This is a genomic window from Elusimicrobiota bacterium (genome assembly GCA_041660185.1).
Lineage (GTDB): Bacteria > Elusimicrobiota > Elusimicrobia > 2-01-FULL-59-12 > 2-01-FULL-59-12 > JBAZWU01.
Genome location: JBAZWU010000003.1, coordinates 1 through 56,754, shown reverse-complemented (window position 1 = coordinate 56,754; position 56,754 = coordinate 1). Strand labels below are relative to the sequence as shown.

55 protein-coding genes and 2 tRNA genes (1 of these 57 only partly in view) are annotated in these 56,754 nt (G+C 55.4%); 41 read left to right on the top strand and 16 right to left on the bottom strand.

Translation table 11 applies throughout. From position 1 onward, the window contains the following. The 4 genes from WC859_03915 to WC859_03900 all read left to right on the top strand — a co-directional run. Positions 1-228, top strand: the 3' portion of a protein-coding gene (locus WC859_03915) for a HEAT repeat domain-containing protein (GenBank protein ID MFA5975293.1). The gene continues 1,293 nt to the left of window position 1, outside the view; only the last 228 of its 1,521 coding nucleotides appear in the window; its start codon lies beyond the left edge, outside the window; the stop codon is at positions 226-228. 22 nt (positions 229-250) lie between these two features. Continuing rightward, positions 251-550 carry a hypothetical protein gene (locus tag WC859_03910; protein MFA5975292.1) on the top strand — a complete coding sequence of 100 codons (300 nt, stop codon included), beginning with the start codon at positions 251-253 and terminating at the stop codon, positions 548-550. An 8-nt stretch (positions 551-558) separates the two neighbouring features. Beyond that, a complete protein-coding gene (locus tag WC859_03905; GenBank protein MFA5975291.1) occupies positions 559-1,080 on the top strand; it encodes a YaeQ family protein in 522 nt (173 codons plus the stop codon). Positions 1,081-1,238: 158 nt separating this feature from the next. Further along, positions 1,239-2,087, top strand: a complete 849-nt coding sequence (locus WC859_03900) for a PAS domain S-box protein (protein MFA5975290.1) — start codon at positions 1,239-1,241, stop codon at positions 2,085-2,087. Here the strand turns inward: WC859_03900 and WC859_03895 are convergent. Beyond that, on the bottom strand, positions 2,038-2,598 hold the full coding sequence (locus tag WC859_03895) for a hypothetical protein (protein MFA5975289.1): 561 nt from the start codon (positions 2,596-2,598) through the stop codon (positions 2,038-2,040). The two genes, WC859_03900 and WC859_03895, sit on opposite strands and share 50 nt — an antisense overlap. 223 nt (positions 2,599-2,821) lie before the next feature. Here WC859_03895 and WC859_03890 point away from each other — a divergent pair, with 223 nt between their 5' ends. Both WC859_03890 and WC859_03885 read left to right on the top strand, forming a co-directional pair. Next, positions 2,822-3,235 carry an NUDIX domain-containing protein gene (locus tag WC859_03890; protein ID MFA5975288.1) on the top strand — a complete coding sequence of 138 codons (414 nt, stop codon included), beginning with the start codon at positions 2,822-2,824 and terminating at the stop codon, positions 3,233-3,235. Between the two features lie 56 nt (positions 3,236-3,291). After that, positions 3,292-3,897, top strand: coding sequence for a Fe-Mn family superoxide dismutase (locus WC859_03885; protein ID MFA5975287.1), 606 nt, complete (start codon positions 3,292-3,294; stop codon positions 3,895-3,897). Between the two features lies 1 nt (position 3,898). On the opposite strand, the gene WC859_03880 is transcribed toward WC859_03885, so the two are convergent. Together WC859_03880 and WC859_03875 are read right to left on the bottom strand one after the other, a co-directional pair. Continuing rightward, positions 3,899-5,074, bottom strand: a complete 1,176-nt coding sequence (locus tag WC859_03880) for a hypothetical protein (GenBank protein ID MFA5975286.1) — start codon at positions 5,072-5,074, stop codon at positions 3,899-3,901. A gap of 459 nt (positions 5,075-5,533) precedes the next feature. Then, on the bottom strand, positions 5,534-7,732 hold the full coding sequence (locus WC859_03875) for an ATP-binding protein (protein MFA5975285.1): 2,199 nt from the start codon (positions 7,730-7,732) through the stop codon (positions 5,534-5,536). A gap of 153 nt (positions 7,733-7,885) precedes the next feature. Between WC859_03875 and WC859_03870 the strand changes: the two genes are divergently transcribed. Both WC859_03870 and WC859_03865 read left to right on the top strand, forming a co-directional pair. Then, positions 7,886-8,254: a hypothetical protein gene (locus tag WC859_03870; GenBank protein MFA5975284.1), complete on the top strand. Its 369-nt coding sequence runs from the start codon at positions 7,886-7,888 to the stop codon at positions 8,252-8,254. Between the two features lie 230 nt (positions 8,255-8,484). Further along, positions 8,485-9,138, top strand: a complete 654-nt coding sequence (locus tag WC859_03865) for a hypothetical protein (protein ID MFA5975283.1) — start codon at positions 8,485-8,487, stop codon at positions 9,136-9,138. Here WC859_03865 and WC859_03860 read toward each other — a convergent pair. Beyond that, the gene (locus WC859_03860; protein MFA5975282.1) at positions 9,122-10,609 is read right to left on the bottom strand and encodes a BamA/TamA family outer membrane protein; all 1,488 of its coding nucleotides are present in this window, start codon (positions 10,607-10,609) and stop codon (positions 9,122-9,124) included. The genes WC859_03865 and WC859_03860 overlap by 17 nt on opposite strands. A 10-nt stretch (positions 10,610-10,619) precedes the next feature. After that, entirely contained in the window at positions 10,620-11,966 is a 1,347-nt protein-coding gene (locus WC859_03855) for an inositol-3-phosphate synthase (protein ID MFA5975281.1), read from the bottom strand. A gap of 126 nt (positions 11,967-12,092) precedes the next feature. On the opposite strand from WC859_03855, the gene WC859_03850 reads away from it, so the two are divergent. The 10 genes from WC859_03850 to serS all read left to right on the top strand — a co-directional run bounded on the left by WC859_03850 (position 12,093) and on the right by serS (position 22,442). After that, on the top strand, positions 12,093-13,082 hold the full coding sequence (locus tag WC859_03850) for a MoxR family ATPase (protein MFA5975280.1): 990 nt from the start codon (positions 12,093-12,095) through the stop codon (positions 13,080-13,082). A 9-nt stretch (positions 13,083-13,091) separates the two neighbouring features. Beyond that, the gene (locus tag WC859_03845; GenBank protein MFA5975279.1) at positions 13,092-13,967 is read left to right on the top strand and encodes a DUF58 domain-containing protein; all 876 of its coding nucleotides are present in this window, start codon (positions 13,092-13,094) and stop codon (positions 13,965-13,967) included. Then, the gene (locus WC859_03840) at positions 13,964-14,827 is read left to right on the top strand and encodes a hypothetical protein (protein ID MFA5975278.1); all 864 of its coding nucleotides are present in this window, start codon (positions 13,964-13,966) and stop codon (positions 14,825-14,827) included. The genes WC859_03845 and WC859_03840 overlap by 4 nt, the downstream gene beginning before the upstream one ends. Beyond that, the gene (locus WC859_03835; protein MFA5975277.1) at positions 14,814-15,803 is read left to right on the top strand and encodes a VWA domain-containing protein; all 990 of its coding nucleotides are present in this window, start codon (positions 14,814-14,816) and stop codon (positions 15,801-15,803) included. The genes WC859_03840 and WC859_03835 overlap by 14 nt, the downstream gene beginning before the upstream one ends. Beyond that, positions 15,800-16,843, top strand: coding sequence for a VWA domain-containing protein (locus WC859_03830; protein ID MFA5975276.1), 1,044 nt, complete (start codon positions 15,800-15,802; stop codon positions 16,841-16,843). The genes WC859_03835 and WC859_03830 overlap by 4 nt, the downstream gene beginning before the upstream one ends. After that, positions 16,771-17,619 (top strand): tetratricopeptide repeat protein, encoded by an 849-nt coding sequence (locus WC859_03825; protein ID MFA5975275.1) that lies wholly within the window; start codon positions 16,771-16,773, stop codon positions 17,617-17,619. Before WC859_03830 ends, WC859_03825 begins: the two co-directional genes overlap by 73 nt. Continuing rightward, entirely contained in the window at positions 17,606-19,465 is a 1,860-nt protein-coding gene (locus tag WC859_03820; GenBank protein MFA5975274.1) for a BatD family protein, read from the top strand. Before WC859_03825 ends, WC859_03820 begins: the two co-directional genes overlap by 14 nt. Continuing rightward, positions 19,456-20,286 (top strand): SH3 domain-containing protein, encoded by an 831-nt coding sequence (locus tag WC859_03815; protein ID MFA5975273.1) that lies wholly within the window; start codon positions 19,456-19,458, stop codon positions 20,284-20,286. The genes WC859_03820 and WC859_03815 overlap by 10 nt, the downstream gene beginning before the upstream one ends. 95 nt (positions 20,287-20,381) lie before the next feature. Then, positions 20,382-20,987 carry a pyridoxamine 5'-phosphate oxidase gene (gene pdxH, locus WC859_03810; protein ID MFA5975272.1) on the top strand — a complete coding sequence of 202 codons (606 nt, stop codon included), beginning with the start codon at positions 20,382-20,384 and terminating at the stop codon, positions 20,985-20,987. 90 nt (positions 20,988-21,077) lie between these two features. Continuing rightward, positions 21,078-22,442 carry a serine--tRNA ligase gene (gene serS, locus WC859_03805; GenBank protein ID MFA5975271.1) on the top strand — a complete coding sequence of 455 codons (1,365 nt, stop codon included), beginning with the start codon at positions 21,078-21,080 and terminating at the stop codon, positions 22,440-22,442. Between the two features lie 161 nt (positions 22,443-22,603). Here the strand turns inward: serS and glgB are convergent, their stop codons facing one another. After that, positions 22,604-24,505 (bottom strand): 1,4-alpha-glucan branching protein GlgB, encoded by a 1,902-nt coding sequence (glgB, locus tag WC859_03800; protein ID MFA5975270.1) that lies wholly within the window; start codon positions 24,503-24,505, stop codon positions 22,604-22,606. 34 nt (positions 24,506-24,539) lie between these two features. Continuing rightward, a complete protein-coding gene (gene radC, locus WC859_03795) occupies positions 24,540-25,202 on the bottom strand; it encodes a DNA repair protein RadC (GenBank protein ID MFA5975269.1) in 663 nt (220 codons plus the stop codon). 134 nt (positions 25,203-25,336) lie between these two features. Here radC and WC859_03790 point away from each other — a divergent pair, with 134 nt between their 5' ends. After that, positions 25,337-25,687 carry a hypothetical protein gene (locus WC859_03790; GenBank protein ID MFA5975268.1) on the top strand — a complete coding sequence of 117 codons (351 nt, stop codon included), beginning with the start codon at positions 25,337-25,339 and terminating at the stop codon, positions 25,685-25,687. Beyond that, the gene (locus WC859_03785; GenBank protein ID MFA5975267.1) at positions 25,684-26,514 is read left to right on the top strand and encodes a hypothetical protein; all 831 of its coding nucleotides are present in this window, start codon (positions 25,684-25,686) and stop codon (positions 26,512-26,514) included. Before WC859_03790 ends, WC859_03785 begins: the two co-directional genes overlap by 4 nt. On the opposite strand, the gene WC859_03780 is transcribed toward WC859_03785, so the two are convergent. After that, positions 26,511-28,208: a hypothetical protein gene (locus WC859_03780; protein MFA5975266.1), complete on the bottom strand. Its 1,698-nt coding sequence runs from the start codon at positions 28,206-28,208 to the stop codon at positions 26,511-26,513. The two genes, WC859_03785 and WC859_03780, sit on opposite strands and share 4 nt — an antisense overlap. A 23-nt stretch (positions 28,209-28,231) precedes the next feature. Between WC859_03780 and WC859_03775 the strand changes: the two genes are divergently transcribed. From WC859_03775 to WC859_03740, 8 genes are all read left to right on the top strand, one after another. Beyond that, positions 28,232-30,469 carry a tetratricopeptide repeat protein gene (locus WC859_03775; GenBank protein ID MFA5975265.1) on the top strand — a complete coding sequence of 746 codons (2,238 nt, stop codon included), beginning with the start codon at positions 28,232-28,234 and terminating at the stop codon, positions 30,467-30,469. Further along, the gene (locus tag WC859_03770) at positions 30,397-30,753 is read left to right on the top strand and encodes an acylphosphatase (GenBank protein MFA5975264.1); all 357 of its coding nucleotides are present in this window, start codon (positions 30,397-30,399) and stop codon (positions 30,751-30,753) included. The genes WC859_03775 and WC859_03770 overlap by 73 nt, the downstream gene beginning before the upstream one ends. A 318-nt stretch (positions 30,754-31,071) precedes the next feature. Beyond that, positions 31,072-32,226 carry a PorV/PorQ family protein gene (locus WC859_03765; protein ID MFA5975263.1) on the top strand — a complete coding sequence of 385 codons (1,155 nt, stop codon included), beginning with the start codon at positions 31,072-31,074 and terminating at the stop codon, positions 32,224-32,226. Between the two features lie 78 nt (positions 32,227-32,304). Next, on the top strand, positions 32,305-33,813 hold the full coding sequence (locus tag WC859_03760) for an ATP-binding protein (protein ID MFA5975262.1): 1,509 nt from the start codon (positions 32,305-32,307) through the stop codon (positions 33,811-33,813). A 265-nt stretch (positions 33,814-34,078) separates the two neighbouring features. Then, positions 34,079-34,169: transfer RNA gene (locus tag WC859_03755), tRNA-Ser, on the top strand. Positions 34,170-34,207: 38 nt separating this feature from the next. Next, the gene (locus tag WC859_03750; protein ID MFA5975261.1) at positions 34,208-35,041 is read left to right on the top strand and encodes a zf-HC2 domain-containing protein; all 834 of its coding nucleotides are present in this window, start codon (positions 34,208-34,210) and stop codon (positions 35,039-35,041) included. Between the two features lie 13 nt (positions 35,042-35,054). After that, positions 35,055-36,161, top strand: coding sequence for a transaldolase (gene tal / locus WC859_03745; GenBank protein ID MFA5975260.1), 1,107 nt, complete (start codon positions 35,055-35,057; stop codon positions 36,159-36,161). Positions 36,162-36,173: 12 nt separating this feature from the next. Beyond that, complete coding sequence (locus tag WC859_03740) at positions 36,174-37,373, top strand: hypothetical protein (protein MFA5975259.1); 1,200 nt, start codon at positions 36,174-36,176, stop codon at positions 37,371-37,373. A 24-nt stretch (positions 37,374-37,397) separates the two neighbouring features. On the opposite strand, the gene WC859_03735 is transcribed toward WC859_03740, so the two are convergent. From WC859_03735 to WC859_03725, 3 genes are all read right to left on the bottom strand, one after another. After that, positions 37,398-37,685, bottom strand: coding sequence for a hypothetical protein (locus WC859_03735; protein MFA5975258.1), 288 nt, complete (start codon positions 37,683-37,685; stop codon positions 37,398-37,400). Positions 37,686-37,765: 80 nt separating this feature from the next. Then, a complete protein-coding gene (locus tag WC859_03730) occupies positions 37,766-38,143 on the bottom strand; it encodes a response regulator (protein MFA5975257.1) in 378 nt (125 codons plus the stop codon). Continuing rightward, entirely contained in the window at positions 38,140-38,550 is a 411-nt protein-coding gene (locus tag WC859_03725) for a response regulator (GenBank protein MFA5975256.1), read from the bottom strand. The genes WC859_03730 and WC859_03725 overlap by 4 nt, the downstream gene beginning before the upstream one ends. Before the next feature lie 218 nt (positions 38,551-38,768). On the opposite strand from WC859_03725, the gene WC859_03720 reads away from it, so the two are divergent. Continuing rightward, a complete protein-coding gene (locus tag WC859_03720; protein MFA5975255.1) occupies positions 38,769-39,356 on the top strand; it encodes a flavodoxin family protein in 588 nt (195 codons plus the stop codon). Between the two features lie 17 nt (positions 39,357-39,373). Here the strand turns inward: WC859_03720 and WC859_03715 are convergent, their stop codons facing one another. The 4 genes from WC859_03715 to WC859_03700 all read right to left on the bottom strand — a co-directional run bounded on the left by WC859_03715 (position 39,374) and on the right by WC859_03700 (position 44,818). Beyond that, positions 39,374-39,574 (bottom strand): DUF2892 domain-containing protein, encoded by a 201-nt coding sequence (locus WC859_03715; protein ID MFA5975254.1) that lies wholly within the window; start codon positions 39,572-39,574, stop codon positions 39,374-39,376. Positions 39,575-39,603: 29 nt separating this feature from the next. Next, positions 39,604-42,792 (bottom strand): efflux RND transporter permease subunit, encoded by a 3,189-nt coding sequence (locus WC859_03710; protein ID MFA5975253.1) that lies wholly within the window; start codon positions 42,790-42,792, stop codon positions 39,604-39,606. Next, on the bottom strand, positions 42,789-44,153 hold the full coding sequence (locus WC859_03705) for a TolC family protein (protein MFA5975252.1): 1,365 nt from the start codon (positions 44,151-44,153) through the stop codon (positions 42,789-42,791). Before WC859_03705 ends, WC859_03710 begins: the two co-directional genes overlap by 4 nt. Positions 44,154-44,239: 86 nt before the next feature. Next, positions 44,240-44,818 carry a sigma-70 family RNA polymerase sigma factor gene (locus tag WC859_03700; protein MFA5975251.1) on the bottom strand — a complete coding sequence of 193 codons (579 nt, stop codon included), beginning with the start codon at positions 44,816-44,818 and terminating at the stop codon, positions 44,240-44,242. 298 nt (positions 44,819-45,116) lie between these two features. Here WC859_03700 and WC859_03695 point away from each other — a divergent pair, with 298 nt between their 5' ends. From WC859_03695 to pyk, 9 genes are all read left to right on the top strand, one after another. Beyond that, on the top strand, positions 45,117-46,340 hold the full coding sequence (locus WC859_03695) for an aminotransferase class I/II-fold pyridoxal phosphate-dependent enzyme (protein MFA5975250.1): 1,224 nt from the start codon (positions 45,117-45,119) through the stop codon (positions 46,338-46,340). A 226-nt stretch (positions 46,341-46,566) separates the two neighbouring features. Further along, a complete protein-coding gene (locus WC859_03690) occupies positions 46,567-47,022 on the top strand; it encodes a CZB domain-containing protein (GenBank protein ID MFA5975249.1) in 456 nt (151 codons plus the stop codon). A gap of 41 nt (positions 47,023-47,063) precedes the next feature. Further along, positions 47,064-47,696, top strand: coding sequence for a carbonate dehydratase (can, locus tag WC859_03685; GenBank protein ID MFA5975248.1), 633 nt, complete (start codon positions 47,064-47,066; stop codon positions 47,694-47,696). 148 nt (positions 47,697-47,844) lie between these two features. After that, positions 47,845-48,621 carry a winged helix-turn-helix domain-containing protein gene (locus WC859_03680; GenBank protein ID MFA5975247.1) on the top strand — a complete coding sequence of 259 codons (777 nt, stop codon included), beginning with the start codon at positions 47,845-47,847 and terminating at the stop codon, positions 48,619-48,621. Continuing rightward, the gene (locus tag WC859_03675) at positions 48,618-48,899 is read left to right on the top strand and encodes an STAS-like domain-containing protein (protein MFA5975246.1); all 282 of its coding nucleotides are present in this window, start codon (positions 48,618-48,620) and stop codon (positions 48,897-48,899) included. The genes WC859_03680 and WC859_03675 overlap by 4 nt, the downstream gene beginning before the upstream one ends. An 80-nt stretch (positions 48,900-48,979) precedes the next feature. Continuing rightward, entirely contained in the window at positions 48,980-50,170 is a 1,191-nt protein-coding gene (locus tag WC859_03670; protein MFA5975245.1) for an ATP-binding protein, read from the top strand. A 283-nt stretch (positions 50,171-50,453) separates the two neighbouring features. Continuing rightward, positions 50,454-51,482, top strand: coding sequence for an ATP-binding protein (locus WC859_03665; GenBank protein ID MFA5975244.1), 1,029 nt, complete (start codon positions 50,454-50,456; stop codon positions 51,480-51,482). 7 nt (positions 51,483-51,489) lie between these two features. Then, positions 51,490-51,576 (top strand) — tRNA-Ser (locus WC859_03660). 506 nt (positions 51,577-52,082) lie between these two features. Beyond that, positions 52,083-53,162: a pyruvate kinase gene (gene pyk, locus WC859_03655; protein ID MFA5975243.1), complete on the top strand. Its 1,080-nt coding sequence runs from the start codon at positions 52,083-52,085 to the stop codon at positions 53,160-53,162. Here the strand turns inward: pyk and WC859_03650 are convergent, their stop codons facing one another. After that, positions 53,163-54,149: a transposase gene (locus WC859_03650; GenBank protein ID MFA5975242.1), complete on the bottom strand. Its 987-nt coding sequence runs from the start codon at positions 54,147-54,149 to the stop codon at positions 53,163-53,165. Positions 54,150-54,274: 125 nt separating this feature from the next. Here WC859_03650 and WC859_03645 point away from each other — a divergent pair, with 125 nt between their 5' ends. The 3 genes from WC859_03645 to WC859_03635 all read left to right on the top strand — a co-directional run. Beyond that, a complete protein-coding gene (locus WC859_03645) occupies positions 54,275-54,871 on the top strand; it encodes a phospholipase D-like domain-containing protein (protein ID MFA5975241.1) in 597 nt (198 codons plus the stop codon). A 50-nt stretch (positions 54,872-54,921) separates the two neighbouring features. Next, positions 54,922-55,158: a thioredoxin family protein gene (locus tag WC859_03640; protein ID MFA5975240.1), complete on the top strand. Its 237-nt coding sequence runs from the start codon at positions 54,922-54,924 to the stop codon at positions 55,156-55,158. 140 nt (positions 55,159-55,298) lie between these two features. Further along, a partial coding sequence (locus WC859_03635; GenBank protein MFA5975239.1) for an ABC-F family ATP-binding cassette domain-containing protein occupies positions 55,299-56,754 on the top strand: 1,456 nt, incomplete at its 3' end.

Below are 56,754 nucleotides of genomic sequence, written 5' to 3'. Positions count from 1 at the left end.
GCGGGGCACTTTAATCCGGAGGTTGTTTCATACTTGATTCGTCTTTTGCAGGGGGGGGATCGGTCGTTGCGCAGCGATGCCGCCGCTATTCTCATGCAATTGGGTGTTAAAGCCCGGGAAGCGCTGCCGGCTCTCCATCAGGCTCAGAAAGACAGGATCCCGGGTGCGGAAGCTGCTTCTCATGCAATTCGCGACGCGCTTTTATATGCCCGCCGCAGCCGTCGTTAGAAAGAGTCTTGCTTAGGAGGAAATGATGCAGGATGCGTGCGCTCGCGCCTTAAAAGCCTTATCCCGGGAATCCCTTCAAAAAATTCTGATGAAGGGGTCCATGCGGATGATCAAGTATCTCATTATCGCCTATCCGCAGGTCATGGGAGCGCCGATTCTGGATGCGTTAACCCCGACGATCCGGCCGGACACGCTGCGCGTCTTGATCGAAGAAATTAACCGCGGCCAGCTACTCACGCCCGCACAGATCCACGACGCGGAGTGTGAATTCCTTCGAATTATCAATGACCTGAAGCTTCTTCCCGTTGATCCCGCTCACTAATCCTGCCCATGAAGCTACGCGCAACCCTGCACTTAAACGATCAGCCCGCCAACCTGACGATTTTTACCGGACTCCAAGAAACGTGGGAACACTTGGTTTTGAAGTTGGCCGCCTCTCTTTTTTTCTTTGAATCACATCCGACAATTGAGATGGGCGCCACGCACCCGGCTCTCCAGGGGCAGGAGTATTATCCCGATCTATTCAATGCAGATCTGACAAACCAGCCCACCCTTTGGGTCGAATGCGGGAAAACGACCCTGCACAAATTGGAGAAGATCTCCAAACGGTTTCGTCAGGCCCGGGTTATTGTTCTAACCCCATTCCCGCATCAGGCTCGCCAGCAGGCTGAAGGCATCGAAGAAGAGGGGTTGCGCGTCTCGGTGTGGTCTTTTGCCGATGGGGAATTTGAGCGATGGAAGAACCTGGTTCAGGAAAAGAATGAGATCATCGGGGAAGCGAGTGAAACAGCCCTCAATCTGGTCATCAATGAACAGTCATTTATGACGGAGTTGCAGAAAATTCTACCTTAGCCTTTGAAGGACAAGACCAACCAGTGTAAAAAAAGCCGTCGTTGCGAGGCGATTCGTATTGCCGAAGCAATCCGCCAGACGTCTGACGGCTGTCTACTAATTGTTAACTAATGTAAATTTCAGTTGATTTTCGCCTTTTTTGGACGTATATCCAAGGTATGGGAAATCTACGGTTTCGCTGGTGTTTGTTGGAGGTTGGTTTACTCAGCCTTTTCCTGGGGTTGGTTGTTTTTACGTATTGCGGGGACCCTTCTGCGCATAGGCTTTCCGATACCCAGCAACATTTTACTCAACAAGATCGTCTCATTCATCAATTAGTAGAGTGGGAACCATTGCCCTTCTTATCGTCGACCGGTTTTCGGATCGGAGCCCTTCTGGTCTGCTGCTTTTTGTGGGTCCTCTTATGTGATCGGTGGTTGGCCCGAAATCTATGGGGACCTCTGAGGAAACTGCAAACGGCCATGGAAGCGGCTTCCACGGGAGATGTCAGCCGCAAGATCGAATTACAGTCTTCCTGCGAATTGGGAGCGCTGAGCAAGGCGCTCACGCGGCTATTCGGGGTCATTGAGCGTTCCAGGAACTTGGTCTACCATCTGGCCACATTGGTCGAGCTTTCAGGCGACGCGATCATCAGCCAGAACCTGGAAGGAAAGATTCTAAGCTGGAATAAAGGTGCCCAGCGGATGTACGGCTATTCCATCGAGGAAATCAAAGGCCAGCCGGTCGATATGCTCATGCCGCCGGATGACCGCACCTTGTTCCGGCAAATTTTCGAGCAGGTGAAAAAAGGAAAACGGCCCCAACCGATTGAAATGCTTCATCAGGCCAAGAACGGCCGCAGCGTTCAAGCGTTTGTCCATATAACGGCAATCTACGATTCAAGAAAACAAATCATCGGCGTTTCTCTTTGTGCTCAAGAAATGTCGAGGGGTCGACATCCGGGGAGGAAGGTCAGCGTCAGTGGTCGGAGAGACTCGGCAGATTGGCCTGGGCTGACTGAAGGGTAACGCTCATCTCTTCCGGACGAGCGGCCGTATCATTCCCGCAGGAATTTTGGCAGGCCACGGCCACTGCAGGGCAGATGCTCCGGTAGTTGCAGAGAGAATCCTCGAACATATCCGTTCCGATCTCCGGTTGTGCCTGAAGACAGTACGATTCATTCTGGGGTTCGATAAAATTGGGGTCCTCATAAGAAAAAATCCCTCCGTTAGACACACAATCCGATTCGAACTGCTTCACCTTGGCGTACCACTGGCTGTACGCTTGTAGCCGGGTTGTTCGTCCGTCCGGGCCGCAGGTTTTCTGAACGCGCTTATCCTGCATGCAGGCCACCTTGGCGCCGTTGGTCCCGTTGTACCCGATATCAATTCCTCCATCGTCAAAACAACGGGCTTCGGAACCAATTACTTTTTTATCTTCGGGGGAGCATCGGTTGGAAGCGGTGTGGGTTCGTCCGAAAGCGGAGCCTCCCAACAGGCTGATCAGGCTGATGGACAGAATGAATAATTTCCTGTTCATGACACTTTCACTGTAAAATGAATCCTTCTCGAGCGCAAGCCCCAACTGGTCTCTTTAAGAAAAGTTAATGCTCGGTTTTCTGAATAGCCAACCTTATAAAAGTGTTCTAAAAATGAACGAAAATCGGCGCCTCGATACGGCCTCGTATTCTCTATCGTGCGCTTAAGTGCCGATCGGTCGCGGATGGTCATGCCCATTTGCATAGAGTTATAATGCGAAGGAAATGAACAAAACCTACAGCGCCGGAGGAGTGGTGGTGAATCAGAAAGGCCAAGTACTGATCGTCAACCAGAGGGGCCGCAGCTGGTCCCTGCCGAAGGGTCATATTGAGCCCGGGGAAGAGCCGCTCGTTGCCGCACGCCGCGAGATTTACGAGGAGTCCGGGCTTCAGGATTTAATCTACGTCAAACCACTCGGGTCTTATGATCGTCCTAAAATCGGGTTGCACGGCGGGAATGATCCGGCCGAACTGAAAAACCTGACGTTTTTTCTTTTTCGAACACACACCCGGGAACCGTTGTGTCCCGTTGATCCGGATAATCCAGAGGCCAGGTGGGTGGACAAAGACCAGGTGCTGACGTTATTAACCCATCCCAAAGACCGCGAGTTTTTTCAGCGAGTCAGCCTGGAATTTTAACCTCATCCGCCCCCGCCGATTTATTGGATAATATTCTTATAAGAAGGAGGCGACCAATGCCCTACACGGCGAAGACCTACGAATTATTACTGGGAACCGCGGGTTTCTCTGATCAGCTCCTTAAGAATCATTTCACGCTGTATCAGGGGTACGTCACGAACACGAACAAGCTCTCCGACCTTTTGGCCGGTCTGGCGAAGGACGGGAAAACCGAAACCCCCGAGTATGCTGAACTGAAGCGCCGTTTCGGATGGGAATTCAGCGGCATGCGGCTGCATGAAATCTATTTCGGGAACATGGTCAAGGGAGGCAATTCGTCCCGCAGTGACGCGCTTTCGAGAAAACTGCAGCAGGAATTCGGATCCCCGGAGGCATGGGAGAAAGATTTCCGCGCGACCGGGGCGATGCGCGGGATCGGCTGGGCGTTGCTGTATTACGATCCGATCGGAGACCGGTTGTTTAACACCTGGATCAATGAGCATGACGGCGGTCATCTGGTCTCCTCTGTTCCGCTGTTCCTGATGGATGTCTTTGAGCATGCCTTCATGATCGATTACGGCACCAAACGCGCCGGCTACATCGATTCGTTCTTTAAAGCGATCGATTGGTCTGTTGTGAGTCAACGCTTTGATTTCGGGCTCAAAGCCAAGCTTCCGCTGTAGACTAAGGATTGATTTTGATGATAGAGCCGCCGGGGAGGCGGACCGGTTGACCCTGGCGGGTGATATGCAGGAGATAATCGCCCGGCGCCACGCCGGTGCTGATGGAGATGTCTGCCACGATGGTGGAGGAGTCCTGAAGCCGTCCGTTCGTCAGTTGCAATCCAGCCTCGTCTGATTCTATCTGCAGAGACTTAACAAAGTCCGGAGACAAATCCCGTCCGAGAATCTGCACCGTGCCGCTTTGCCCCGGCGAAAGCGCTCGGGTCAGCTGTACGCCCCCGAGCCAATTCGGCGGAACAATCCCGAAGACCGTTTTTTTCTGGTAGAGCACTTTTGAATTATGTTCAATCGTGATCCCGTAAACGCCGACCGGCGCATTCGCGGGGACCTGCAACGAGACTTGCAGTTTTCCTGGGGAGACATAGGTGACGGCGTTGGTTTCTATCCCCAGCGCATTGACGCGGATTCGCAGGGAACGGACGTCGCCAGGCGAAAAACCGCTGCCGTTCACCACGAGTTCGACGAGATCCCCCGGACGGTGCGTTCGCTCTGTGGCGCTCACGTTTTCAATGGATCCGCTGTGGCCCACATTCGGGCGCACAACATCAACCAGCGGATTTTTACGAAAAAGCTCATGAGTACCCAGAAAAGCAATTAACCCATATTCCCCGCTGTGAACCCCCGGACCAATCTCCAGATGGCCCTCCACATAAAAAGGCAGTTGCGGAGGCAGCAAGGTGACATCCAGGTGTTCGGTCGTTGGTGAAATACGGAGCTTCCGAAAGAGGGAGGAATCGAGGTTGGTCAGGATGCGAAAACGGCCCGATTGGCCGGTTTCATCAATGCGGATCAATTCAATATCCAGGATTTCACCGGGTCGCACCACGCCAAAAGGTTCAGGGGCCTTAAACACCGGCATGCTGCGAATTAAAATCTTTGGATAAATGTATTGGGTCGTCGCATCCGGCCCCACCACCATCAGCCCATGGATTTGGTTCGTTGTGACCAGCCGCAGGTCCCGCACTTCCACATCCAGCGCGTCCGGGTCCACTTTGATCATCTGGTGAAAGCTTTCCGTAAAGCCGGAGCCGTTGATATCGAACCCGAAGGTTGTCTCCGGCGCGACGAGCTCCTGTTCGTAATAGCAGCGAACAATGAGGATATCTTTTGGAATCAATTCCCGGTGCATCCCTTCCTGGCCTTTTACCCTCGGGGGGACCGAAGGTACGGTTGAAGGCGGAGGAAGAGGTGTCGTTTGCGGGAGACGAACCACCGGAGGCCTCTTGATATCACCCCCGAATGCCTCTGTCGGGGGTCCGTCATGTTGTTCGACGGGATGCTTGGATTCCCCGTCCCGTCCGTCTGTCGAAGTGCTCGATGGTCGGGACGGTCCCGACGATAGAGAACTCCACGGGTGGACGGGGCCGCCAGTGACTGCGGGGAATGACGGGATAAGGGGGCTTGGGTTTTCGCGAGGATTTGGATGAATTCTTGTCCCACGCCGCCAGAGCAACAAGGATGCGAGTAACAAACAAACGGCTACGATGAAAATTCGTTTGCGCCAGGACACGATGGTCTGAGAATAGGCATTCCCTCGGTCATTGTCAAGGAATGCCGGGAATGCCGGAAGTGCGGCTTAGGCCGCCATGGGATAAGAGGTCCCTGTCTCGTTAGTGATGGGGAGGGTGATCCGGAAGGTTGTCCCTTTTCCAACTTCGCTTTGCACGTCGATTTTCCCCTGATGATTCTTGACGATATCACCGACAAGACTCAGTCCAAGACCTGTTCCCTTGCCCAGTTCCTTGGTCGTAAAAAAGGGTTCAAACATCCGTTTCTGAACTTCGGGAGGGATTCCAGTGCCGGTATCACTGATTTGAATCTGGAGTAAATCATTCCCGGATTTGGAGAGGCTCACCGTCAGCGTCCCTCCGTCGGGCATGGCGTCCATGGCGTTCACCCCCAGATTAATCACCAGTTGCTGAATTTGATGACAATCCACACACGCACTGATTTGAGCTTCCCCAAACTGGCGAACAAGTTCAACCCTTCGTGATTGCGCGAGCGTCCCGACAAGGGCCAGCGCTTCGTCGACTACTTTCTTTAAATCTTGGGAAATCCGATCTGTGCCGGTTCTGTTGCGGGAGAACGCCAGCAAGTGCTGTGCCAATGTTTTGCAGCGACGCGCCTCGCGTTCGATCGACTTTATGGGCAGTTCAAGCTCCTTTGGAAGAGCCGGATGTTTGACGAGTATTTCGGAAAACCCGAGAATAACGCCAAGCGGATTATTTAAGTCGTGGGTAATCCCTGCGGAGAGCTGCCCCAGCACCGACATCTTCCCCGACTGGATGGCCACTGCTTCCAGCCGTTTTCGGTCACTGGTATCAATGATCGCGCCGATCATTCTCATGGGGTTCTTCTGGTCGTCGTAGATAATAAATCCCCGGTCAAAGACTGTCGCGTAGCTGCTGTCTTTGCGCTGAAAGCGATATTCGTCAGACCAAACCAGCGCTCCGGAATCAAAGGCTTTTTGAATCGTGTTCTTAACCCGGTCTCTATCTTCGGGGTGAATGTGGGCGATCCGCCAGTCGGGATCGTCGTCCACGTCCTGGCGGTCATACTGCGCAAGGGAGCGCATCCCATCACTAAACCAGAGGGCACCCGTTTTCATATCCCAATCCCAAATCACATCATTGGTCGCCCGTGCGGCAATTTCAAAACGTTCCTGGCTTTGTCGCAACAGCGTAGCCTCTCTTTTTAAGGCATCCACCATGCGTTTAAAAGCCAGTGCCAGCACACCAACTTCTCCGTGCGCGCCAGACGGTATAGGCGCGTCCCATCGACCTTGTCCAACTTGGCTGGCGGCCTCTTTGAGATCAATGAGGGGTTGTGCTATGGAGCGGGCAAAACGACAAATCATCACACTCCCAAAAGAAAACCCGAATACCAGCAGGGCCACACTCATGAATTGCAGGTTTCGACGCGCCCTTTGGCAGTCGAACTCCGCCATTTTTAAGAGCTCCTGAAGCTCTTTCTCGAGCTCTTGGCCGTCCTGGGACATCTGTTTCCTTAGCCCCTCTCCTTCGGTGCGCCCAATCTGGACCTCAAAATCAAGAAAAGAATACCAGGCTTTCTGATATTGCTGGAGGTATTGTAGAAGGGCCCCATTCTTTTCTTTGTCGAGTCGTGAAATTTGACTGTCCAACTGATGCCAAAGCTGCTCGACGAGTTGGAGGTAGTGGGGGGTTTGGCGGAGCAAATAATTCTTTTCGTGGCGACGCATTTGTAAATAAATGATTAGGAGGGATTTTTTATTAGATTGTTGTAATAGATCTTCAAAGGCCAAGCTTGCTTTTCGATACTTTCCAGCTAATCCGGAAGTTTCAAATCCGATTTCACGTTTAAGGGAAGCAAACCGATTAAACCGTTTTTGATGAGCCACCAGCAGGTTCTTAAGATTTTCCAAAGATTTTTGTCGATCAAGGCCCCCCCGCTTTTGAATGCGGCTTAGATGGTTTTGTAGTTCCACCATGGCGATTTGGTGTTTCTGAACCATTCGGGACTGGCCGGTTCTGAAAAATTCGGGGTTAATAAGGTCAGTCGACATAAACCCCGTTTCTGCGCTTTTAGCGCTAACTAAACACATGAGGCATTTACTGACGTCCGTTTGTGTGAGAAATGAGGTGTTCATTTTCCACAGGAAGTACCCGCCACCGCCGGCCCAAAGAAAAGCAACAAGCAGGAATGTCGACAGCCCGGCCATCAGCAGTTCGCGGGCGATCCCCGGGCTCTGACTTTTCCTAAAAATCGATGCCATTTTATTGACTAAATCAGCCATCAGATAAACTCCCCCGTAGTTTAACGTTCTCGGAAGGCAGATCAAGGAACGCTTTTGTTAACGAAAACCATGTCGTTAGCCGAGGTTTATTTTCTTGGCTGAAGTTTTGAAAAGGTACAATGAAAATATACATTTCAAACGTGGAGGATGATCATGAGCGAAACGTCAAACGGTAAGGAAAACTGGACAGAGGCAATTGATAAGGCGAAGCATCACTTTAGTGAAGCCTGGCAAGAGCTGGGTCGGGCGTCGGAATTAGCGAAAGAAAAAGGCGGCGAAAATCTGGAAGAGGCCCGGATCCGTGGGCAGGAAGTCTGGGGAAACGCCAAGGTCCGGGGCGCGAAATTTTGGCAGGACACCAAACGGTCCAGCGAGGACGCGCTCGATGAAGTCCGAGAGCGCGGAGAAGAAGCGATTAAGGATGCGGAACAGCTCGTGCAGAAACATCCGGTCAAAGCCGTCGGATTATGCATTTTGGTCGGAGTCTTTTTGGGAGCCCTCCTCTCCCGCGACCGGGAGTAATTTCACGTTCGTCATTCCCCGCGGGTGTTGGCGGGGAATCTATCGCGATGTTTGGCGATGACTGGATCCCCCGCACCGTCCTCCTGTCGAATCGAACAGTCGGTGCGGCCCCGTCAAAGAAAACATCAACAGGAGGTCGGGGCCGCCAGTGTCTGCGGGGGATGACGGGGATCTTCGACCCCGTCATTTTTTGACTTGCAGAAGGGCCTTCTTTCAGGTATCCATAGAGGGTGAAAATCCTCTCGTCTTTACTCCTGGGGAGCGCCGTTTTTTTTGTCCTTATTTCGAGACTCCTGGCCGCTGATCTCAGCCTGAACAGCGCTGGCGCACCGTACGCCCCCCTGGACGCTCCCAAACAAACCGATACCCTAGTTGGGCCGTTGTCGGCCGAAGACCGGCGGGACCTTATTCGGGAGTTCAAAGGACTCCTGGCTCTGGGCCTCCGTTCGGAGTCCTATGAACGCTGGGATGGCCGAAGCATGGCGGATTGCGCCGCCCCGGAGAATCGCTCCGAACGCTGGCACTACCGGTGCGAGGTGATTACGGCTCAGTGCAATGGGTTTTACTATTTTTATTCCAGCGAGGACCGGAGGGCGGCCACGCTGCAGCAGGTCGAAGTGAAAGTCCACGCATCAGAATCCCAGCTGATGGACGACTTCAAAACGTTCTTGCGGAAACTTTTCGGGCGGGAGCGCGTGCTGGAACCGCAGGAGGCCCGTCTGCCGGCCCGCGGCGCGGTCCGGCATTGGGCGACCCATCAGGACACCGCTGATCTGTTTATGGATATCTCGGAAAACCCGGCCGGGGTTGTTCGCTTTGTCTGGAAACGCGCGCCTTTGGCTTCCGCAGAGCAAGCCCGAGCCGATCTTAAAACGGGTAGTTAATATCCACGAAGACCGCCGGTCCTTCTTTCCCTACTCCCACTTCAACATCTCCCACGACATTCGGTTTAACCGCTGCCCGGAAAGCCGCGCCGTAAACGGGACGAAAATTCTTGCGCTGAATGTCCAACACTGTCGGGAAAACAGTTCCCATGTCTACGAACGGGGCCACTTCAAAGTTAGTGAAAACGCCCATTAGTTCCTGGGACGAAAGCGTCATCCGCTGCTCCAGATTCATGACCAGTCGTCCCTGGTCTACTAGCCGCCCCTCTCCGTAGCCGCGCAACGTGGATCGGCCTCCAAGGCTCGGCAGTTCATAAAAGGGGATACGAGGGCCGTTGCACCATTCATAAAGGCCATGCACCACCGTCACCTGTCTGGGGTTTTTCCAGAGGAAGAAGCGCTTGCCTTCCAGCCCATAACGAAGAAAATCAGAGTTACTCCCAAGCGCAATACTCGTTTTTTCGACGCGAAGCTCTCCCGAGCTGCCTCGCGACGGGGTCACCGGGGAATCCCGCGAATCCCACAGTAACCGGAATTCGCTGGTCACGGTATTGTTTGTTCCGACGCCGGAGATGTCGGGAAAACGGGTCGTCAGATCGACAACGTTCGGGATAATATTTTGCTCCGTCGCCAAGCGCTGAAAGCGGGCGCCAAAAATGGCCCGCCAGGAGTGGGCAAAATTAGCGCCAATGGCAGCCCGGGCTATCGAGGTTTTGCCGACGTAGCCGGTTTCATCCCCTTCATGGGTTTGCGGGCCGATGCCGAAAAATCGGTAAGATGCGTCCGCGTTGTAAAAAACCTCGCTCCTTAAATACAGGACACCCTCATGAGCCGAGGAATTCTCGTAGCGGACTTTCATTTCCCGGTTGGTATGCTGAGAAAGGCTGGCCGCGGCGTAGAGTTGGCTCGCATCGGTCGGGTACCAGTAGTAACGCATCGTACCGGTCTGGCCGAAGAGTGAGTTGTAGGTATAGGAGGGGGCTAACAGATTGCGGATGTGATGAGTGAGCGGATCGGCCAGCACCACAACAGGCATCAGCCCGTACGTGGGGCCGGTATTCGGATCTGTGCTGATCGCCGGGAGCCAGACAAAAATGTTGCCGCGCCAGCTTTTGGTCATGACCCTGGCGGCGGCATTAATAAATCGGTCAGCCCGAGAGGCTTCGGGGGATGGTGTCGGCGGCGGGGCGGGTAGTTTAATCTCCGGCGCCTGAGCTGGGAGTGCCTGGGTGGCCGGCTGCTGGACGCGGGGGTTCGGTGAGGTGCGGCGGATGGCTCCCTCGATGCGCGTACGCGCCCGGCGGATCGGATGCCGCCTGGCCCGCGGCCGCGAACCGCCGTTTAAGACGGAGGCACTCGCCGTGGGACTGGAAACCTGGACGGGGGGATCTGCGTCGAGGGGAATCTGAAGGCAGAGAAGGCTTATGACAAAATAATCAGCGAATCTCTTCCGGCCTTTCCATCCATTCATAAAGCATGTACTAATCGTAGTATTCGATGCCGAGGTGAGTGATCAGCTCCTCACCTTTCAGCCAGCGAAGCGTGTTTTTGAGCTTCATGAGCTGGATGAAAAGATCGTGTTCCGGGTAGAGCCCGGGTGCCGCCATAGGGCTCTTAAAGAAAAAGGAGAGCCACTCCTGGATGCCGTGCATCCGGCTGCGCTGGGCCAAGTCCAGGAAAAGCGCCAGATCCAGAACGATCGGTGCGGCGAGTATGGAGTCCCGACAGAGGAAGTTGATCTTGATCTGCATGGGATACCCCAGCCATCCGAAGATGTCAATGTTGTCCCAGCCTTCTTTGTTGTCGCCCCGGGGCGGGTAATAGCTGATGCGGACCTTGTGGTCGTAATGCCCGTAGAGTTCCGGGTAAATGTCCGGTTGAAGGATGTATTCCAGAACCGAAAGCTTTGATTCTTCTTTGGTCTTGAAAGCTTCCGGATCATCCAGCACTTCGCCGTCGCGGTTCCCGAGGATGTTGGCTGAAAACCAGCCTCGAAGCCCCAGGAGCCGGGCCTTGAAAGCTGGCGCGAGCACCGTCTTCATGAAGGTCTGGCCGGTCTTAAAGTCTTTTCCGCAGATCGGCATCTTCTGCTTTTCCGCCAGCTCCAGCATGGCGGGGATGTCGACGGAAAGATTGGGCGCTCCGTTTGCATAAGGGATGCCGGATTTCAGCGCCGCATAGGCGTAGATCTGGCTGGGGGCGATATCCGGAGAATTGTCCTCGAGCCCCTTTTCGAATGCGGCCACGGATTGATGGACGGGCGATGCGGTCTGATATTTTTCGGTGGAGGCGCACCAGATCATCACCAGGCGCGCGCAGCGGTTGACCTTCTTGAAGCGGGCGATGTCCGCGATCAACTGTTCGGCCAGATCCATCTTCGTGGGGCCCTTCTTCACATTCGGGCCGGAAATCCGGGACACGTAAGCCGGGTCAAAAACAGCCGGCATGGGTTTGATTTTCTCCAACTCCGCGCGGATCGGGGACAGATGCTTCTGTTCCAGAACCCCTGCTTTGGTGGCGGCCTGATACACGTTGTCCGGGAAGATGTCCCATCCCCCGAAGACGAGATCCTTGAGTTCCGTCAAAGGAACAAAATCTTTTACCTTCGGCGCCCGATGTTCAGTCCGTTTCCCCAGCCGGATCGTGCCCAGCTGGGTCATGGAACCGATCGGTTGCCCAAGACCCTTGCGCGCGGACAGAACGCCGGCGATAAAGGTGCTGGCCACCGCGCCCATCCCGGGCATTAGCACGCCCAGCCGCCCTTTCGCGGCGCCGATCGGACGAGGCTTCGAAACGGTTGTATCGTAAAAGCGGATATTCTTTTTCATAATGAACCCATTATATCGTTAGGGGGCGCTGCTTCCAAACAAATCCGCGGATCCTCTTGACAAAAAAGGGCGTCTAAGGATAATCAATTACAGATATTTTTTCGATCAAGACACGGAGGATTACCGATGGATCAGAGCATTCGCGTTATTCATGAAAAAGTAAAGCAAGCGAGCGTTTTTGTTCAGGCGCTCAAGCAGGAAATCGGCAAGGCGATTGTCGGCCAGGACTACCTGGTGGAACGGCTTCTCGTCGGGCTTCTGGCGGACGGCCATCTCCTGCTCGAAGGGGTTCCGGGGCTGGCCAAGACATTGGCGGTGCGCACGCTCGCCCGAACGATCGAAACAAAATTCCAGCGCATTCAGTTCACGCCGGATCTTCTCCCCGCCGATTTAATCGGCACCATGATCTACAACCCGCGGGATAGCCAGTTTACCGTCAAAAAAGGGCCCTTGTTCACCCATCTGCTTCTGGCGGACGAAATCAACCGGGCGCCTTCCAAAGTTCAAAGCGCGCTCCTGGAAGCGATGCAGGAACATCAGGTGACGATCGGCGAGCAGACCTTCCCGTTGGAAGCGCCGTTTCTCGTTCTGGCGACCCAGAACCCGATCGAACAGGAAGGCACCTATCCGCTGCCGGAAGCGCAGGTCGACCGGTTCATGCTTAAACTCAAGGTCGGTTACCCGAGCCGGGACGAAGAGCGATTGATTCTCGACCGGACCACCACCGGCCAGCCGATCGACATCAAACCCGTTGTCCACTCACAGGAAATTCTGGCGGCGCGGGCCATCGTCAACGAGATTTATGTCGACGAGAAACTCAAAAACTACATCCTGGACTTGGTGTTTGCTTCCCGCTACCCGGAGCGTTATCGACTGGAATCGCTCAAGCCCCTGATCGCCTACGGCGGATCCCCCCGCGCGACCATCTGCATGACGCAGGCGGCCAAGGCCTATGCGTTTCTGCAGGGGCGCGGGTATGTGACGCCAGAGGATGTAAAAGCCATCGGCGCCGACGTGCTGCGCCACCGCATCCTCCTGACCTACGAAGCCGAAGCGGAAAACACCACCTCCGAAGACGTCGTGCAGAAACTGTTTGCGGCCGTCGAGGTGCCGTAGCGCCCCGCCATGTTGACTCGGGAACTTCTGTCATCGGTTCATCGCATCGAGATCCGCACGCGCCGGCTCGTCAATGAAATCTTTTCCGGCCAGTACGGCAGCGTGTTCCGGGGCCTTGGCATGGAATTTGCCGAGGTGCGGGAGTATTCCCCCGGTGACGAAGTGCGTTCCATCGATTGGAACGTCACGGCGCGCATGGGGCATCCCTACGTCAAAAAGTATGTGGCCGAGCGGGAGATGACCGTCCTGCTGATGATGGACGGCAGCGCCTCGCTTCAGTTCGGGACAGCGCAAAAATGGAAATCCGAGTTGGCGGCTGAGGTCGCCGCGGTACTGAGTTTTTCGGCGATCCGGAACAACGACAAAGTCGGTCTCTGTCTCTTTTCGGACCGCGTTGAGAAATTTATTCACCCTCAGAAAGGCCGCACGCACACGCTTCGCGTCATCCGCGACGTGCTGGAGTTCTCGCCGGAGCAGCGGCAGACCCGGATGGACGAGGCGCTGCGCTATGTGAACCGGGTGTTGAAGCGCCGGGCCGTTGTTTTCCTCTTGTCCGACTTCTACGGGGTCAACGAACGCCTTCTGGCGATCACCAACAAGCGGCATGATTTAATCGCCGTGCAGATTCTGGATCCCCGCGAACGCCGCTGGCCGAACGTGGGGCTGGTGGAGCTGACCGAAGCGGAAACCGGGCAGCGGATGGTCCTGGATACGTCCGACCGGCTTGTGAGGCGGCATTTCGAGCAGGACCATGAGCAGCGCCAGCGAGCGTTGGAAACTCTTCTCCACCGGCACGGGATCGACCACATTCTCTTACAAACGGATCAATCGTTTGTGAGACCGCTTCTCCAATTCTTCCAGGCCCGCGCCAAGAGGTTCCGATGAGTCCGAAAGAGACGGAAGTGCCCAGCCTCCAGGCGCAAGTCCAACCGTCCACCGCCCGTCTGGGCGATCTGGTGGCGCTGGATATTCGCGTCACACACCCTCCCGAATTGATCATTGATTCACCGTCCTTTACCCGGTCGTTGGGGGAGTTTGAGGTTTACTCCAGCACCACGCTGCCGGCTGAGCGCGGGGCCACCAAATGGGTGGATCATTTTCAGGCCCAACTCCAATGTTTTGCAACAGGTCCGCAGCTTCTTCCCGGTGTTGAGGTCCCCTGGCGGGATCCGATGGGACATGTCAGCCGTCTCAAAACGCCGGAGATGACCGTTACGATTGAAGAAGTTCCGCCCGGCCCCAAGGATAAAGGCGATATCCGCGGGATCAAAGGCGTCATCGGCCCGGTCGCGGCATCCCCCTGGTGGTGGCTGCTGGGGGCGGTGGTGATCGGGGTGGGCGCGTTCGTGCTTTGGAAAAAGCGTAAACGGGTTCTGGCGGGGCCGCCCCCTCCGGCTCCTGTGCCGCCCGACGAAGCCGCACTTCAAAAACTTCGCGAAATCGAAGCGACCGGGTGGCTCGAGGCGGGCAAGATCAAGGAATTTTATATAGCGCTTTCGGATATCGTCCGGGCTTACCTGGAAGGAGCGTTTCATGTCCAAGCGCTGGAACGGACAACCAATGAGCTGTTGCGTGATCTGCGGAAGAAGCCCGATTTTCCAGGGGTGCATCAGATGACCGTCAAAGAGTTTCTGGAGGATTGTGATCTCGTGAAGTTCGCGAAGTTCCGTCCGGACGCTTCCGAAGCGCGGAGACAGCTGGCGGTGGCGATTAAATTTGTGGAGGAAACACGTGCACTTCGCTAACCCGGCGGCTTTTCTGCTTGTGCCGGTACTGGCCGCCGTCGTCTGGCTGCGGGAGGTTCGCGGCCATCGCTTCCGGGCGCGCCTGCCCTTCCCCGATTTCTCATTCCTGCGCAACTTGCCCACCACCTGGCGAGCCCAATGGATCCGTGTTCCCGTTTGGCTGCTCTATGCGGGACTGGCCCTGGCGATCGTCGCGCTGGCGCGTCCGCAAAACCTTTTAAAAGGAGAGGAGGCGCGGGCGAAAGGCATCGACATCATGATTGCACTCGACACCTCCGGCAGCATGCGCGCGCTCGACTTTAACCCGCTGGATCGCATGGCCGTGGCCAAACGCGCCACCAAAACCTTTGTGACTCACCGGCAATACGACCGGATCGGATTGGTGGCCTTTGCCGGGGTGTCGCTTCTGGACTGCCCATTGACGCTGGATTACGGTGCGCTGCTCGATTTCCTAGGTCAAGTCGAAGTCGGCATCACGACCACCGAAAACACCGCCATCGGGACAGCCATTGCCACGGCGGCCAATCATTTGAAAAAGAGCACAGCCAAGAGTAAAGTCATCATTCTCGTGACCGACGGCCGCAACAATTCAGGAGAAATTGATCCGCTGACCGCGGCCAAGGCCGCTGACGGTCTGGGGATCAAGATTTACGCCATTGGTGTCGGGATCCGCGGGCAATCCGTCATCCCGGTGGATACGGCGTTTGGAAAACAACTCGTTCCCATTCAGGAAGACCTGGATGAACCGGCGCTTGAAGAAATTGCCCGGACCGCCGGCGGCCGTTATTACCGGGCGGCCAGCGTCAAAGAGTTCGACGCGATCTATGACGAGATTGACCATCTGGAAAAAACGGATATCCAGGGGCCGGCTCCCCAATCCTTTGAAGATCGCTATTTAGGCTGGTTGATCGCCGCGATGGCGCTCATCACGGCAGGGGTTGGGCTCCAGGTTCTGGTTTTCAGAACGATTCCATGAATTATTTCGCGTATCCATCGATGTGGAGCTGGCTGCTGGTGCCGTTCGTGTTTCTGGCGGCGATCGGGTGGTGGAGCCGGCGCCGCCAACGCACCCTGGCGACGCTGGGCCAGACCGGCACGATCCTTCGCATGCTCCCGCCCCGGCTGGATCATCGACGACGATGGATTGTTCTGACAAGATTTGGCGCGTTGGTTTGTTTTGCGGCCGCTTTATCCGGGCCCTTACTGGGATCCCGGCTGACGGAGTTCAAACAGCGTGGGCTTGACGTTTTTATCGCGGTGGATTGTTCGCTTTCGATGCAGGCCCAAGACGCCACACAACAGGCGTCCACCAGCAGTGTGGCGGACTTACCGCCCAACCGGCTGGCGCATGCCAAACTCCTTCTGGGTCAGATCATTGACCGGCTGATGGGCAGCCGTCTGGGGGTCATCGCGTTTGCCGGACAGGCTTATGTGCAGTGTCCGTTGACCATTGATCAGGGTGCGGCTCAACAGGCGCTTGAAGCGCTGGAGCCGGAAGTGGTGCCCATTCCAGGGACCGCGATCGGGGAGGCGATTCGCACCGCCATCAAAGGCCTGAAGGTTGGGGAAGGCAGCCATCGGGTGCTGGTTCTGCTGACGGACGGAGAGGACCACCGCAGCGATCCGTCTGGGGCCGCTCAGGAAGCGGCGCGGGTCGGTGTCAAAATTTTCGCTGTCGGGATCGGCAGCCCGCAGGGCGAACCGATTCCCTTGCTGGATGAGCGGGGAAACCGTACCGGCTACAAACGCGACAAAAAAGGCGAAGTGGTCATGAGCCGTCTGGATGAAAAAACATTGGCGCAAATCGCCCGCGACACCGGCGGCCGGTACATCCGGGCCAGCGCCACCGGGAATGAAATCGATGCATTAGCCCGCGACCTGGAGTCGCTTCAGCAGGGGGACGTGAAGACCCGGCTGTTCAATCGCTACGAAAACCGCTTCCAATGGCCGCTCGCTCTGGGGATTCTGTTGATGATGATCAGTTTGTTGATTCCGGAGGCAGGATGGCGATCATGATGAACCCTCATCCGGCCTTCGGCCACCTTCCCCCTCAACAGGGGGAAGGAACAGCTCCCTCTCCATCTGTGACGAAAGGGCAGTTCTCCCTCTCCCTGTGGAGGGAGAGGGCTGGGGTGAGGGTAAATGGCTTTTCTATTCTTATTGTTTTTTTGTGCTGCCTTTCTGCCCATGCCTCCGTCGCGCAATTGAAAAAAGCCAACCGCCTCTTTATGAAAGGCGATTACGAGAACGCTTTGAAGGGTTATAACGACGCGCTGGTCGATCAGCCGTACTCGAGCATCCTGCATTTTAATGCGGGGGATGCGGCTTATCAGATGGGAGATTTCGGCAAGGCCGTCAAAGAATTCGAAACAGCGGCTCAGTCCACAAATCCTCTTTTGAAATCCGCCGCTCATTACAACCGCGGGAACGCGCTTCTTCAGCAGCAGCAGTGGGGAGAGGCGGTCGAAGCCTATAAGGAAAGCCTGCGAATCAACCCGCAGGATGAAGATGCCAAGTATAATCTGGGCATCGCTCTGCGCCGGCAGAAGAACCCGCCGTCCTCCTGCAAGAATCCCAAGAGCGGAAACGACAAAAAACAGTCCCAGGGAGGCGGGGGGGAAAATCAGCAGGATGGCCAGAAAGATCAGGGCCAAAGTTCTACGCCCCGGGCCGCGCAGATGAGCCGGGAAGATGCCGAGCGGTTGTTGTCAGCGGCCGGCGCCGGTGAACTTAAAAAATCGAATCAGAAATTTCAGAAATCGGACGTCCCGCATCCTGATGAAGATTGGTAAATCAACGACAGTCGCAAGTAACAAGTTCCGGGTTGCAAGTTGGGCGGGGGTGTTGCTTGCCACTTGTCACTTGCTACTTGGAACTGTTTTCGCTGCTGATTTCCAGATCTCCGCCAGCCTGGACCGCAATCAGATTGCGCTGAATGAGCAGGCTGTTCTGAGTCTTACCCTCTCGGGAGATGTCAGCCGCTTGCCCACTCCGCCGCTGCCCAACCTGCAGGATTTTCAGGTCTCCAACGCCGGCACGTCCCAGAATTTCAGCTGGGTCAATGGGAAAGCCACCTCCAGCCTGGTCTATACGTTTGTGTTAACGCCCCTGAAAGAGGGGCGCTTCACCATTCCGGCCTGGCAAGTGACGTTCAACGGCCAGACCGCGGAAACGCAGCCCTTGCCGCTGGAAGTGGTGAAAGGAAACGCGGCGGCACTTCCGGAAGGCACCGCCCGTCCCATGGGCAACCCGCCGGCTCAGCGTTCCGGAGAACCAGCGATTTTTATTCAGGGAGCCGTTGACAAAAGCACTGTTTACGTCGGCGAGCCGGTGACGTATGTCTTCGGTCTCTATAACCGCGTCCCGCTGATGGGGCAGCCGCGTTATCAGGCTCCTGAGATGACCGGTTTCTGGACGGAAGACCTTCCGCCGCAGCGCAATTACACCACGAGCGTCAAGGGAGTTCCTTACAACGTGACCGAAGTCCGCACCGCGCTTTTTCCCAGCGCGCCCGGGAAAAGCCGTGTCGGCCCCGCCGCTTTAAGTGTGTCGATCGAAAATATCGGCTCGGATCCGTTCAGTAATAATTTCTTCTCGCAGTTTTTTGGCCGCGGCGAAGAGCGAACGCTGCGAACCGAACCGGTGACCATTCATGTGAAGCCTCTTCCGGACCCGAAACCCGCCGGGTTTAAGGGAGCCGTCGGCCATTACACGCTCAGCGCGTCGGTGGATAAAGACCGCGTGGCTGTCGGGCAACCGCTCACGCTGACCCTGACCATTTCCGGGAAGGGAAATATCAAATCCCTGCCGGAGATCCCTTTGCCGGCTCTGATCAATTTCCGTACTTTTGACGCCAATGCGGCCACCAATATCGAAAAGAAAAATTACGAGGTCCAGGGGTCCAAGGTCTACAAAACCGTTCTGATCCCGACGGCTTCCGGGAATCTTTTTATCCCGGCCGTTCCCTTCGTCTTTTTTAATCCAACGGCCGGCGCTTATAAAACGGTGTTGTCGCAGCCGTTTACGATTCGGGTCGACGCTGGCGCGGGCACTTCCGCTCCGGCCGGACCGGCCGGCAGTGTTGGCGTCCTGGAAACTCCCGGGATCCGGCTGCTGGGAGAAGACATCCGCTACATTCAGACGCCTGTAGTTGTTCAACCGCAAGAGGAGTTTCTGTATCGCCGGAGAGAGTTCCGCTGGCTGCACGGAATTCTTCTGGTCCTTTTGGCCGGGCTCGGGTTGTTCCGTCTGTATCAGATCTTTTTCTTTTCAAACACGGCACTGGCGCGCTTCCGCCGGGCAAAGGCCCGTGCCCTCCACGCTGCTCGGCTGGCCGAAGCCGCCCTGGGAACGTCGGACAACCGCCGCGCTTGCGAGATTCTCTCCGGCGGCCTGCAGGCTTTTATCGGCGATAAGCTGACCCAGAACGCCTACAGCCTGGCCCTGAAGCAAGTCGTTCCGGATCTGAAGGACCGGGGCGTCTCGCCGCACAATTCGGAGAAAGTCCGGAACCTCTGGGAAACGCTGGACCTTTATCGGTTTGCCCCGGCCCAGGTCCGGCCGGAGGAAATCCGCCAGGCGATCCGGTCTTTCGAGCATGTGATCGAAGAGATGGAGAAGGAAATTACATGGAAATGAGATTTGTAGGGGCGGACGGCTGTCCGCCCGGACATTGCGATGCATCCCGATGGCGGGTCGCCAGCCGGCGGCCCCTACAGTTCCTATGGATTTCCTCTATTGGTTTCTGGATTTGTTGCGCTGTCCGTGCCGAATCTCCCCAGGATGTTTTCAAGCGCGCCAACGCTTCCTACGCTGAAGGGAAATTCCAGGAGGCGGTGACTCTCTATGCCTCTGCCCGCACCCAGGGGCTTCGCCACTGGGTTCTCGACTACAATCTCGGCAACGCCTACTACAAAACCGGTCAGCTGGGGAAATCGATTGTTTGTTATGCGCGCGCTTTCCGCTCCAACGCGAGTGACCGGGATATCCTGTATAACCTCCGGCTGACGACGGAAAAGGCGGGTGATCCCATCCTGCCGGCCGGATCGCTGGCCGTTCTGCTATGGAGGTTCTTTTTTCTTTTCTCCCTGAATACGCTGACAGCGGCGGCATCGCTTCTGTTTATCGGCCTGAGCGTATCCATCGGGCTCGTATTTCTCGGGAAACCCTCGCTCCGGTCTGAAATTCGCTTCCTCCTCCTGGGGATATTCTGCATGACCGCGGCCTGGCTGGCGGCGCGCATTTATCTGGTGGAGCGTCCGGAAGGGGTCATTGTCGTTGCCGCCGCTGATGTGCGCAGCGGCCCCAGCCTTTCGTATCCCGCGAACTTCACCGTGCCGGAAGGGCACCGCGTCCTGGTTCTCGAAGAACAGGAGCCGGTTTCCGGATGGCTGGAAATCGGCGTCCCGGAACAGGGCCTCAAAGGCTGGGTGCCTTCCTCGTCGATTGAGGTGTTATAATCTCCGAGATGTCGTCATCCCCGCAGGTCGTAGGCGGGGATCCATCATAGATGTCTAGATCCCCCGCCAGAATCCGCGGGGGATGACGGAAAAAAATGAGCCACCTGCCGGATCCTATCGCGCAATTTGCCGCCTGGTTTGAAGAGGCCAACCGGTGCCAAGCCATTGAGCAGGCCAATGCAGCGTGCTTGTCCACGCTGGATCGGGATGGTTTTCCGGATGGCCGGATGGTGCTGCTCAAGCAGTTTGATGCGCGCGGGTTCGTGTTCTATACCAATTTGAACTCTGTGAAAGGGAAAGCCCTCGCGGCGCACCCGAAAGCGGCTCTCACCTTTCACTGGGATCCCCTCAAGCGTCAAGTCCGTATTCAGGGGACGACCAGCCTGGTGAGTCCTCAGGAAGCGGATGCTTATTGGGTCACTCGTCCTCGTCTGGCCAAAATAGGGGCCTGGGCCTCTCTTCAAAGCGAACGGCTGGATCATAACCGGACATTCATTAAACGTCTGGCGGAGGCGGCGCTGAAATTCGGAACGGGCGCGGTCCCCCGGCCCCCGCACTGGACCGGCATCCGGGTCATTCCCTCAAAAATCGAATTCTGGCGGTCGCGTCGGGGCCGGCTGCACGAACGGTTTCTCTACACCAAGCAGGTTCTCGTTCCCCGGCCAGAAGATCAATGGCAGATTCAGCGTTTGTATCCTTAAAGGTATAATTCCCGATACCTTCGGCACGGTCGCCTGAAGGGCGACCGTTTTGCCGATGGCCATCGCTACAATAGAAGAAAGGAGGCGAAGGTGTTAGACCCCAAATGGATCCGCGAACACCCCGCTGAACTCAAGCAGATGCTGGCCAGCCGCCGCTCCAAGCTGGACGTGGAGCTGTTGTATCAACTCGACAAGCAACGCCGCGATGTTTTGGGAGAGCTTGAGAAGCTTCAGGCGGCCCGCAATAAAGCGTCGGCACAGATCGGGCAGCTGAAAGCTCAGAAGAAAGAAACCCCCGCAGACGTGCTGGCGATGCTGGAAGGCAGCAAAGGTCAAATCAAGGATCTTGAGGGGCAGCTCGCGGACATCCAACCGAAGCTGGACGATCTCTTGCTGCGCATCAACAATGTGCCGGATCCGTCCGTTCCCGTCGGCGCCAGCGCGGCCGATAACGCCGTTGTTCGCGAAGTAGGAAAGCCATCTTCCCTCTCATTCACCCCTAAAGCCCATTATGAAATCGGAGAAGCGCTTGGGATACTCGATTTCAAGACCGGCGCCAAGCTCTCCGGTTCCCGGTTCGTGCTGATGCGGGGCCAGGGTGCACGGCTCGAGCGTTCCCTCATCAATTTCATGCTCGACCTGCATACCAAAGAGCACGGGTACACAGAAATTTTCACACCGTTTCTCGTTACGCCTCAGTCCATGCAAGGCACCGGCCAACTCCCGCGGTTTGAGGAAGAACTCTTTCGCTGCGAGCGTGATCAGTTGTATCTCATCCCGACGGCTGAAGTGCCGGTGACCAATATGCACCGGGATGACCTTCTGGACGAGAAAGAGCTGCCGAAGAAGTATGTGTGTTACTCCGCGTGTTTCCGGCGTGAGGCCGGTTCTTACGGGAAAGACACCGCGGGGCTCATCCGCAATCATCAATTCAACAAGGTGGAGCTGGTCCAGTTTGTCCGGCCGGAAGACTCCCTCCAAACGCTCGAGCGTCTCACGGCGGACGCAGGCAAAGTTCTTTCTCTGCTGGGGATTCCTTACCGCGTTGTCTCGCTCTGCACGGGAGACCTCGGTTTTGCTTCCGCCAAGACCTATGACCTCGAAGTGTGGATGCCTGGCGACCAGGAGTTTCTGGGAGCCAGGTCCTCCTCCACCGAGAAACAGGCGGGAGGGCCCGGCCACCCCTCCGAAGAGGGCAAAAGCCGCGGCCGGTGGCGCGAAATCTCCTCCTGTTCCACCTTCACCGATTTTCAGGCGCGCCGCATGAACATCAAGTTCAAACGCGCCGACGGCAAAAAAGAACTCGTCCACACCCTGAACGGCTCCGGCGTGGCCATCGGCCGCACCGTTGCCGCGATCCTCGAAAACTATCAGCAAGCCGACGGCTCCGTCCGCATTCCGGAAGCCCTGCGCCCATACTTCGGTTCCGACCGCATCCTCCCTTCGCACACCTAGCACACCTAACACCTAGGGGACGCTGTTTAGTTTTGTAGTTTCTCTGATTCAAAAGGCGCAAGTGATAAACAACTACAAAACTAAACAGCGTCCCCTGGCCCTGGCCTATACACGTTTGATGGTGTGCTTGGATCCCCCGCCAGTGACCGCGGGGGATGACGTTAAGCGAAGAAGCTCTTCTGCAGGAAGAGAATTGAAAGCGGCGGCAGGCGGAGCACGATCGAATGCGGCCGGCCGTTCCAGCCCTGGTTCTCGGATTGAACAATCCCATTCACGCGCCCGGCGCCGCCATAATCATTAGCATCGCTGTTGAGGAGTTCCTGCCACTGCCCTTCATAAGGGACCCCAATCCGGTAAATTCCCCGTTCCTCAGGGAGAAAATTGCAGACGACCAGCATAACATCGCCTGGCGCGCGGCCTTTGCGTAAGAAACTGAGGACGCATTGCTGGGGATTGTTGGCGTCGATCCACTCGAAACCGCCGGCTTCGTAGTCCAGTTCGTGCAGGGCCGAGTGTTTGCGATAGAGCTGGTTCAGATCCTTGACCCACCGCTGGAGCCCGGCGTGTGCGCTGTCTTGTAATCGGTCCCACTCGAGCGCCTGTTCGTAATTCCAGGCGCTCCGTTGGCCGAATTCGCATCCCATGAAGAGCAATTTTTTTCCTGTTTGAGCGTACTGGTATCCATACAGAAGCCGGAGACTCGCCATTTTCAGCCAGTCATCTCCCCGCATCTGTTCCCAGAGAGACCCCTGCCCACGGCCCACTTCGTCATGAGAGAGGGGAAGCAGGAAGTTTTCTGAAGAGGCGTACATCAGCCGGAAGGTGAGTTCATTTTGATAGGACGGGCGCTCTTCCGACGGACGGGTAATGAATTCGAGCGTATCGTGCATCCAGCCCATGTCCCATTTGGCGCCAAATCCCAATCCTCCGCTGTACGTCGGCCGTGAGACATTGGCCCAGGACGTTGATTCTTCCGCGATCATGGTGATATCCGGATATTCCCGGTAGAGGGTCTCGTTGAAACGCCGGATAAAGTTGATGGCTTCGATGTTTTCCCGGCCGCCGTGATGGTTCGGGATCCATTCCCCGGGCTTGCGGGCGTAGTCGAGGTACAACATGGAGGCCACGGCATCCACACGGAAGCCGTCGATGTGATACTGGTCCAGCCAGAAAAGCGCGCTGCTGAGGAGATAGTTGCAGACTTCAGGGGAGCGGTAGTTGAAAATCAGCGTGTTCCACTCCGGATGAACGCCCAGGCGCGGGTCTTCGTGCTCAAACAGATGCGTCCCGTCGAAAAGGCCAAGCCCGTGGGCATCGATCGGGAAATGAGCGGGGACCCAGTCCATCAGGACACCGATCCCGGCCTGGTGCAGTCGGTCAATAAGGTATCTAAAATCATCCGGGGTGCCAAAACGGCTCGTTGGCGCGAAGTAACCGGTGGTCTGGTAACCCCAGGAGCCGTCAAAAGGGTGTTCGCAGAGCGGGAGGAATTCGACATGGGTATAACCCATCTCGCGGACATAGGCCGGCAATTCTTCGGCCAGTTCCTGGTAGCTCAGCCAGCGGTTGTTTTCATGCGGTCGTCGGCGCCAGGAGCCGAGATGAACCTCGTAAACGCTCATTGGGTGGTCTGCCCGTTGCGCTTGGCCGCGCTGTCCCATCCATTCCCCGTCGGACCAGACGTAGCGGGACAAGTCCCAGATGCGGGAAGCGGTTTCCGGACGGATCTGAGAGTAGTAGCCAAACGGATCGGCTTTATGAAGGAACCCCCCCCCTTGCGGAGGCTCGATGGCATACAGGTAGGACTGGCCAATCCCGGCCCCTTCCAGGACGACTTGCCACAGCCCGGAGCCGTTGACCCGCTCCATCGGATGAGTCTCGGGGGTCCATCCGTTAAATTCGCCGATAACTGAAACCCGCCGTGCGTTGGGCGCCCAGACGGCGAACGAGACGGTCGGCCGCCCATCCAGAGAACTAACATGCGCCCCCAGTTTCTGGTAGGAGCGCAAAAATTGTCCCTCCCGGAATAACCGGAGATTTTCGTCTGTCAACCCGTTTAGCATGGGAATAACCGCATCCAGTGAGTGTAGCGGTGGTCTACGTTCTTGTCAAACCTCCGGAAGTCTTAAAGCTGTAACATCCACTCTCCGAAACAATGAGGTGGTCTAGAAGCTCAATCCCCATAATCTGGCCCGCTTGGGCGATGCGTTTGGTGAGGCGGATGTCCTCGTCGCTGGGGGAGGGATCGCCGGAGGGGTGGTTATGGACAAGAATCACGCCGGCGGCGGCTTTGCCGATGGCGGGGGCAAAGATCTCACGGGGATGCGCCAAAGAAGCGGTCAGCGTCCCGATAGAAATGACCTCTTTGCCGATCATCTGATGACGGGCGTTGAGGAAGAAAGCCAAGAGGTGCTCCTTTTTCAGATTCCTGATTTCGATAGCCTGGGCCGCTACATCATTGACCGAACGAAGGAGTGGCAAAGCGGCTGGTTCTGAAGGGTGCGCCCGCCGTACTAATTCGGAGGCGGCCACCAGCGTGGCCGCCCGGCTTTCGCCGATGCCGCGCAACCGGCGAAGCGATTGGAAAGGTATCTGCAACAGATCGGCCAAGGGATACGCGGACAGCAGGGTCCGCGCCACGTCCAAAACGCTGTGACCCCGGTACCCGGTCCGCAACAAAATGGCCAGGAGCTCCTCGTCTTTCAAGCCTTCCGGCCCGATCAAGGACAAGCGCTCCCTTGGTCTTTCAACCATCGGCATATCTTGGATCAGCGAAGTGGACAAAATACCTCCTTATTTCTTAGAGAGTTTTGCCGGCCAAATATTCGACTTAACCAAACTTTACCATCTACAAATTTCCTTGAATTTTAGTCGGAATGACCGTATACCCAAACATGGCCTTTCGGTGTCTGAAAATCGCGATAATTTCATTGTGGATGATCGGGATGGGGGTCGCGCAGGGGGCCTCGCAGGATTTGGAAAATACGTTCCAAGGCCTTAAAAAAGGCGCTTTCATACGGCTCGAAATGCAGAATGGAAGTTCCATTCAGGGGCGATTTTCCGCGTACGATGATTATTATGGCCGCGTCTGGTTGACCCCGGAGAAGGACGAGGGGACGCTTTTCCGGACCAAGTCTATCCGGCTTTCCAGTATCCGGCACGTCGAGACGATCCGGCTGGAACCTCCGAAAGCGCTCGCGGATGCTTTGATGGATCCTTACGCGGAGTTCGAACTGCATCCATGAAACCGTTCATGCGCATTTCAGGCCTCGCTTCCTTTTTTTTGAGCCTATTTTTTTGTGTCCCTTCGTCCGTCTCGGCTTTTGAGGAAGGTCCCAAACAAAAAGCAACGCTGGCCATTACCTTGCCCGACATTGTTTTAGGATCATTTACTCTGCCGCCGGATATCCAGGTGACGCAGGATCAGTTGCGGGAATTAGTCGGTGCGCTTCAAATAAGACAGACGCAAAGTCTTTCCTTGGCTGGGCATCAGGAAATCAATGACGCTGTCATCACCGCTCTCCGGACGTTTGCAGAATTGAAAGAACTGGATCTTCGAGAAACAGGAATTCATGACGCCGGTGTTTTTTCGCTTTCGTCTTTGAGAGGGTTGCAACGCCTTGATCTCAGCAACACCATGGTGGGGAATGACGGGCTCCGTGCGCTCAAGGAGCTCCAGAGCCTTCGACAACTCTATTTACGGGCGACCCAGGTAGATGACGCCGGGCTGGCGGCCTTGAAGGATCTGAAGCGCCTCCACGAACTGGACCTTAACGGCACGGATATTAAAGGAAAGGGTCTTGTGAATTTGGCCGGATTGCCGCTGGAGACTTTGGATTTAGGTGAAACAAAACTGTCTGGAACGAGCGTGTATCCGCTGCACTCGATTCAATCCCTGGAAATTCTTCATCTAAACAACACGCGCATCGATAACGAAGGGTTGGCCACGCTCCGCTGGCTGCCTCACCTTCGCCTGCTGAACGTCAGCTGTACGGACGTAACGGATTCCGCTCTTGAGCCCTTTCGGCGCCACCCGGGGTTTGAAAGCCTGAACGTCTGCCCGGATCGCTAAGAGCCGTTGGGAACACCCACAAACTTACTATACGTGTTGCCGTTCCGTTTGAATCCCATCCCGGAAGAAATCGACAGGATCCAGCGGTTGTTTTGTTGTATTTGACCGATCGCATAAGCGAGGTCAATTCGGAAAACCGTTCCTTCCGTCGAACGGGAAAGCGCCGCACGAAAGCCAACCCCGACGTTCGCCCGAAAATCCGCCATAGTGAATCCGGTCCCCTGGGGCTGCGCTTGCCCCGCATCGCAAAACATCGCCCCCCCGAGATAGGCCAGGTGCAGAATTTCGTAAGGGTAATAAAAACGATTTTCCAGGTTCACCAGAATCGTTTTGTTTCCGGTAAAAGCATCCACCTTAAACCCGCGCAATCCGGTACTTCCGCCGATGGATAAGAGGTTACTGGTGTCAGGATTTTGAAGATGGGCCGCTTCCGCATGAGCGACGCCGGTCATCGGAAAGGCGGTAGGCCAATGGCGGTAGAAGTTGGCATTGGCAAAATAGAGCGTATTCACGAGGCGGCCGCCCACTTGATCGTCTGCATAGAGGTTGTATCGCCCCGACGTGCCGTAGGAAAAAAGACCGAACCAGGGGTTGTCCGCGCCAAACCCGAAAGAGTCCAGCAACGTGAAGGGAACGGAGTTCTGAGTGGCTCCAATGACCCGGCCAGAATACCCGGTCCCAGCGCTGGTCACATGCCCCAGGTTGATGTCTTCGGTACGTTCCGCTGTATCGATAAAGTGTTCTTTGATAAAGTCCGATTGCTGCAACGTCCAGGTCAGGATGGGCCCCGAGAGCGTCTGGTTGCGGGGCAGCGAGCCGGGGGTCGTGCCCGTTGTCTCGCGGGAAATAGTTTCCGTATAGCGGTAGCGCAAAATCAGACGCTGGACGTTCAAAAGATCCGAATTGAGACGAACCCCGCCGTAAGGCCCCACATCCAGATGGTCTTGATTATAACGGGTCGTCTCCTGGCCTCTTTCGAGGACCTTATGCAAACTCATGGAGCGGTCGAAGTTGATGCCGCCCGCCACCGGTGTCTCCAGCGAATAAAAAGGCCGCGCCAGGCCGATGCTCTGATGATTCCCGGTGGGGATATCTTCGAATAGGGTGGAGAGGGTGGTGCGGGTGTGGAAAAGCTGGGGATCGCTATAACTGAATTGATGGCTGATCCCTTCCAAATCCTCTTTCTTGTAAAAATAGGAAAACGATTTGCCGTAACCCAGAAGGTTTTCTTCCAGGATCCCGGTGGAGAAATGGCTCTTGCCTCCCTCGCTGCCGAAGTTGATCTGAGGTTGCGTCGTCCAGGCATCCTGGGTTTTGACGATCAGGTCAACATCCGTCTGGTTGACGGAAACTTCCGTGATTTTGGCATCTTTAACGAAAGGCAACGCACGCAGATTTCGTTCCGTCTCCTCGAGGAGGGGTTCTTGAACCGTCTCCCCCGGGTGAAACAACAGCGCTTCTCGAATAACGGATGCGCGGGTACGAATGTGCAACCGGTTGGCCAGACGATAAGGCCAAAAATGTTCGCCGGGGACGTTCGGATCGAAAACATTCTCGATCCCAATTTTCACGTTTCGAAGATGTATTTTTTTGGGGGAGCTCCGCTTGCGGGCTTCCGCGCCGGGAGAGAAGGCGAAAATCCCGAAGAGGACCAGCAGGAGACAGGGAACACAAGACGTTCGTGGCCGATCCATAAAAAAGTTATTAGAATCATACCATGGTCCTTTTAATGTCTCCGCAGATTCTTGGGCATCGGCTTTTTCCCCTGCTTTTGATCGGCACGGTATTTTTTGTGACGGTTTCTCCCGTCTATTCGGAACCGGCTGGAGGGACAGACGCGTTAAGCGCCTATACCCGTGGCGATTACAAAACAGCCATGAAACTGCTTCGCCCGATGGCGGAGGAGGGGAATTCCTATGCGCAATTTACCATCGGGAAGATGTATGCCTTCGGGGAAGGGGTCCCGCGTGATCCGGCGAAGGCCTTTCCCTATTTCAAAACGGCAGCGGAACAAGGTCTGGCGATTGCTCAATACCATCTGGGAAAATACTATTTCGATGGGAATGGAGCCGGGAAGGACCCGGCGCAAGCGGCGGTCTGGTTCCAGAAAGCCGCTCAGCAGGGGGATTCCGATTCGCAATTTCTTCTCGGCACACAGTTGCTGGAGGGGAACGGCGTAGCCCGGGACCCCGCCCAGGCCAGCGCCTGGTTTGAAAAAGCCGCCGAGCAAGGAAACCCTGGCGCTCAATTTCAATTGGGAACCCTGTATAAAGAAGGAACAAAAATTTCGCGCGATCCAGCGAGGGCCGTGTCTTGGCTTCGTAAGGCGGCCGATCAAGGGAATGTTCAAGCCCTTGATGATCTGGGACGCATGACACTGGCCGGGGAAGGCGTTCCGAAAGATCCTTCCGCCGCCGCTACGTTGATCCAGCGCGCCGCCGAAGGCGGGTTGGCCGCTGCCCAAAACAGTCTAGGCGAGTTTTACGAAGAAGGGATAGGTGTTCCCAAAGATGAGGAACAGGCGGTTTTATGGTATTACAAAGCCGCTCAGCAGGGGAATGGTAAGGCGGAGCTTCATCTGGCTCGCCATCTCCAGTCCGGGAAAGGCATTCAGCGTAACCCCGCGCAAGCTTTCCAGTGGTATCAAAAGGCCGCCGCTCAAGGCGAATCAGAAGCGCAGTATATGACCGCTGTTTTTTTACAGGCAAAATCTCCCGAACAAGCTCTTCCGTGGCTGCAGAAAGCGGCTCTCCAGGGAGACGCGAAGGCCCAATACCAGCTGGCACAGGTTTATCAGCAAGGCCGTGGGACGGCCAAGGATCCGGCTCGGGCCTTTCTCTGGTACAAGCGGGCTGCTGAAAAAGGTATTCCGGAAGCTCAATACAACTTGGCCGTCTTGTATTCCATGGGCGATGGAACAAGCAAAGATGCGTTTCTGGCGGCTCAATGGTACCGCAAGGCCGCTGAAAACGGAATTCCTGAAGCACAATACAATCTGGCTGTCATGTATGCCACGGGTGAAGGCGTTTCGAAAGATCCGGCCCAGGCGATGATCTGGTATCGCAAAGCTGCAGAAAAAGGAATTGCCGAAGCCCAGTTGTATATAGGAGCCATGTTGGCAAATGGAACCAACACCACGAAAGACCCCGCTCAGGCTGCTCAATGGTTCCAGAGAGCCGCGGAACAGGGCAACGTAGAAGCGCAGTATTATTTTGGGGTACTTTTAATGAATGGGGAGGGCATCGCGAAAAGCCCGGTCCATGGAGCGGAGTGGATCAAAAAAGCAGCAGAACAAGGAAATGTCGATGCCCAGGTGCATTTGGCGTCCCTGTATGTCGATGGCTTAGGTGTCCCGAAAAACCCGGGTCAGGCGGCCCAATGGTACCGCAAGGCCGCTGAGCAGGGTCATCTGCAAGCGCAACTCCAGATGGCGGCTCTTTACGAGAACGGTTTTGGTGTTCCGAAGGACATGCGCACTATGGAAACCTGGCTGAAAAAGGCCGCCGAGCGAGGCAGTGCGGATGCTCAAATTAAACTGGGGGTCATGTACTATCTCGGGCAGGGGGTTCCTAAAGATCCCGCCCAAACCGCCCATTGGTATCAACTCGCGGCCGCACAAGGTCAGCAGGATGCTCAATATCGCCTGGGTTTGATGTATGAGACCGGGATGGGGGTTCCCGCCGATACCCGAAAAGCCGCTCAGTGGTATACCAAAGCTGCCGAACAGGGGTTGTCCGCCGCTCAGCTGAGTTTAGGCCAATTGTATGCCCGTGGCGAAGGGGTCAAGAAAAGCAACCGTCTGGCGCGGGAATGGATCACTCGGGCCGCAGAGGGCGGGAATAAAAAAGCCATGGAACTCCTTTCACAAACCTACGAACAAGGATGGCTGGGCGTCAAACCAGACGCTGCTCAAGCTCGCAAATGGCGCATTCGCGCTCAAAAAATAAAGACATAGCATCCTCTTCTCTGGCTGCGGTTCACCTGTATATCAGGGGCCGTGTTCAAGGCATTGGATATCGTTATTACGCCGAGCAAACAGCGACCTCCCTTTGCTTGTCCGGGTGGGTAAGAAACCTTCTCAATGGAGATGTTGAAGCCGAAGCCGAAGGCCCCCGGCCGGTGATTGAACAATGGATTATTCAGTTACGCGAAGGGCCGCCACTCGCAAGGATTGACCATATTCAAGAGGATTGGCACGCCCCATCCAATCTATGCGGGAATTTCACAATACGTTCATAAATGCCCCTAGTAGCCAAAATTAACCCTATCTAGGTAGACTACCCCCCATACATCCAAGAGCCTGCTAGTCATATAAATAGGTCACTTCAGAGGCCTTGACAGACCTGTCAATAAAAACATCTAAAAACATATATTGGTAGTATTATTAACAATCATAAACTACAATAAAATTAGTCTATACGAAATAATATTAATAATAGACTTGATTTGTACTTCATCATTAATGTATATATTCATACGAATTAACTATTTACATTAGTTAATATCAATGATAAGTAAATAGAGCAAATAAAATTGTCAGAAGCTGGTCAAAGCATCATGAAAAAACGAACCCTTGTCCCCGGTCAAAAAGCCTTGAGAGCGCTTCGCAAGAGCACCGTGCTCCTAAGCCTTCTCTCGCTATGGTCTCTGCCGGCAGCTGCTTCTTCCGGGACAGAAGGCGCTTCCTTCCTGGATATTCCGGTGGGAGCAGAACCCGCTGCGATGGGATCCGCTTATAGCGCCTTAGCAACCAATGCGTATGCGCCGGTCTGGAACCCGGGCGGACTTGGATTCCTGGCGAACAACGAGATGGCTGGCCAGCATCTGTCCTATCTAGGATCCATCCATTATGAGTATTTAAGCTTTGTGCATCCTTTTGATGATCGCCGCGGGTCCCTCACGCATCGCGGGATCGGTGTTTCGGCCCAGTATTTAGGGTCGGGCGACATGGTCCGGACAGAAATCGACCCCAACAACCAACCGTTGGATAACGGAGTGTTCTCCAGCCACTATGCTTCCTATAACGTTTCCTATGGGCAAACCGTGAATGAGAAGATCGCTCTCGGCCTGACCGGGAAGTGGATCAACGCTAAAATTGATGAGGTCAGCGCAAATGCCTATGCCGCTGATCTGGGGGTTCTCTACCACGCCAGCGACAAGCTCAGCCTGGCGTCCACGCTCACGAATATGGGATCCAAGTTAAAATTCCTTGAAGAGGGGGATTCTCTTCCTCTCGCGTTTCATCTCGGAGCCGCTTTTCAGCCAAACACGCAATGGCAGGTGACGATGGAAGGTGTTTATCGCAGAGCCGGTCCGACCAGTTTTCATGCAGGGGGTCAGTGGCGTCCGATCGAGACGGTCTCTCTGCGGGTGGGTTATAAAACGGACACGCTCAAGGGGTTAAGCGCCGTGGCTGGTTTGACCACCGGGATCGGGATTCACGTGTGGGGACAGGAACTGGCGTATGCGTGGTCGCCTTACGGCGAACTTGGAAATGCGCAGTATGTGTCCCTGTTAATCCGCTTCGGCGAACGCGAACAAGCCCGGCGGAATCTCATCCAGTACCAAACGATCAAGAAACAGCGCATCGTCAAAAACGAAGACGCCCGTGAAGTTGAACCGGAATACCAGCAGCTCATGGAACTGCTCTCCGATCACGAGCACGTGGCCCAGACCAATCCAAGCCAGCTTTTGCCCGCCTTCAACCAGTAACCGCAACAGATCATTTCCATTTTCGTTGCATACTGTTTCCTTGAGAAGAAACGGCCTGCCGTGTAAATGCTGTGTGCGATGAAACTACAGACAAAATTTCTTCTGACATGCGGGCTGATCGCCTTGTTTATCTGTACTTCTTTGGTTTATGTCGTCAGGATTGATATCCATCGGATTTGGCTTGAGCAGCATTCCTGTTGGACGGCTCAGTCTCTGCCTGCGGAAACGATCCATCACGATGATCGTTTGGGCAATTGGAATCGGATGGAACATCGGTTATCCTGGCACATCGCAAGCTTCATTTTCTTCTTCGGAGCCCTTGGATTTGGAGGGGCGGCCCTTTTTATCCAAAAACTTTTTTCCCCGATTCGCCAGTTAACCGCGGCGGCCGCACAAGTTCATGAGAACACCCCTTTGGCCGGGATCCCGGCCGCGTCACAAGACGAGTTAAGCCGGTTGGCCGGCACGTTCAATCAGATGAGCCGGTCATTGGCCGAGACCACCGTCTATAAAAACTATATGTCCCGAATATTGTCGAACCTCGTCGACCCTCTGATCGTCATGGGACCCGATACAACCATCCGGATGATTAATCCGGCGGTGAGCCAGATTCTGGGTTATTCGGAAACGGATCTGGTTGGGCGGCCTTTGTCTCTTCTGTGCCCGGAAGATGAAAACCGGCTCATTCTGGCCGAACAAGGGGATCGGCTGCGTCAGGGCTCGGTTCATAATCTGGAAGTATCCATGCAGGCCAAAAGCGGGCAGCGCGTACCGGTTCTTTTTTCCAGTTCCGTGATGAAGGAGGCCAATCAGGACGTTTCCGCGATTATCGTCGTGGCCAAAGACATGACGGAAAGGAAAAAGCTCGAACGGCAGCTTCTGCAGACCGGGAAACTCGCCGCGGTGGGGCAGCTGGCCGGAGGGGTGGCCCATGAGATTAACAATCCGCTCAGCGTCATTCTTGGATTTGCCCAGACCATGCTCAGTCTGATGGCCCCCGGGCATGCGCATGAAAAGCCCCTGCGATCCATCGAACGGGAGGCGCTGCGCTGCAAAGAACTGGTTCAGGGGCTGCTCACCTTTTCCCGCGCCGCGAAGGTTGACCGGGAGACGATGAATCTCAATGACGCGGTCGAAGGAGCCTTGTCTTTAGTAACGGCCCAGGCGCGCATGGGCCATGTTGAGATTAAAAAAGAATTATCAGATCCTCTGCCTCCCGTCTTTGGAAATCCGAACCAGGTTCAGCAGGTTGTTATTAATCTGGCCAATAATGCGCTGGATGCCATGGGCACGCAGGGGACCTTGACCATTCGAACGGATTTGATGAAGGCAGGGACGTCGTCCTGGGTTTGTCTTTACGTCACCGACACGGGAAGCGGTATCCCCAAGGAGATTCTCTCTCATATCTTTGAGCCGTTTCTGACGACAAAACCCCTTGGAAAAGGGACGGGCCTGGGTTTAAGCCTGGTTCATCAGATTGTTCAAAAACATGCCGGGACCATAGAGGTGACCAGCCGTCCGGGACACACGCAGTTCTGCGTCAAATTCCCCGTAAGGGCTCTGGCCGTAACCCCTCTTCAAAAGTGATCCGAGCCCTTCAAACGTTAGAGCCGCCTGTCACCCCAAAGGAATAAGATCAAACCTTTCATCAAGAGGCTTTGTTATAATCCCGACAGTACAGATAAAACATGTTTTTGTCCTCGTTACGGAGGGGTCGCACCATCGCCGCCTGTTTGACAGAGGTGGCGATGGCCATCAGCAAAACGATCGGCTGAAGGCCGATCGTGCTGATGGTAGTGGTCTAGTGCGGCGGTTTGCCGAACCGTTGGTGACAAGTTTCCGTCCTCGCAACGGAGGGGTCGCATAGTGGTCTAGTGCGGCGGTTTGCTAAACCGCTATACGGATGAAAATCCGTATCGAGGGTTCAAATCCCTCCCCCTCCGTTGCGGGGATGATAGGGTTGAATGGGTAGAGAAGGCAAATGGCTAACGACCACATTAAATCCGATATTAGTCTTTATCTCACCGGATCGCTTTCCGAAAGCCGGCGACGTGACGTGGATGCTCATCTCGCCTCCTGCGAAAAATGCCGGCATGCTGTTTCCAAAGCCCGAAGCAAACAAGCCCGGATCAACCGAGAGGTTCTGAAGAAAGCTTCTCCGGATCGTGTCCCGAACCTGCTCTTGACCCGGTTAGGGAAAGAGGCCGGGTTCGATCGACGGCCCCCCCGTCTCCCGTGGGGCTGGATAGGCCTGTCGCTTCTGGCCGTTGTAATTATTTTCGCTGTCAGCCGCCATGAATCACGCCGGTCCGCGGGAACGACGGGTTCTCCGGGCAGCAAGCCAGCGGTCAGTACATCGACCGTGCAGCAAGTGTCTCCTGCCCTGGACGTGGCTCCGTCGTCCGTTGCGGCCGCGGCATTGAGCGTGCCGAAAAGTGCCCCGCGCTCCGAACCCGTATCCGGAGAGAATGCTCAGCAATGGGCCGGCGCAGAGAGCGCGATTAAAGAGAGTCGTAAAGTTGTTCTTCGCGGACGATCCGCCTGGCGTGCCCTTTGGGTGGAAATGGGGCATTCAGAAGAATCGGCACCCCGCGTCAATTTCAACGAATGGATCATCATCGGAGTTTTTGTCGGCGAGGTGACCAGGAGCACCCAAATCATCCTTTCCACTCCGAAGGAAGAAGACGACCATATCGTTGTGACGTATAGGCTCGCGCCGAATCCATCGGTTTCTTCCGGGTCGACGGCTCATCCCTATCTTCTCAAGACGATCCCGCAAAGTTCAAAACCAGTTCGTTTAATCCCAATCTCTTAGAAGGAGATCACACGTGAATCCATTGCGCCAACTTGAAACTCAGGGTCAGAGCGTCTGGCTTGATTTCATTACTCGTCGGTTTATCGCTCAGGGCCAATTGGAAAAACTCATCCATGAAGACGGCATCACCGGCGTCACGTCCAACCCCACCATTTTCCAGAAGGCGATTTCCGGCAGCCAGGACTATGACGCGGCCATCACCTTGTTGAGGCAAAAAGGCAAAGACGCCCCGGCCATTTTTGAAGCTTTAGCAGTGGAGGATGTCCGGCGGGCCTGCGATGTGTTCCGGCCGGTTTATGAACAGACAGCCGGCGGGGACGGGTATGTCTCCCTTGAGGTGAACCCGCATTTGGCCCGCGACGCGCAGGGAACGCTCGAAGAAGCGCGACGCTTGTTCGAGAGGGTGAATCGTCCGAATGTCATGATCAAAATTCCGGGGACACGCGAGAGCTTGCCGGCGATTGAGCAGGCGCTCGGCGAAGGCCTGAATGTGAACGTCACCCTTATTTTTTCCCTGAAACGTTATGAGGAAGTTCTTACGGCCTGGCTTTCCGGCATGGAACGCTGGTCGAAAAAAGGAAAATCCCTGCGGTCCGTTGCTTCCGTGGCCAGTTTTTTCATCAGCCGGGTAGATACGCTGGTCGATGGCGAGTTGGGGAAAAAACAGGGGAGTGACCCCCTGCTGGGGAAAGCCGCCATTGCCAACGCCTGTCTGGCCTATGAGATTTTCGAGAAAATGAAGGCGGGCGAGCGGTTTAAAGCCTTGCAGGCCAAAGGGGCCGGTGTTCAACGGCCTTTATGGGCTAGCACCAGTACCAAGAACCCCCATTATCGCGATGTGATTTATGTTGAAGAGTTGATTGGCCGGCAGACCATCAATACGCTTCCGCTCCCGACGATCGAGGCGTTTCGTGATCATGGGATCGTGAAAGCCGCTCTTCCCGGCAATCCCGCCGAATCCAGGAACCTCCTGGCCCGTTTGGAGTCGGCCGGGCTATCCATGGACTCCGTGACCCGGCAGTTAGAAGAGGAAGGGCTCAAACTCTTTACAGATTCCTATGATAGCTTGATGAAAACACTGGAACAAAAGAAAGAAACCCTGAAAACCGTCCTTCAATAAAATCATTTCCCCGTGAAACATTTATCTTTCCCGCGGCTCTTCTGCATCGGACTGATTGGAAGCGCCTTTATGGCTTCTGCCCCAGCGCAAGCGGTCCAATCGTCTGTTGGACAGTTTGATATCCAGGATTACGATACCGTAACCTCCACGTGGTCCTGGGCGCAGCCGCCTTCCGATCACCACAGGCTTTTTCTGGATGTTTACAACGTGACGGATTTCTTCGATTCCGAGACCGGCGGGGTGGCCGGTTTTACGGATCAGACGCTTCTGGCGGACACCATCCGCCCCATGGTGACCGTGCTCTGGGACGACCGGTTTCGAATTCAACTGGGCCTTATCGCCGAGAAGGCGTATGGCGATCCCGTCGGATATAAATCCGTCGATCCGTGGATTCAGCTGTTGTGGCAGCCGATTCAGCCGTTAAGCGTTGTGTTCGGGAATCTGGATACCCCGCATTATTACCTGCCGGCGCTTTTCTACCCCACAAATTACTTTATGCAGGAAACGAATGAGGCCGGCATGCAGCTCATTCTGAAGAAGCCGTTCCTGTACGACGATTTTTACTACAACTACCGTTTAATGGATACCTCTGCGCACAACGAGAAGTTTGACCTTGGGTTTGTCCACCGCAATAATTGGAAATGGCTGTCTCTCAATTACCAGTCTCATTGGATTCACGAAGGGGGGCAGCTGAATCCGCACACCTTCAATACGCGCAACGACGTCGCGCAGACATTCGGCGTCGGCCTCCAATTTCATCCCATCCATTCCCTCATGATCGGCGGAAGCTATAACCGCCTGAATTCCCATCTGCGCCAGGACGCGGATGGGGCGGCCTATCAAATTAATTCGAGAACAGGGACCGGCCATTTGTTCCAGGCCTATGCCCGATGGGGCCGCGTGAAGTTGATTTTCGGGGATTGGCGCGGGCATCAATTTTTTCATGAAGGAGGGGATCCGATGTTCACCCTCCCGAACATGAATTTATTGACAGCCCGCTGGGATATTCTCTTAAGCCATGATTTCAATCTCTTTGCGGAAACAACCGGTTATTTCATCGGGAATAATGATCTCGGATATGATCGTTACATCAAAGCGGCTTTCCATATTCAGGCGGCCTGGCAGTTTTCCGTTCCTATTATGGAGTGGACATCACCAGCCGCTTCTCCGGAGGGCGAACCCCTTCCCGCCCGTTGGGACTATGGCATTTAGTTGAAAGTTGGCGTGAATAGTTGTTTAAAATGTATCGATGAGGACCCCCCTCCAGACATTTTTGCTGATCATGGCGGCCTGTTTTTGTATCAGTTCTCCCGGAGCCTGCGATTCATTAGTCCCCTTCCAAGAGCCTGAACTCTTTAGCCTTCCCTCGTCCCCGCCTCCGCTGGCGGCCGCAGGAGAGACCTCTTCCCCCAGGGCTATTTCTGATAGTGGTTCAGGGAATTCGTCTGCCGCATCCATGCCGATGAATTGGAACGCTTTCTTTTTTGAGATGAGTCTTCCTCGGCTCTTCTCAGACGAAGACATCCTCTACTCCCCCGGGCGAATGCCTATCCCGCTGGACGAGCCCCAGGAACCCGTCTTTACCAATCTGGTTTGATAGTGGATCAGGACTGAACTAGCGTAGCGACCCGGTGGCGAAGTTCGCTGACATCGAAGGGCTTCGCCATGTGGCAGGTTCGGGTGGCTTCCATTTCATGGATCAGGGGGACCTCTTTGAAATGGCCGCTGAGGAACATCAAGGGTGTGTTTTGACCGGAAGGCCGGCGGCGAATGCTGCGGGCGATGTCATAACCGCTGATGACCGGAAGCCGGATGTCCAGAATCACCAGGTCCGGTTCGATGTTTTCAAATAAAAGCCCAGCGTTTTCTCCGGAAGGCAGGGTGATCACATCATATGTGGGCGACAGAGCCGCGGTTAAGAGGCGCCGAACGACCAGGTCATCATCGATCACTAGAATTCGTTTATGAAGGGTTGTTTTCATGAAGGTTCCTCTGGATAACGGTGTTTTCGTCCAAGAAAGACGTCGATGATCCGCGCCAGTTCCCGGATATCTAACGGTTTGGGGAGATAAAAGTCGCCCCCGGACATAAACCCTCTCAGCCGGTCGGCTTCCTCGGAAAGTGCGCTCAAAAATATAATCGGAATGGCGTCTAATTGCTTTTCCTGCCGCAGCCGGCGACACAGCTGCCAACCATCTTCCTGTGGCATTCGAACATCCAGAATAATCAGATCAGGCTTAAAAGGTTCCAGGGTGTCCGACAGCTTCTCACCGGACGGCAGGGCCAGGACCTTATAATTGGTGGAAAGCGCACGCTCAATGGTTTCGCGCACAATGGGTTCATCATCGATGCACAGGATTCGCGCCGGCCGGTTGGGTTCCATCGTCATAGAGTTCCCTCGATTCTGTTTAAAGGGATATGAGCCGTTTTGCAAGGAATGAGAATGTTAACTAATACATGTAAAGTTGCCAGCCTATCCGCAGGATGGATTTGATCTAAATTTATGGTAAATTTCTTAAACAGTCGTCATCCCCGCAAGTCGTAGGCGGGGATCCATCATGGATGTATTGATCCCCCGCTAACAACCGCGGGGGATGACGGAGGAAAATGAAAGTAGTCGCATTTAACGGGAGCCCGCGGGAGAATGGTAATACGATGCGCCTCATCAGGAGGACACTGGAAGAACTCGAACGCGAAGGCATCCGGACGGAAGTCGTGCAGGTGGGCGGGAGTTCTATCCACGGATGCCGGGCGTGCTACCGTTGCAAGAAGAACAAGGACCAGCGCTGCTCCCATGACGATGATATAGCCAATGCCTGCATCGTCAAAATGATCGAGGCGGATGGCATTTTATTGGGATCTCCAACGTATTTCGCCGATCTTTCACCGGAAATGAAGGCGTTGATTGACCGGGCCGGCTTTGTGGCGCGGATGAATGGCGACTTTCTCAAGCGTAAAGTCGGCGCCGCGATCGTGGCGGTCCGGCGAGCCGGAGCGGTGCATGCGTTCGATTCGATCAATCATTTCTTTACCATCAGCCAGATGATCATTCCTGGCTCGAGCTACTGGAATGTCGGGATTGGGCAGGAGCCCGGAAGCGTTGAACGCGACGAAGAGGGACTCCTCACCATGAAAATACTGGGTCAGAACATGGCTTGGCTGCTGAAAAAAATCGGGCCATCGGAAAAACCGTAGCCGTCCTTCCCCCTCGCCTAATTCCTCATGGGGCCGGAAAGCCCCGCCTTTTTCAGTAGGTCCTCCATCAGGCACCACTTGGTTATCGAGGATTGAATCAGATTCACCCCGACAAAGGCGGTGAACCAGAGCCAGTTTGGGTTGACCCAATGGACGAGCGCGAGACTCAGTAGGATAAGAATTCCAGCGATCAGACGGATGCGATGTTCGAGTGTCATGGGCGGGCCTCCTCTTCGATTCGCTTCGCTCACTCAGAGCGGTGAGCGGAGTCGAACCGCTTTTCAAATCGGCGGGCCAGCAGGTAATAAAGAACCGGGACCGCCACGCGGGAAAGCAGCGTAGAAGCCACTTCGCCCGCCATCAATGCCACAGCCAGACCCTGAAAGATCGGGTCAAAGAGAATCACGCCGGCACCCACCACGACCGCGGCCGCCGTCAACAGCATCGGCCGAAACCGGACAGCCCCGGCGTCAATGACCGCTTCTTTCAGCGGCATTCCTTCCTTCCGTCGGAGCTGAATGAAATCCACAAGAATGATGGAATTGCGCACCACGATCCCGGCTCCGGCAATGAAGCCGATCATGGAGGTGGCTGTAAAGAAAGCCCCCAGCATCCAATGCGCGGGGAGAATCCCGACCAGCGTGAGGGGGATGGGAGCCATGATGACAAGCGGTACGGTGAAGGATTCAAACCAGGCCACCACCAGGATATAAATGAGAAGGAGAACAATCGCAAAGGCGATGCCCAAATCCCGGAAGACCTCATAGGTGATGTGCCATTCGCCGTCCCATTTGAGCGCGGTTTCCTGGGAAGTGGCTGGTTGCCTGGCGTAGTATTGGTTCAGATTTATCCCCATGGATTGGGCGAGTGCGTCAATCTTCGGCCGCAGCGCCAGAATGGCATAGACCGGGCTTTCCTGCCGGCCCGCCACGTCCGCGATGATATACGAGACCGGCATCAGGTTCTTGTGATAGATCGGCTGGTCTTCCAGGCCGGGGGAAAGCCGTGTCAGGTCTCGCAGGGCGATCGGCGTGCCGTTGCGCGAGAGCATCCGGATAGAGCCGACCGCCTCCAGATCCCACCTGGACTTTTCCGGCAGGCGGAGCCGGATTTCGACCGGTTCCAGGTCTGTTTCCGTGTGGGCGATATCCACGGTGCTGCCGTCGAGTGCGAGGCTCACGGTCTGCGTAATCTGGCTCGGGGCAATGGCGTTGAGCGTGGCTTTTTCTCGGTTAACATTCAACGTGTTTTTAGGCTGGGTCTCCGGGATATAAGTATCCACATCGACAATCCCATCGGATTGTTTCAGAAGCCGTTGCAGCTGCTGCGCAAACAATCGTTGTTTGTCGGCGTCAGGGCTATAAATTTCAAAGACAAGGGTGGACAAAACCGGAGGACCCGGAGGGACCTCCGCCACCTGCAAACGCGCGCCGTATTTGTCGGCGATCGCGTGGAGCGGACCCCGTGCTTCTTTGGCGATGGCATGGCTCTGACGTTTCCGTTCGTGGCGTCCGTTCAGGTTTACCACCAGATCCGCTTGATTCGGGCGCTGGCGTAAGAAGTAATGGCGGACCAGCCCGTTAAAGTTATAGGGCGCGGCGGTACCCACATACGATGTGACACGGCGGACCTCTGGAATTTTCTGAAGCACTTCGGAGAGCTCCGCTGCCGCCTGCCGGGTCTGCGCGAGCGTCGAGGATTCGGGCATGTTCAACACCACCTCGAACTCGTCCTTGTTATCGAAAGGCAGCATCTTGACCGTAACGCGTTTGAAGGCAATGAGGGACATCGCCGCCAGCAGCAGTATTACCATGCTCGTCAGGTACCATCGCCGGGCTCTGGCATTTTCCAGGAGGGTTCGCATGCCGCGCCGATACAGCTGGTCTAACCGACCCTCCCGGTGGGCTTTGCATTCTTTGGGTTTCCACCAGTCCAGGATATGCGCAAACGCCCAGGGGGAAATAATGAACGCAATCGCGAGGGAGAACAGCATCGCGAAAGAAGCCCCCACCGGGATGGGCCGCATATAGGGTCCCATGAGCCCGCCGACAAACGCCATGGGAAGGATGGCGGCGATCACGGTCCAGGTGGCCAGGATCGTCGGGTTGCCGACTTCCGCCACGGCTTCGACCGAGAGCTGCCAGATCGTCCGGCCGTCTTTCATCATGGAATGGCGATGGATGTTTTCGACGACGACGATGGCGTCGTCCACCAAAATGCCGATGGAGAAGATCAGCGCGAACAGCGTGATCCGGTTGAGTGTGTATCCGAAGAGGGTGTAAATGACCAACGTCAGCGCCAGCGTGACCGGGACCGCGATCAAAACGACCAGCGCTTCGCGCGGGCCCAGGGTGAGCGCAATCAGGAGCGTGACCGACAGCGTTGCCAACAGGACATGAAACAGCAGTTCATCGGATTTCTGTTTGGCGGTTTCTCCATAGTTCCGTGTCACGCTGATTTCGAGTCCGGCGGGGAGCGAGGGTTTCATCTGGTCGACGCGCTTTAAGATGTTTTTCGCCACGTCCGTGGCATTGGCGCCTTTGCGTTTGGAAATGGCTAATGTGACGGCCGGTGATTGGCCAGAAGCCTTCCCAGCCGTCCAGACCTCCTGTTCGTTTTCATCCGGGCCGTCTGTGACGGCGGCCACATCGGTCAACTGGACCGGGCTGCCGCCGGAGGTCCCGACAACGACGCGCTTCAGGTCATCCGTGGAGCGGATGAACGCGTCGGTTTCGACGAGGATCTGCTGAGTAGCCTGGGTGATGTGCCCTGCCGGTAGGCGTCTGTTGGAGGCCTGCAGGAGCCCGGCGATTTCCAGCGGCGTGATCCGGTACAGCGTCAGCTTGGCTGGATCAAAATGCACCAGAAACTGCCGCTTTCGTCCTCCGATAAGGGTTGTTTCCGAAACGTTTGGGACGGCGCTGACGTCTTGCCGCAACGCCGCAGCGGCCTGACGCAGTTGAAGGCCGTCCAAGTCCGGGCCGTGAAGGGTCAGCGTAAGGATGGGGACATCGTCAATGGAACGAGGTTTGATCAGCGGCTGTCCGCTGCCGAGCGGCAACAGGTCCACGTTCGCGAAAGTCTTGGTGTAAATCCGCGTCATGGCCTCATCCGGATTGGTTCCTACTTTGAAACGGACAATAAAGAGGGCGAAGTTCGGCTCCGCGGTGGTGTAAATGTACTCGACACCCGGAATTTCCCAGAGTTTCCGTTCCCCGACTTTGATGAGGCGCTCTTCCACTTCTTTCGCGCTGGCGCCCGGAAAAGGGACGAACACGTCGAACATCGGTACTTTGATCTGGGGTTCTTCTTCGCGCGGAAGCTTCAGCGTTGCAAAGAGCCCGAGCAAAAGCGCGGCCAGCGCGATCAAGACCGTCAATTTGGAACGGATAAAAGTTTGGGCCAGACGTCCGGCAATCCCCAGTGTATTTTTCATGGACGAACCTCTAGATGCCGGGCGATCTCCTGAATGGCCTTGTCATCCAGGGCGCCCGCGGAACTCAAAAGCTGGACATAGCCGGTATGAATCCTGAAAAGCGTTTGCCAGTAGGCCGCCTCGGCCCGGGCCAACCCTTCCTCGGCACGCAGAACCTCAATAATGCTTTGGCGGCCGGAGCGGTACAGGGGACGGAAAAGTTCCAGCGAGCGGGCCGCGCGCTCTTGGGTTTCTTTGGCCATGGGCAGGCTGGCCAGCGTTCCCTGATAATTTTCATAGGCCTGGCGTACGTCCATCCGGATGGATTCTTCCAGGCTTTCGCGGGAACGTTGCGCCACTTCTTCTCCGGAAGAGGCGGCTGCGCGCCGCGCGAAATAGGCCGGGTCCCCGAACGGCACGCGCGCGGCTACGCCGAGGAGGTGATTGGAAGGATTGGAGCTGAAGTCATTCGTGTTGGTTTCGAGTGCGGCAAAAGCCTGCACGTTGGGCAACACGGTGCGGCGAGCCTGCTGTGCGCCCACCTGCGCCATCGCCACCTGGGAGGCGGCGGATTGCAGTTCGGGCCGGCGGGCTAGGGCCATGTTCAGAAGTTCTGTCCGCGAAGGGATAGCGTAGACGGTTTCCGTGAGAATGCCGGCCGGCTTCCACCCTTCCTTTTTCGTCAGCTCCGCTAGTCGGGCGGCGGCCGTGGTTCGGTCCGTCTGCACCTGCGTGCGCCAGACGTGAAGCCCGCCAAAAATAGATTCGGCGGCGTAGTAATCCGATCCCAAAACCAGGCCGCGGTCTTTGAGCCGTCGGGCATCCTTGATTTCCGCTTCAGAGGCGGCCAACCGGTCCTCCAGGTTTTTCAGGAGGCTATCATCCAGCAAAATTTGCAGGAAAAGCTCCGAGACCTGGGAACGTAGCCCCAGCGCGCGTCCGGATTCTCCGCTGCGCGCGTCTTGCTCGGCCAACTCCGCCTGCCGGATGCGGCTGCTAAGGCTAAAGCCGGTGAAAAGCGGAACACCCAGTTCGAGCGCGCTCTGGATGTTGGTGAGATCTCCCGGGTGATTGAGTGCATCGATGGCAAAGTTGGAAGCGGAAAAGCGTCCCTGTTCCATTAAGGAACCAAAAACGTAAACCGGATGATCGCCTCGCGAAAAGGAGCTCCGCGCCGATAGCAACGGCAGCCGCATCAGGCTTGCCTCGCGCCGGCCCGCTTCCGCTTGTTGAACTTGCGCTTGCGCCGCGCGCAGACTCGGGCTCCGCGACACCACTCGCTCCACTACCGTGGGCAAAGATAAGGGTTCGTCTGCTGCATGCAAAAGCCCGGGCATCACCCAGGCGCTTAAGATTGCTGCGATAAGCCGAGACCGCATCATTTCTTGCCTCCACTCTTTAGATGCATGACCTTCAAAAAGGATTCAGCCGGAAGTGAGACGATAATACAATCGTTGCAGCCGTTTGGCTAGGGATGGAAAGGTAAAAGCTTTTCGCGCAGGAAGAGCCGGCCGCGGTGCAGCCGGGACTTGACGGCCGCTTCGCTCAGCTGAAGCTGGACAGCGGTTTCTTCCGTAGAGAGTCCCTGGATGTCGCGCAGGGTCACGACCAGGCGGTAATCAGCCGGGAGAGCTTCCAGCGCGTGAATGACCGCCTCCTGCAGTTCCCGGCGTTTGGCGGCGGCAACCGGGTCCGGTGCCGGGTCTTTGAGGTGGTCTTGGAAGGATGCAGGACCCTGATCTGAATCCTGAAGTGAAGCATCCAGTGAAACAGCCGCAGAGCGATGCTTGGAGCGCAGGCGCATCAGGCACAGATTGGCCGCGATCCGGTAAAGCCAGGTGCCCAGCTGAGAACGGTTCTGAAACTGCTGGATCTTTTCCAATGCGGTCACGAACGTGTCCTGGTGGACGCCGTCTGCCTCCGCCGGAGCTTGGGCGCATACCTGCCGGGCCAACCGGAAAATGGGGTCCCCGTACCAGCGGATCAGTTCCGCAAAAGCTTCCCGGTCGCCGGCCTGGCTGCGGCGGATGAGTTCGGATTCATTCATCGTTGGATTACTCTACGAATTTTGTGTGCCTCGGTGAAGCGGGTACAATGTTACGCTCCCGTCATTCCCCGCGGTCGCTGGCGGCCCCGACCTCCCGTCGACGTGTTCTTCGACGGGGCCGCACCGACTGTTCGATTCCATGGGAGGACGGTGCGGGGAATCCAGAAAAACTATTACATGGCATGATGGATCCCCGACAGGGTCATTCGGGGATGACGACACAGCCTGTCCTTCACAGATGTTCTGATATTCCCTGACGTTTGAGGGACGTCTTGAAAAAGATAGAATTGAGCCCGTTATGAGCGATCCCAAGACATTTGGCGAAAAAGTCATCGAAGAATCCAAAAAACTTCTTGAAGCCGGGCTGGATGCCAACCAGATAGCCGGAGCCCTTTGCCGGAAGGACCCCCAAGGGAAAAACTATGGGATAGGAAACCTTCTGGAAGGCGACGGCAAGCCCATGGCTACTTCTTCAACGCTCCTGGATTACGCAAAGGCCGAGTTGATGGAAAGCACGAAGGGAAACTACCTCAACTCCGAGGCTTTGATGGGGGAAATGACCGAGTCTGTTCTTCGCTGGCAGGGGATCCCTGAAACGCTCTGGCCTCACTTTACATTGCTGCTTCCTTCCGATGCAGGGACCGGCGCGGTACAGACCGCCATCCAGGCGGCACTTCTATCGCAACCTGGGCTGACCACCCTGGCGGTGGAAAAACTGGGTTGGCCTGCTTACCGGGCGCTGGCCAATACCGCGCGTCTTCAGTTTCAGGAGTTTCCAAGCGATGGGGTGGCCACCGGCGCGGGGGTTCTCCCGCTTTATCAGGCTGGACCGCTGAATACAACGGGGCACGTTTCAAACCGGGACATTGTTCAAAAACGCGCCCGCGACGCCAAAGGGGCGCCCGTGATACTGGACCGGGCCTACTCCGGTTTCGAATTGGCGCGGCACCTGGATGAGATGCCCTACGAGGATCTGATGCGAAAAAGTTTCCAGGGTCAGGTGGAGCCGTTTGTGGAAGCAGAGACTTCTTTCTTTGTGGCCCTCAGCCCGACGAAGGCTTTTGTGACCTTCGCTCTTCGCCCCTGCGGGATGTTGCTGGCCTTTACTCCGGAGCGCACCCGGAAAGCCGAGATCACCCGGCTCCTGACGGGAATCATCCGGGCGCGCGGATCCTCTTTTGAACATCCGGTGACGCGGGCGTTTGTCAAAGCCATGGTCAAGGATCGTGCCCGGCTTCAGGCGGAACACAGCCAGGCTCTTCGCCGCGTCGCGAACGCCCAGGCGCTCTGGAAAAAACTCTCTAAAGGAACAGCGATCGAAGCCCTGTTCTCCGAAACATACGCCGGTCTTTTCCGAAACCCCAAAGTCCAACCCGGTGCCGCAGCAGAAATCTACGGAGCTCACTTCTATCCGGTGTTCACGCAGGACCGGTGCCGTCTGAATATTACGGGTCTTCCATCAAACGAGACGCAGGCCGCCGCCCACGTAGCACTTTTTGCCCGCCATTGTGAAGGAGCCTGAGAAATGGCTCCGTTGCTATTTGTCTGCGGACCGTGCGGCCGGCGCTTTGAAGCCAAGGGCCGTCGCGTCGAGTGGGCCAGCTCGCTCTATGGTCCCTGCCACGAATATGTAGCTGATTGCCCGTCCTGCGGAAAGCCCGCGAAAGAGTACCGTGCGAAGCCGTCTCACGCGGGACACTCCGAAGACGGCTGCGGCGAAGACGCCTGCGCACCTTCGGGAGGAATGGGTGGCTGCAACGGCTGCCCTTGCGCTGGCTGAGTTTCCACGAAATTCGGAGCACTCAAAGGAGCGAATCATGATGGATATGGCTAAAGCAGAGTTACGCGATTCTTTAATTAAAGCGCAAGAGGCCCATTTAGCCTGGAAAGCGCAGTTGTGGAAAGCGGTGGAATCCGGTCAATGCGATCTCCTGCCGAAAAACATTCAGCTTGAAGACCAGTGCGAATTAGGAAGAATCCTGAATGGTATTAGTCCGTCAGAATTGAAGACTCAGTCCCGTTATCTGAGTATTCGATATTTACACGCCGCATTCCATATTTTGGTCGCGGAAATCCTTAACTGCGCTTTTAAGGGAAAGAACCGCGAGGAATGCCTTACGCTACTTTCGGAAGGCAGCCTGTACTCCAAAGCCAGTTCAGCGTTGATCCTGGGGCTCAGAGCTTGGGAAGAAGATTTGGAATAAGTCAGTTCGTCCTCCTCTGAGAAGTAAGCCAAAGATTCTTGATGACCAACAAGCTGATGAAATTGACCCACCTTTTCGGTAACAATCGGGTCTGGTCAAAGCAGATGACCCGGCAGGATGCGGTCTTTTTTCGAAGGCTTGCCGAGCAACAATCGCCCAAATACCTTTGGATCGGATGCTCGGATAGCCGTGTGCCCGCCAATGAAATCGTCGGGCTCCTCCCGGGCGAGTTGTTTGTGCATAGAAATATTGCCAACCTGGTTGTTCCGACGGATCTGAATTGCCAGTCAGTCATTCAGTATGCGGTCGAGGTCCTCAAAGTCGAACACATTATTGTTTGCGGCCATTATGGGTGCGGAGGGGTCCGGGCGGTGATTGAAAAAATGGAACTGGGATCGATCAATGATTGGCTGAGCCATCTGGCCCAGGTTGAAGAGAAGTTCGCCTCTCTGCTCAAAACACTTCCGACGAATGAGGCACGCGCGAAAAAACTGTGTGAATTGAACATCGCCGAACAGGTCCGGCACGTCTGCCAGGCACGGGCTGTTCAAAAGGCCTGGAAAGCACGGCAGCGCCTGGCTGTTCACGGATGGGTTTATGGGCTGGACGACGGTTTGTTGCGGGATTTGTTAGAAAATCCCGTGACCTCCGCGGCTGAAAGTTTAATACTTTAATATCTGATGGCCGAGGTTTTGGGTTCCGGTGGCGGAGGGGCGGGTGAGCGAGCGCCACACGTTAGGCGCTCCCCGCCTGTAGTGTGGCGGGGGTTTAAAGCCCTTGCTATAGTTTATAGTTTACTGTAAACTATAAACTATAAATGAAATGAAAACCCAAACGCGCGCTCAAATACTCAAAATAATTGAGAAAAGTGGAAAAATTCGGCCTTTTGAATTGCGGAAGTCTTTGAATATTTCTGCTCAAGCGATTCATCGCCATTTACGGAATCTCACCCAGCAAGGGATGGTTGAGATCAAAAAATCAGGTTCTTTTACTCATTACGCGTTAGCCGGGGTACCGGATCTCGCGGCGGTCTCTAAGTGGATGAATGCTCGAACGGTGCCCAAAGGCCCTGAATCGTTTGTCTGTGAAACGCGGGAGGTTTTCACCGGTAGACTGCCTCATTTGAAATCCTTTATTATAAATGGGCTGCCAGAGGACCTTCTGCCGCTCGTCATTTCTACGGTAGCTGAAGTCGGAAACAACTCGTTCGACCATAATCTGGGGCAATGGCGGGATGTCCCCGGCTGCTGGTTTGAGTCCCAAGTCACTGGGCGGCATCTTTGGATCTGTATTACCGATAGGGGCCAAGGTATCTTCCAGTCGTTGATCAAAGTTTATCCTACTCTGGCGAACGAACAGGACGCTCTAAACGCGGCATTCGAAACCATCATTTCCGGCCGCTCACCCGAGCGGCGCGGGAATGGATTAAAATTTGTCAAAAATAATCTCTCGATGACGCCTGGCGGCGGCGTCGCTTGCATTTCCGGGACCGGGCGTGTTTTCTATGGGGAACAAGGGGAGAAGTGCATTGCTCTTTTAGATAAAAATTTCACCAAAGTGAAGGGCACCGTCACCCTCATGGTCTGGGGACTCTCATGAAAGTCGAAGTCAAAAAGTTCGGAGAAATTCTCACATCCCGGCCCTCCGGCCGGGAAGCGGGTCTAACCATTAAGGCTTATTTTAAACCAGAACCGGGAGATCGAATCGAGCTCGACTTCACCGGCGTTCTTGCCATGGGTCCTTCGTGGCTGGATGAAGTGCTTACGGTCTTACGCAGCGAGTATGGGGAAGAGCGCGTCATTTGTCTTCCGAGTAAAAATGCCTCTGTCTCTGAGTCGCTGAAAATTATCGAAAAGCAGCGCGGGAAACAGGAATAAATCGGGCGGCGATTTATATGAATGTTAGTCAGTTTATCAAGTTTTCATAAACTATAGTAATTTTGATATAAATATCTAGAATGGACCCTATTAAGAATCCTTATGCTCCTGGCGCCGGCACCCCGCCTCCTGAATTGGCTGGGCGTGATGATTTGATAGAGATGGTCCGAATCGCCCTGGAGAGGGTTCGGGCCAGTCGTCCAACGAAGAGTGTCTTATTGGTTGGACTTCGAGGGGTCGGCAAAACCGTCTTGCTGGATCGCATGCGGGAAAATGCGGAAGCTACCGGCATCCACACCCTTCGCGTGGAGTCGCCCGAGAGCCGTTCTCTGCCGGCCATTCTTGCGCCCCAATTGCGTCAAGCTTTGCTGCGACTATCGCGAAATGAAAAGGCTAAAGAACTGGCGCAGCGCGCGCTTCGCGGCTTGGCGGGTTTTGCCAGGGCGTTGAAGGTCAAATACCATGACATTGAAGTCGGGTTTGACTTTGAGCCGGAGCCCGGGCTTGCCGATAACGGCGATCTCGAGCATGACCTGCAAGCCTTGCTCGAAGTGACCGGTGCGGCGGCGAAAAACGCGGGAACAGCGTTGGCGATGTTTGTTGATGAGCTTCAGTATGTCAACGAGGGGGAACTGGCGGCGCTGATTACCGCGTTGCACCGTACGGCTCAGAGGAATATGCCGGTCGTGCTCGTTGGCGCCGGGTTGCCCCAGTTGCCGGGCCGGATGGGCAGAGCCAAGTCTTATTCCGAGCGCCTTTTCGATTTCCTCACAGTGGGTCCGCTGACGCCTGATGCGGCGCGAATCGCCATCGTAAAACCCGCAACGGAGCAGGGCGTGCAAGTCAATGACGATGCATTAGAACACATCATTGAAAAAACACACAGATATCCCTATTTTCTTCAGGAGTGGGGCAAGCACGCCTGGGACGCTGCCGAATCGTCCCCCATCGATTTGAGAGCGGTCGAGCAGGCCTCTCAAACCGCTATCGCGGCGCTGGATGAGAGCTTCTTTCGAGTTCGGTTTGATCGATTAACTCCGCTGGAGAAGAGATACATGCGTGCGATGGCGAATATTGGCCCCGGGCCGCACCGTTCAGGGGACATCGCGGATCAACTTGGCAGGGAAGTGACGTCGCTCGCTCCAACACGAAGCCAACTGATTGCCAAGGGTATGATCTGGAGCCCCAGCCATGGCGACACGGCTTTCACGGTGCCGCTGTTCGATGAATTTATGAAGCGAATCATGCCGGGCAACGACTGGAAAACATAGTTTGGAGGCGAAAGGGGCTGAGCGCCTGCTGCCGGTAGGCAGGGTCGAAAGCTTAATGGTTCCGGAGTGCGGAGGGTCCTTCACCGCCTGTTTAGTAGAGGTGGTGATGGCCATCGTCCATAAAGGCATAGGAACGATGGAACCGAGCGTCTTGAAAAATTAAACGAGGCCAAACCTACCGCACATTTCCGTCGAGTGGTTTGGGACTGAGTAAGACCGAAAGAGACTGATTGGGACCGTTAGGCCGTAAACGAGGCCGTAGTGAGCCGTAAAGGAAAGTGTCATGGACAGACCCGAAGAGCTCTTTCATCGCATCGAGAAGCAAGGCTTAACCACCATTGAAGAATTCATTCGAACACGGCAATCTGAGGAATTCTTTCTCGACTTCAAGCGGTCTGCCAATGATGGGGCTGCCGGTTCGTTGCATCAAGGAGATAGGCAAAATCTGGCCAAAGCTTTATCGGGATTTTCTAATTCCGAAGGGGGAGTCTTGGTGTGGGGGGTGGATTGCTCTCAAGACCCAAATTTAGGGGACGTGGCAAAAGCCAAAATTCCTCTTATAGATGCCCCGCGATTTTTGGCAAGCATTGAAGGAGCAATTTCGGGTCTCACGGTGCCACCAGTACAAAACGTAAGGAATATTGCAGTCGTTCAGGACGGTGCGAGAGGCTATGTGACGACGTTGATTCCAAAAAGCCAGATCACTCCTCATGAGTCTCTATACAACCACCAGTACTACATGCGTGCGGGCTCGAGTTTCGTGCCAGTGCCTCAAGGTGTGCTGGCAGGGATGTTTGGTCGTCGGCCTCAGCCAAATGTATTTGTGATGTATACAATCGGGAATGCGAAGCGTGAAGAAGATGCCATAATTATTCAAGTCGGTATTTTGCTTCATAACGGAGGCGCGGGAATTGCGCGAGATATTTTCCTGAACGGGCGATTGATTTCGGAGCCTGGGGATAACTGTAAAATGGGTTTTGAACTGACCGATCGACAGCATTGGACTGGCAACTTTGCCTTTGGTTTCAGGATGAATATTATTGCTTCCGAGGGGTTGAGATTAGCTCCCGAAAGCGAAATCCAGCCGGTAGTGTTCAATTTACATCTCAAGCCCCCGTTCACTCGGGACCTTAAGGTCGATTTGCATTGCGGCGCTGATGGGTCGTTGCCTCACAAAGGGCAGTTGACGAGCACAGCCGCTTTAGTGAAAGAGGCGTACGATAAATTGATGAGTATGAATGATTTGAAAGGAACTTCTGGGATTATTTCACGCATGATTGGGAATGACACTGAAGACAGGCCCAGCGCATAACAAATTTGGAGGGATGGCCGAGCGGTTGAAGGCGTCCGCCTTGAGAGCGGATATGGGCGCAAGCTCATCGGGGGTTCGAATCCCTCTCCCTCCGTTTTATTTGGCGGTGCATATTTGATGATGACAGGAAATAAGAAATGAGAACAGATGTAATTGGGCGAGTCCGGAACACATCACTACCGGCGAGCAGGCCGTTACTTCCGGTGTATGAAGCAGTCGTGAATTCCGTCCAAGCCATAGAGGATGGGAAGCAAGGCGGCCATATCTCAGTCAGAGTTATCCGAGTACCCACTCTATCGTTAGACGAATCCCCCGAGCTTGGCGAAATTGCTGCTTTCGAAGTAATAGATGACGGAGTCGGTTTCAACAAAACACCTGGGTGTCAGGCACCTAACAGGGGGAATGACCTGATTTGGGGCAAGAGATCCGGGGTGCCCCGTTGATTATATTGAACCGTTTCAAATGAAACAGTTCCAGAATGTTGAAACGGTTATGAAACGGCTAATGAAACAGTTCTTCCAAAAGGGGCTTAACGAAAGGGGTATCGCCTGTCTGGTGCCTGTCACCGTCACCACTGAGATGGGATGAGGCGAATAAATCATGCATGATGCAAACCATCGGACGAAGATCGTGGCCACCCTCGGCCCCGCGACGGATAACCGTGCCGTTCTGAGCGAGCTGATCCGGCTTGGTGTGGATATTGTCCGGGTGAACGCGTCCCACGGGACAGTAGACGAGCACCATCGGCGGATCTTGTCCGTCCGGCGGCTCGCGCGGGGGCTGCGCAAACGAGTCGAGGTGCTGATCGACCTGCCGGGACCAAAATTCCGGCTGGGGAAGTTCGCGCGCGGATCAGTGGAGCTGTCAGCCGGCCAAACGGTCCGGCTCGTGCCGCCGGGTGTTTGCCGGCAGAAAGGCTGTTTGCCTTTACGGCAGCCGACCCTTCTCCCGCTGATCAGGCCGAAACAGCCTGTATTTCTGGCCGACGGTCTAGTGGAACTCCAGGTCCTGCACGTGATGGGCAGAACCGCGGTTTGCCGTGTGGCGGCCGGCGGTGTGGTGCGGTCCGGGTCAGGCCTTAATCTGCCGAACACGGACTTCCCGGTCGTTCTTCCCACGTCTCAGGACAAAGAGTGGATCCGTTTTGCGGCTCGCCACAAAGCCGAGTGGCTGGCGGTCTCTTTCGTACAAACTCCGGAGGACATCCGCCGCGTGCGGCAGGCCGCTCATGAATGGCGGCACCGGCCGCAGATCATGGCGAAGATCGAGAAAAGAAAGGCCTTAGAAAACCTGGAAGCCATTGTTCAGGAAGCGGATGGCGTGATGGTGGCCCGCGGCGATTTGGGTGTGGAAACGCCGCTAGAAGAAATCCCTTTCGCTCAGAAGCGGATCATCGCTGTAAGCAATTTTTATCGCAAAAAGGTCGTAACAGCCACCCAAATGCTGGAATCGATGGTCCTGCAGCCGATGCCGACCCGCGCGGAAGTGACGGATGTTGCCAACGCGGTCATTGACGGGACGGATGCGGTGATGCTCTCGGCAGAGACCGCCATCGGGCGCTATCCGGTCAAATCGGTAGAGATCTTGTCCCGCATTCTTTCATCGACCGAAGAAGTCCTCCGGACCGGGACTTTTTTAAAAAAGGGTCGCATCTCGAACATCGGGGACGTTCTTAGGTAATTAGGTTTTCGAGAGGATTTGCCGAAGGTCAAAACGGTCGGCGAGTCGGCGGCCCCGTTCGCGAGCTTCACAAACAGAGGGGGGAGAGATCCCAATCACATTGGCCATTTCTTGTCCACTTTTACCTAGCCAGTCGATCCCGGCGTAGACAAATAAGGCTCGAGCTTGAGCCACCAATCGGTGACGGTCCGGACGACTGATCGCACCAGGATCTACCCCCACCCACCCGGCGATCCTTTCTTGGAGTTGCTCCAAGGTCCATCCTGATTGCAGGGAATCCCGTTTTTGCCGGTCTTCTTTTTCGGCGGTGTTCCAGATTTGCTCGACAAAATCAACCCCGCCTAAAATTCTTGTGTCGTAGGCTTGACGGACTCCTCCCCCCGGGGGCTGAATGATTTTTTCAAGACCTTCCAGATGTTTTTGTTTTCCTTGGTTCCAGCCGTCCAAGAGAAGCCGCTCGTAAGCCTGTCTGGATTGGAGAAAGGTTGATCCAAAATGCCCAAGGACTCCGTCTGTTTCTTGCCAGGGACGCGGAATACGTCCCATCAAGGCACTGTGGCCTGTCCAGGGGTATCGGGCTAGTTCTTCCAGGGATTGAACCAATCGTGCACGTACCGGATTCAGGTGGATGTAACGGATTAGTTCTAAGAAGTAAGGATCTTCTTCGCAGAGAATCGACCGATACCGGTTCTGGAAGAGATGCCCGGCGCGCGCATAGCGACGGTTGAAGGTGGTTGCGTAGCCGGTTAAGAGCGGATGCATCAGAGAGACCAGACCGCGGGCTCCGGACAAGATCAAAAGATGAAGATGATTGGGCATGAGCGCCCAGGCGAAGCACCGGCTCCCGCTCTTCCGAAGGCCTTTCGCCAGGCGGCGAAGAAAATCTTCGTAGTCCCTTTTCTGCCGGAAGATGCGCCGACATTCGATACCCCGGGCAATGACGTGATAAAACTGCCCGGGAAGGTTAAGGCGCGGAAGACGAGGCATAGGAGTCTATCTACTTAGAGCAAGAATGTCGGGATTTATTCAGGGAACCTAATTACCTAAGAACGTCCCCTGGTTTTTGTTTGCCCCTTGTCAGGGGAGGTGTTCCCGCTTATCCTTATCGGGCGATGCGCATAACTCTCAGAAGGGCGGCTATTTTTCTGCTGTTGAACGGCCTGGTGTCGTTTCCGGCGCTGGGCAGCGATGTTTATTTCTCCCCGGAAGGCGGGATCCGGGACCAGATCATCCGCCGGATCAATACCTCCCGAGCCACGATCGATGTAGCGGTTTATTCGTTTACATCCGGCGAAATTGCACAAGCGCTGGCGGATGCCGCCAAAAGGGGGGTTCGCGTGCGGGTGATTCGGGATGCAGGCCAGTCCCGAAACAGGAACGATGAAAACGATTTTCTGGCCCGCCAGGGGATCCCGATCCAGATCCGGTCTGGAAAAGGCCGGGGGGTCATGCACGATAAATTTGCGATCTTCGACGGAAAAGAAGTATTTGTCGGGAGCTATAACTGGACGGCTAACGCGGAACACAACAACTGGGAAAACGCCCTTTTTACCAATGAGAAAAAAGTCGTGGACTCTTACACAAAGGAATTCACTGTTTTGTGGGGAGCTCTCGCCAGAACCGGACGAAAGAAAAACGTCATCGGCCGGTTGCCTTTCTTTAAGGGATCCCTGTTGAACGGGGCCGCTCCCCTTCCGCTTCCCCGCTGACGCTATTCTGGTTTTCTTTCTGGCATAATTGAAGGACGGAGGACCCAACGATGAAAAAAATCCAGATTATGGGCACAGGATGCGCGAAATGCCAGCGGTTGACGGATCAAACCAAAATCGCGGTGAGGGCGCTCACCCTTGACGCTGATGTTGAGAAAGTGACCGACATGAAAGCCATTCTGGCCGCGGGTGTGATGACCACTCCGGCGCTGGTCGTAGACGGGAAGGTTAAATCCACGGGCCGCGTACCGTCGATCGAAGAGATCAAATCACTCCTCATCAGCTGATCAGGTTCTTACAACTTGGTGACTGTCACCGGGTGTTTGGACCTAAAACTGGTCAAAATATTTGTTCGCGACAAAAAGAGTACGCTCAATATTCTAAATTCAATCGTCACTCCGGGTGACTGGCACAAGGGTGTTGTTCCATGATTACATTACGGAATGTCAGCAAATCGTTCGGGACGCAGACCTTATTTGAGGAGGTGTCCCTGCAGATTAATGAACGGGACCGTTTTGCCCTGGTCGGGCCGAACGGGGCCGGGAAATCCACGCTCTTTAAGCTCATCATGGGCGCGGAGCCGCCGGATGCCGGAGAGATCAGCCTGCGTTCGGGGGTGACCTTCGGATACCTCCCGCAGGAGGTCGCCACGTTTCATTCCCGGACCGTGTTGGAAGAAGTTCTTGGAGAAGCCGGGATGGCTTCGGTGTTTGAGCCAAAGGCCAAAAAAATTCTCATGGGCCTGGGTTTCCGGGTGACGGATTTCGAGCGGCCGGTCCAGGAGCTCTCCGGCGGATGGCAGATGCGTTTGGCGATCGCCCGGTTGCTTCTGGAGGAGCCGGATCTTCTGCTGCTGGATGAGCCAACCAACCACCTGGATCTGGAATCGCTCCTCTGGTTCCAGAGCTATCTTCAATCGTATCGCGGAGCGATCTTTCTCATCTCGCATGACCGCGCCTTCATCAACGCGCTGGCCGATCGCGTGGTCGACTTGCGGGGCCATCGGTTGAAAGTCTATACCGGCACCTTCGAGGATTACGTGGACCAGCGCGAGCGCGACAAGCAAAATTTAATCGCCGCTTACGAGCGCCAGCAAAAGGAAATCGCTGAAGCGGAAATCTTCATCCGTCGATTCCGCGCCAAGGCCTCCACCGCTTCACGGGCCCAGGCCAAGATTAAGCAGTTGGAAAAAATGGAGCGGATCGAATTGCCCGAGGAATTGAAAACCGTCGGTTTTTCATTTCCTCAACCGGCGCGCAGCGGGCAGAACGTGCTGACGCTCAAGGACGCCTGGCAGTCCTATGATGGGTCCCGGTGGGTTTATCAGGGATTGGATCTGACGTTGGAGCGCGCCCAGCGAATCGCGTTCGTCGGGCCGAACGGGGCGGGGAAATCCACGCTCTTGAAAATCCTGGCCGGTCTCCTTCCGATTCAAAAGGGGGAACGCCGTCTGGGTCATAACGTAGAAGCGGGGTATTTCTCCCAGCATCGTTCGGAGATGTTCAAGCCCGGACGGACCGTTTTCGAGGAAGCCTGCGACACGCGGCGTTCGCACTCCGAGACCGGCCTGAGGACCGTGCTCGGATCGTTCCTCTTTTCGGGTGATTCCGTTAGTAAGAAAGTCGATGTCTTGAGCGGTGGGGAAAAAAGCCGTTTGGGGTTAGCCCGGCTTCTGCTCGATCCTCCCAATCTGTTGCTTCTCGATGAACCCACCACGCACCTGGATATCGCGAGTGTTGAAGTGCTGATCGAGGCGCTGAAATCTTTTGAAGGCACGATCTGTGTCATCAGCCACGATGTCTACTTTTTGCGGCAGATCGCCAATCATGTTCTGCATGTGAATCAGGGGCGAGTCACTCTCTACCCGGGCGATTACGATTACT

What these genes read in the sequence shown, in the direction of transcription:
- WC859_03725 (MFA5975256.1), bottom strand. Translation starts at nt 38,550, where the DNA reads ATGACGATGGAACCCAACCGGCCGGCGCGAATCCTGTGCATCGATGAT.
- WC859_03850 (MFA5975280.1), top strand. Translation starts at nt 12,093, where the DNA reads ATGGATCAGAGCATTCGCGTTATTCATGAAAAAGTAAAGCAAGCGAGC.
- pdxH (MFA5975272.1), top strand. Translation starts at nt 20,382, where the DNA reads ATGAGCCACCTGCCGGATCCTATCGCGCAATTTGCCGCCTGGTTTGAA.
- glgB (MFA5975270.1), bottom strand. Translation starts at nt 24,505, where the DNA reads ATGCTAAACGGGTTGACAGACGAAAATCTCCGGTTATTCCGGGAGGGA.
- WC859_03785 (MFA5975267.1), top strand. Translation starts at nt 25,684, where the DNA reads ATGAAACCGTTCATGCGCATTTCAGGCCTCGCTTCCTTTTTTTTGAGC.
- WC859_03905 (MFA5975291.1), top strand. Translation starts at nt 559, where the DNA reads ATGAAGCTACGCGCAACCCTGCACTTAAACGATCAGCCCGCCAACCTG.
- can (MFA5975248.1), top strand. Translation starts at nt 47,064, where the DNA reads ATGACCAACAAGCTGATGAAATTGACCCACCTTTTCGGTAACAATCGG.
- WC859_03855 (MFA5975281.1), bottom strand. Translation starts at nt 11,966, where the DNA reads ATGAAAAAGAATATCCGCTTTTACGATACAACCGTTTCGAAGCCTCGT.
- WC859_03830 (MFA5975276.1), top strand. Translation starts at nt 15,800, where the DNA reads ATGAATTATTTCGCGTATCCATCGATGTGGAGCTGGCTGCTGGTGCCG.
- WC859_03845 (MFA5975279.1), top strand. Translation starts at nt 13,092, where the DNA reads ATGTTGACTCGGGAACTTCTGTCATCGGTTCATCGCATCGAGATCCGC.
- WC859_03640 (MFA5975240.1), top strand. Translation starts at nt 54,922, where the DNA reads ATGAAAAAAATCCAGATTATGGGCACAGGATGCGCGAAATGCCAGCGG.
- WC859_03700 (MFA5975251.1), bottom strand. Translation starts at nt 44,818, where the DNA reads ATGAATGAATCCGAACTCATCCGCCGCAGCCAGGCCGGCGACCGGGAA.
- WC859_03710 (MFA5975253.1), bottom strand. Translation starts at nt 42,792, where the DNA reads ATGAAAAATACACTGGGGATTGCCGGACGTCTGGCCCAAACTTTTATC.
- WC859_03860 (MFA5975282.1), bottom strand. Translation starts at nt 10,609, where the DNA reads ATGAATGGATGGAAAGGCCGGAAGAGATTCGCTGATTATTTTGTCATA.
- WC859_03770 (MFA5975264.1), top strand. Translation starts at nt 30,397, where the DNA reads ATGGCTGGGCGTCAAACCAGACGCTGCTCAAGCTCGCAAATGGCGCAT.
- WC859_03870 (MFA5975284.1), top strand. Translation starts at nt 7,886, where the DNA reads ATGAGCGAAACGTCAAACGGTAAGGAAAACTGGACAGAGGCAATTGAT.
- WC859_03840 (MFA5975278.1), top strand. Translation starts at nt 13,964, where the DNA reads ATGAGTCCGAAAGAGACGGAAGTGCCCAGCCTCCAGGCGCAAGTCCAA.
- WC859_03900 (MFA5975290.1), top strand. Translation starts at nt 1,239, where the DNA reads ATGGGAAATCTACGGTTTCGCTGGTGTTTGTTGGAGGTTGGTTTACTC.
- pyk (MFA5975243.1), top strand. Translation starts at nt 52,083, where the DNA reads ATGCATGATGCAAACCATCGGACGAAGATCGTGGCCACCCTCGGCCCC.
- WC859_03875 (MFA5975285.1), bottom strand. Translation starts at nt 7,732, where the DNA reads ATGGCTGATTTAGTCAATAAAATGGCATCGATTTTTAGGAAAAGTCAG.
- WC859_03895 (MFA5975289.1), bottom strand. Translation starts at nt 2,598, where the DNA reads ATGAACAGGAAATTATTCATTCTGTCCATCAGCCTGATCAGCCTGTTG.
- WC859_03730 (MFA5975257.1), bottom strand. Translation starts at nt 38,143, where the DNA reads ATGAAAACAACCCTTCATAAACGAATTCTAGTGATCGATGATGACCTG.
- WC859_03695 (MFA5975250.1), top strand. Translation starts at nt 45,117, where the DNA reads ATGAGCGATCCCAAGACATTTGGCGAAAAAGTCATCGAAGAATCCAAA.
- WC859_03790 (MFA5975268.1), top strand. Translation starts at nt 25,337, where the DNA reads ATGGCCTTTCGGTGTCTGAAAATCGCGATAATTTCATTGTGGATGATC.
- WC859_03735 (MFA5975258.1), bottom strand. Translation starts at nt 37,685, where the DNA reads ATGTCTTCGTCTGAGAAGAGCCGAGGAAGACTCATCTCAAAAAAGAAA.
- WC859_03675 (MFA5975246.1), top strand. Translation starts at nt 48,618, where the DNA reads ATGAAAGTCGAAGTCAAAAAGTTCGGAGAAATTCTCACATCCCGGCCC.
- WC859_03760 (MFA5975262.1), top strand. Translation starts at nt 32,305, where the DNA reads ATGAAACTACAGACAAAATTTCTTCTGACATGCGGGCTGATCGCCTTG.
- WC859_03890 (MFA5975288.1), top strand. Translation starts at nt 2,822, where the DNA reads ATGAACAAAACCTACAGCGCCGGAGGAGTGGTGGTGAATCAGAAAGGC.
- WC859_03750 (MFA5975261.1), top strand. Translation starts at nt 34,208, where the DNA reads ATGGCTAACGACCACATTAAATCCGATATTAGTCTTTATCTCACCGGA.
- WC859_03645 (MFA5975241.1), top strand. Translation starts at nt 54,275, where the DNA reads ATGCGCATAACTCTCAGAAGGGCGGCTATTTTTCTGCTGTTGAACGGC.
- WC859_03715 (MFA5975254.1), bottom strand. Translation starts at nt 39,574, where the DNA reads ATGACACTCGAACATCGCATCCGTCTGATCGCTGGAATTCTTATCCTA.
- WC859_03815 (MFA5975273.1), top strand. Translation starts at nt 19,456, where the DNA reads ATGGAAATGAGATTTGTAGGGGCGGACGGCTGTCCGCCCGGACATTGC.
- WC859_03705 (MFA5975252.1), bottom strand. Translation starts at nt 44,153, where the DNA reads ATGATGCGGTCTCGGCTTATCGCAGCAATCTTAAGCGCCTGGGTGATG.
- WC859_03665 (MFA5975244.1), top strand. Translation starts at nt 50,454, where the DNA reads ATGGACAGACCCGAAGAGCTCTTTCATCGCATCGAGAAGCAAGGCTTA.
- WC859_03885 (MFA5975287.1), top strand. Translation starts at nt 3,292, where the DNA reads ATGCCCTACACGGCGAAGACCTACGAATTATTACTGGGAACCGCGGGT.
- WC859_03670 (MFA5975245.1), top strand. Translation starts at nt 48,980, where the DNA reads ATGGACCCTATTAAGAATCCTTATGCTCCTGGCGCCGGCACCCCGCCT.
- WC859_03720 (MFA5975255.1), top strand. Translation starts at nt 38,769, where the DNA reads ATGAAAGTAGTCGCATTTAACGGGAGCCCGCGGGAGAATGGTAATACG.
- WC859_03765 (MFA5975263.1), top strand. Translation starts at nt 31,072, where the DNA reads ATGAAAAAACGAACCCTTGTCCCCGGTCAAAAAGCCTTGAGAGCGCTT.
- WC859_03775 (MFA5975265.1), top strand. Translation starts at nt 28,232, where the DNA reads ATGGTCCTTTTAATGTCTCCGCAGATTCTTGGGCATCGGCTTTTTCCC.
- WC859_03650 (MFA5975242.1), bottom strand. Translation starts at nt 54,149, where the DNA reads ATGCCTCGTCTTCCGCGCCTTAACCTTCCCGGGCAGTTTTATCACGTC.
- WC859_03680 (MFA5975247.1), top strand. Translation starts at nt 47,845, where the DNA reads ATGAAAACCCAAACGCGCGCTCAAATACTCAAAATAATTGAGAAAAGT.
- WC859_03820 (MFA5975274.1), top strand. Translation starts at nt 17,606, where the DNA reads ATGAAGATTGGTAAATCAACGACAGTCGCAAGTAACAAGTTCCGGGTT.
- WC859_03910 (MFA5975292.1), top strand. Translation starts at nt 251, where the DNA reads ATGATGCAGGATGCGTGCGCTCGCGCCTTAAAAGCCTTATCCCGGGAA.
- radC (MFA5975269.1), bottom strand. Translation starts at nt 25,202, where the DNA reads ATGCCGATGGTTGAAAGACCAAGGGAGCGCTTGTCCTTGATCGGGCCG.
- WC859_03825 (MFA5975275.1), top strand. Translation starts at nt 16,771, where the DNA reads ATGGCCGCTCGCTCTGGGGATTCTGTTGATGATGATCAGTTTGTTGAT.
- WC859_03780 (MFA5975266.1), bottom strand. Translation starts at nt 28,208, where the DNA reads ATGGATCGGCCACGAACGTCTTGTGTTCCCTGTCTCCTGCTGGTCCTC.